Below are 56,964 nucleotides of genomic sequence, written 5' to 3'. Positions count from 1 at the left end.
CACCCCCGAGTCGCTGTCGCACCTGTACCTGGCCGTGGGCGACCCCGACTCCCGGTACGCGGACTGGCTGACCGGGGGCTACCCGTCCTTCAACCCGGCCACGGAGCTGCGCGTCCATCCCGTCGACGGGCTCGCCGAACGCAGCCCTCGCGGCTACTACCTGGTCTTCGGCCCGCCCGAGAGCGCGCGGGCGCTCACCGACGCGCTCGCCGAGCACGGCCTGCGCCCGGACGAGGGCGGCAGCCAGGCGCGGCTGTGGCAGTCCTTCCTGGGCGGCCCGCTGTTCAACGTCCTGGCCCTGGCGCTGCTGGCGGGTGTGACCGCGGTCGGCGCGGGGGTGCTGCTCGGTTCCCGGGACTACGCCGTCCAGCGGCTGCTGGGGCGCTCCTACGGGCGGATCCTGCTGCGCGACCTGGGCCGGGTCGCCCGGCTGTGGGGCGCGGCCCTGCCCGGCGTCGCCCTGGTCACCCTGGCCTGTCTGGGCCTCTACAACGGCTGGAACCAGCTCGGCTTCTTCGCCCTGATCGCCCTGGTGTTCGCGGGGGTCTTCGCCGCCGTGGCCGCGGCCGTGCACGCCGCGGTGCTCGGTCTGGTGCACACCACCGCGATCCTGCCCGCGCTCAAGGGCCGCGTCCCCGTGCGCACCGCCCAGGCGGGCGCCTACCTGGTGCGCGTGCCCGTGCTGCTCCTGGTGCTCGCCGTCCTGGGGTCGGTCGTCCACCTGGCGCAGACCACCCGGGAGCAGCGGTCCTCCCTGGAGGTCTTCGCCCGGACCGGCCAGACCTCGCACGTCACCCTCAACGGCAGCGTCGGCATGGAGGACCCCGAGAGCGCCAACTCCCTCCTGGGCCCCTGGCTGCGCCGGGCCGACCGGGAGGGCCGGGTCGTCATCGCCGACCAGCACGCGCCCGAGTCCGTCGTGCCGGTCGGGTCCGGGCGGCCCGGCTTCGACGTGCTCGTGGTCAACGACACCTACCTGGAGGAGCAGGAGATCGTGTCCCCCTCGGGCGAGCGCTACGGCCCCGCCGCCTCCGGGGACCGGGTCCGGGTCCTGCTCCCGCGCGCGCACGCCTCCCACCGCGAGGACATCGAGCGGGCGATGCCGGACTGGCTGGGCCTCCAGAACGGCGGCGAGGAGTCCGGGGCCGACGTCGAGGTGCTGCCCGCGGCCGACGGCCAGACGGTGTTCACCTACGGGTCGCGCGCCCCGTTCGCCCAGCGGGAGCCGTCCTTCCTGCGCGACCCGGTGGTCATCGCCCTGCCCAACGGCTCCGTGCTCTCCGACAGCGCCTACGTCACCTACATGACCCACGAGGCCGTGCTGTTCCCCGACCCGGGCGTGGTGGAGCGGGCCCGGGAGGCCGACCCCCGGATGGCCGAGTACGTCAACGCGGTCCAGCCGGTCCTGAACAAGGCCGCCGCGGCCCACGCCGCCGACCTGAACCTGTTGCGGATCGAGGCGTTCAACCTGGCCGCCGGTACCGCGCTGCTACTGCTGACCGGCATCGCCTCGTGCGTCATCCACACGCGCGCCCGGGCCCAGACCGTCTTCGCCCGGCACATCAGCGGGTGGGGCTTCCTCGCCGCGCACCGGCGGTTCCTGGCCGTCGAGGCGGGGATCGCGCTGGGCTTCACGGGCTGGGCCGCGTGGGACTCGCTGACCACGTTGCGGGCGCTGCGCGACCCCGCCGGGACGCTGCCGCCCGAGACGGTGCCGACCAGCGGCCTCGAACCCCTCTACGCCGCGGCCATCGCGGCGGCCGGCCTCGCCCTGACCCTGGGCGCGCTCGCCTTCTTCCACCGCCGTATCGTCCGCGAGGGCTCCTCGCAGGCCTGAGACACCCGGGAGGCAGCATGATCACCGTCGAGAAGCTCACCAAGTCCTTCGGCTCCCGCGTGCTGTGGCAGGACCTGGACCTGACCGTGGAGGCGGGGCGGATGCTGGCCCTGGTGGGCGCCAGCGGATCGGGCAAGACCACCCTGCTCAACTGCATGGGGCTGCTGGAGAGGCCCACTGCGGGCCGGATCCTCTTCGGGGGCGCCGACCTCACCCGTCTGGGACCGGGCGGGCAGCGGCGCTTCCGCGCCGACGAGCTCGGCTACCTGTTCCAGGACTACGCCCTGATGGAGAGCGCGTCCGTGCGGGCCAACCTCGCGGTCGTCAAGCGCCACGACACCAGGTCGCGCCACGCCGCGGCTCTGGAACGGGTGGGACTGGCGGGACGGGAGCGGGAGAAGGTGCACCGGCTGTCGGGCGGTGAGCAGCAGCGCGTGGCGCTGGCCCGCGTGCTGGTCAAGCAGCCCTCCCTGGTGCTGGCCGACGAACCCACCGGCGCGCTGGACCACGACAACGGCGCGATGGTCGTGGAGGTGCTGCGCCAGATGAGCCGGGAGGGCTGCGCGGTGGTGATCGCCACGCACGACGACGCCGTCCGGGACGCGTGCGACGCCGCCTTCGACGTGGGCACGGGACGGGAGGCGCAGGCGATCGGCGGCCGGTAGCGGCGAGGGCCCGGGAACGGGTCCACCACCCGCCCGGCTGGCCGGGGTCCGGGAGGCGGGGAGTGCGGCGACAGGACGCGTGACCGGCGCGCGGGGGGTCGAGACCGGTAAGGGCCGTGGGCTCCGCGGCACCGGAACCCGCGCACGGCCGGGCGAGGGGCTAGAGTGCCCCGCATGCCATCGGATGACCTCTCCCAGCCCGGCCGCCACGACCCCCGCGAGAGCCGGACGGGCCGCGCCGTCCTGGTCACCGGCGCCGCCCGGGGCATCGGCCGGGCCGTGGCCGCCGCGTTCGCTGAGCTGGGCGACCGGGTCGCCGTGCACTACGCGACACGCCGCGCCGAGGCCGAGGCCACCCTGTCCGGGCTCCCCGGCCGGGGGCACGTCCTCCTCCGGGCCGACATCGCCGACCCCGACGCGGCCGCCGACCTGGTCGGCCGGGCGAGCTCCCGCCTGGGCGGACTCGACGTCCTGGTCAACAACGCCGCGGTCAACACCGCCCACCCCCCGGCCACGACCTCCTACGAGCAGTGGCAGCGGGCCTGGCGGACCACCATGGACGTGAACGTGTTCGGCGCCGCCAACACCAGCTACCTGGCCGCCCGGCACATGATCGACCACGGGGTGCGCGGCCGCATCGTCAACGTCGGATCGCGGGGCGCCTACCGGGGCGAGCCCGACCACCCGGCCTACGGCGCGAGCAAGGCCGCCCTGCACTCCCTGGGCCAGTCGCTGGCCGTGGCCCTGGCCCCGCACGGCATCACCGTGGCCTCCGTCGCTCCGGGGTTCGTGGAGACCGAGCGCGTGGCCGAGCGCCTCACCGACCGGGTGCGCGCCGACAGCCCGTTCGGGCGTGTGGCCTCCCCCGAGGAGGTCGCCGCGGCCGTGCGCTACCTCGCCTCGCCCGAGGCCGTGTGGTCCTCCGGAGCCGTCCTGGACGTCAACGGCGCCTCGTACCTGCGCTGACCGGCGCGGCCGCGGGCGGAGCCCTCCGAGGGGCCTCCGCGCCCGCGAAGGAATTGCGCGAAACACCTGACGGGGAGGCGGCGCGGGTCTAGTGTGCTGGGTGCCAGCCGCACGACCCGCTTCCGCACAACGGTTCCCGGATCGCCCCCAGGTGAGGCCATGCCCGATCACACCGAACCCCGCACCTTCGACGCCGTGCTCCAGGAGTTCCAGCGGACAAACCCCGGCTGGACCCTGCGCTGCAACCCCGGCGCGGTCCCCGGCCGCCGCTGGGCGGCGGACAGCGTCGAGCTGCTGACCGCCGAGGAGATCAACTGGGGTTTCAGGAACACGATCCTCGGTCCCGAGATCGCCACGGTGCAGAAGCGCCTCACCCGGGAACGGGAGGCCCTGGAGCGGTGGGAGCGGGCCCAGCGGGAGGAGCTGGAGGAGTGGAACGACTGGGAGGACTGAAGGGGCGGTAGGCCCGCCCCCTCGTCCGGTGAGGCGCGGTCCCGAGGAGACCCCCCGGAGTCGCCGCACCCGTCGGGTGAGCACGCCTCCGGGGAGGGCCGTCCCCGCGCCCGGCGCCCCGTCTCCCCGCGGAGACCGTCCCCGGCTTACCGTCCCCGTCCGGTGCCGCGCCTGAGCGGAGGAGCCAGCCCCGGTTCCCCCGTCCCGGACGACCTGAACGTCAGTCGCAGCAGTTGCAGCACTCACAGCAATTACAGCAGCTGCAGCACTCGCAGGCTTCACACCAGGAGTTTCGCGGTTTGCCCGACCACGGCCCGGGGTGGGGGTCGCGGCAGCAGAACTGGCATGTTCCGCACATGAACAGCGCCACCGCGCAACCCGCCAGGACGCCCCGCTGCTTGGGCGGGTGCCGGAGTTCGGGGGTGTCGCACGAACAGGAGTCACAGCAGCCGCTCCTCTTCCGCACCACGCCCGAACCGGAACCCTCACCGCCGGAGCCGCCCCCGTGCCCGCCGCCGTGGTGGCCGCCGTGGGCACCGTGTCCGTCCCCTCCCCACTGGTGGGGCGGCTGCTGGTGGTAGTGGTGCTGGTGGTTGTGGTGCTGGCCCGGGTGCGGGTATCCGGCTTGGGCGAAGACGCGGTCGACGGCACGGTGCAGCTCCCCCACCAGAAGCGCCCGGACCAGGCGGTCGTCGACGAACTCGGCCTCCTCCAACGCCAGCCGCACGCCCAGGACGGCGTCGTCGCACAGCTCACGGGCCCGGCCGGGCCCGGTGCCGGTGGCCGTCAGCGGGTTCCAGGCGCCCTTCTCCCCGTCCTCCTCGCGGTCCTCCACCGCGTCCAGCAGGTGGGCGACGCGGCCGAACAGGCGGCCAGCCTCGCGCAGGGGTTCGGCGTTGGCGGGCCGCCCCGCCAGGACGGCGGTGTGCGCGAACGCCTCGCCGGTGGCCTCCTCTGTCGGCCGGGTCACCGCCAGGACGTCGGTGCCCGGTCCCGCCGAGGACTCGGCCTCCCGCTGCCGGTCGACCACCGCTACCAGGCCCGCGCCGTCGAACCCGAGCCCGGCGCCCGCCTCGCGCGCGTCGCGCCGCCAGCGCTCGGCCAACCGTCCGGCGAGCGCGCGCACGCCTCTGCGGGCGTAGGGGCCGTCGCCGTCCTCGATGTGGTCGGCGATCTTGGCCGAGGCCAGCATCAGCGACACCGCCGCCGCCAGGCGCGCGCCGGAGCCGTCGGCGACCTCGGCCCCGCGCATGCCGCGCAGGGGGCAGCGGCCCGCCCGGCGCGTGCCCGCGCACTCCTCGGACTGCGCCGCGGCCAGGACCGACACCACCAGGCCGTCGTAGTTGGTGGCGATCCGGGACGCCTGGCCGTGGTCGTCGCGCAGGGCCAGGCACAGCCCGCACATGTGCGACATCCACTCCTCGGCCAGCCCGTCGGACAACGTGTGCCGACAGGGACGCAGGATTCCGAACACGTGCTGACACCTCGTCTTCCGACGCCACGGCGGTGGCGGACTGTGCTGAACACCGGGGTTCGATGCCCGCGCCGGGCGGGAGGTTCCGGCCGTTCTGGCGGCTTCGGCACGGCTCCGGCGGCACGGTCCCGCACGCGCGGCCGGACTCCGGTCGCCGGGGACCGCGGCGCTCCGGCGGGGCGATCCGAGACGAATGAGCGGCACTGTCTCTCACATCGGCCCTAAGTGGAGACTGGCGTCCGTTTACACCGTAGCGTGCACGACGAGGACCCGCACGGACCCGAAGTGCGGCGGCTGACGAAGGGGACCAGAACGGTGAGTCGGATGCGCGCGGCCCTGTACGACCGGTACGGCGGCCCGGAGGTGCTGTACGAGGGCACGGTCGCCAAGCCCGGCGCCGGCCCGGGAGAGGTGCTGGTGCGCGTGCACGCCGCCAGCGTGAACGGCGGCGAGCTGCTGGGCCGTGCGGGCAGGGTGCGCCCGGTGACCGGGCTGGTCGAGAGGGGCTTTCCGAAGCGGACCGGAATCGACTTCGCGGGTGAGGTGGTCGAGACGGGGTCCGCAGTCTCGGAGTTCGCGCCGGGGGACCGGGTGTGGGGCGGCCTGCCCAGGGCGTTCGGCAGCGCGGCCGAGTTCGTGGCCGTCGCGCCCCGGCAGCTGGCCCCGGCACCGGCCGGGATCGACCTGGTCGAGGCCGCGGCCCTGCCAGGCGTCGGCACGACGGCCGTGACCGCGCTGCGGGACAAGGCCCGTCTCGCCCCGGGAGAGCGGCTGCTGGTGCGGGGCGCGAGCGGCGGGGTGGGCAGCGTCGCCGTCCAGCTCGGCCGGGCCTACGGTGCCCACGTCACCGCGCTGGCCAGGGCCGAGAACCTCGACTTCGCGCGGGAGCTGGGCGCCGACGAGGCCTTCGACTACGCGAGCACCGAACCGGAGGACCTGCCGCCGTTCGACGTCGTCCTGAACGCGGTGGGGACCGGGATGGGCGCCTTCCGCAGGCGGCTGACCCGGAACGGGCGCATGGTCACGATCACCTTCGACATCGAGCGCGCGCTCGCGTCGCTCTCCTACGTCGCCGCCTCGGCCGTCTTCGGTCCGCGCCGGATCCGCGCGTTCAGCGGCAACCCCGGGCACGAACTGCTCGCGGAGCTGACCCGCCTGACCGAGTCCGGGGCCGTGCGCCCCGTCGTGGACAGGGTCCTTCCCCTGGCCGGGATCGCCGAGGCCCACCGGGCGCTGGAGGCCGGAGGCATCCGGGGCAAGGTGGTGGTGCGCGTGGTCGGACCGCGGACCTGAGGCCGGCGTCCGCGACCGGCTCTCGGTGGTCCGTGAGCGTGCCGCCCGTTCGTGTGAGCGGCACGCAGGTCACTCCTCGGCGCACCGGCGTGTCGACCGTACCTCCCGCGAAGGCGCCGGGCACCTCGACCACGCCCGCAAAACAGGTGGTGCGGAGCGGACGCGCGGAGGGACACTGTGATCCCCGTCGTCAGGAGAAGCACGTGTCCACCGACCACGAGCGCCCGCCCCCGCTGCCGCGACCGGTGACCGGCGTCTACGTCCGCCACGTCAAACAGACGGCGTGCCCCGGCTCCTTCGCCATGGTCTGGGTCGACGCCGAGCCCCTGCCGGAGGAGGCCTCCGGGGACTTCGCGTTCGTCGACGACCTTCCCCCCACCTGCCGGTACACCGGGGAACCGCTTCCGCGGGAGTTCGCCGAGGCGTTCGCGGAGGGCGCGCGCGAGGCGTGGCGGGAACGGGAGGAGGACCTCCCCGCCTTCGCGGCGCGGATGGTACTGCGCGACGCCGTGTGGCACTGGACCGACTCCAACGTCCGTAGTTTCCAGGTGGCGGGACGGCTCGCCGCGAGGGAGGTCCTGAGCTGCGCCGCCGAGGGCCGCGAACCCCGGGCGGTCGGACACAGCGCCCGGCGCGACCGGCCGTCCCCGCCGACGCCCGGGACGCCGCCGCCCTCCGGCACGGCCCCGTCCTCCTGAGGCGGTCGGCGGCGCCCGGCCCCGTCCGGGGAGGGCGCCGCCCGTGAGGACGGGCGGCGCACCGGACCTCGGTCACGACCGGACCGCCACGGCCCGGGAGGCCTCCTCCAGCCACCCCAGGTACCAGTCCGTGAAGGTCAGGGGCGCGCCGTCCCCGCCGGTGAGCGGCGTGAGGTCCTCGTCGTCTACACGGCCGTCGATCCACATGCGCCCGGCCTCGGGACCCGTCACGACCAGCCACTGCCGCAGCGCGCAGCCCACGTGGCACAGGCACAGCGCGCCAACGGTACGCTCCTCGGCCCACAGCAGGTCGGCCATGCGCGCGTCCCAGGCCTCGTAGACCCGGTCGAACTCCTCGCCGTCCCCGAAGTCCTCCTCGACGGGCTCCTCGGCCCGCAGGGCGGCCAGGGAGCGCGGGTCGGGGCCGGTGGTCGGGAACGGCTCCGCCAGCCGCGCCGGGGCGACCAGGTCCGCGCCGTCGCCGTGCCACCGCCACCGGCCGTCCGCCCCTCTGACCAGGGGGAAGACACCGTGGGCGGGCCCCGCTCCGCCGGCGCCCACCATGAGCAGGAACTCGCGGTACCCCGTCGGCAGGCGCGCGCCCACCTGCCCCTCCACCTCGGCCAGTTCCTCCGCCGTCAGCGGTTCCAGCAGCTCGAAGCGGTGGGAACCCGCTCCGAAGACCTCCTCCGCGCCGGGCGCCCGAGCCAGTCCCCGCACCCGTTCGCGGACTCCCGCCCACACATCCGTACTCGTGTCCATGGCGGCATCGTAGGAAGCCCCGCCGACAGTGCGGCGGCGACGGGACGGATGGAGGGCCGGGAGGCGCTATCGTCCGGTGGGGCCGCATCCGTCCCGGCACGCCGCGGGGGCTCCGTCGCGCGGCAGCACACAGTGAGGAAGAACCGGCTTGCACACGAGCACCACACCGCCCGGGTCCGCGCGCCCCGACCGAGGCGGCGGCATGCCGCGCTGGCTCCCCCGGGCCATGCTGCTGGCCCTGTGGCTGGTCACCGCGTTCGGCCTCGCCCTGTGGCTGTTCGTCCGGTTGCAGAGCCTCATCATGCTGCTGCTGATCTCGCTGTTCCTGGCCCTGGCGCTGGAACCGGCGGTCAACTGGCTCCACCGGCACCGCTGGCCGCGCGGGCCCGCCACCGGGCTGGTGATGCTGCTGGTGCTGGCGTTGACCGTGGTGTTCCTCAGCCTGCTCGGGTCGATGCTGGTCGGCCAGATCCTGGCCTTCGTCTCCGAGATCCCCGCGATGATCCGCGCCGCGCTGGCCTGGGTCAACACCACGTTCGACACCTCCTACTCCCCCACCACCCTGCTCAACGAGATCTCCAGCGCCAGCGGGCTGATCGAGCAGTACGCCTCCGGCATCGCCAACAACGTCTGGGGCGCCGGGACGACCGTGCTGGCGCTGCTGTTCAACGCGCTGACGATCGCGCTCTTCACCTTCTACCTGTGCGCCGACGGCCCGCGCTTCCGCCGCGTGATCTGCTCGGTCCTGCCGCCGCGCACCCAGCGCGAGGTGCTGCGGGCCTGGGAGATCGCGATCACCAAGACGGGCGGCTACCTCTACTCCCGTGCGCTGCTGGCCCTGGTCTGCTCGGGCGCGCACTACGTGGTGCTGGTGGCGCTGGACATCCCCTTCGCGTTCGCCCTGGCGCTGTGGGTGGGCGTGCTCTCGCAGTTCATCCCCACGGTGGGCACCTACATCGGCGGGGTCGTCCCGGTGCTCGTGGCGCTGCTGGAGGGCATCTGGCCCGCCGTGTGGGTACTGGTGTTCATCGTCGTCTACCAGCAGTTCGAGAACTACCTGCTCCAGCCGCGCATCACCGCCAGGACCCTGGACATGCACCCCGCGGTGGCGTTCGGCTCGGTCCTGGCGGGCGTGGCCATCCTGGGGGCGCCCGGCGCGCTGCTCGCGCTGCCGATGGGCGCGAGCATGCAGGCGTTCCTGGGGACCTACATCCGGCGCTACGAGGTCACCGAGCACCATCTGCTCTCCGACGCCGAGGAGGACGGGAAGGGCGACGGGAAGGACGAGAAACCGTCCCCGGCCCCGGCGGCCCCGGCGGTCCCGGCGTCCGGTGGCGACGGGGGCGACGCGCGTCCCGCAGGCCCGCGGGAGCGGGACGGCGGGGAGGGACCGTGACCACCCGTTCCCCGGTCGGCCGGGCCGACACCGGGACCTGACCCGCGAACCCGGTGGAGGCGGGGACCACTCCGACCCGGCCGACCCTGTCCGTGCCGCACGAGGAGACGACGGACACGTCCGTTTCGGCACCGAAAACACCCCATGGGATCGAGTACCGTTCTCATACGGGCCGAAATGGCGAAAGAGCGGTCGAAATGGACATCCTGCGCAGGAACAACGTCACCGTCACCGGGGCGGCCGAGGGCCCGACGGTCGTGCTGGCCCACGGGTTCGGCTGCGACCAGAACATGTGGCGCCTGGTCGTCCCGGCCCTGGCCGAGCGGTACCGGGTGGTGCTGTTCGACTACGTCGGCTCCGGAGGGTCGGACGCCTCCGCCTGGAGCGAGGACAGGTACTCCTCCCTGGAGGGCTACGCCCGGGACGTGGCGGAGGTCTGCGAGGCCCTCGACCTGGAGCGGGCGGTGTTCGTGGGGCACTCGGTCAGCGCCATGGTCGGCGTCCTGGCCTCGCGGGCGCTGCCGGAGCGGATCCGGGCGCTGGCGATGGTGGCCCCCTCCCCCCGCTACATCGACGACGAGGGCTACCGCGGCGGCTTCACGGCGGCCGACATCGACGAACTGCTGGCCTCGCTGGAGTCGAACTACCTGGGCTGGTCGTCGGCGATGGCACCGGTGATCATGGGCAACCCCGAGCGGCCCGAACTGGGACAGGAGCTGACCAACAGCTTCTGCGCCACCGACCCCGACATCGCCCGGGTCTTCGCCCGCACCACCTTCCTGTCCGACAGCCGCGAGGACCTGAAGGGCGTGGAGGTCCCCACCGTGGTCCTGGAGTGCGCCCGGGACGCCATCGCCCCGCCCGAGGTGGGCGCCTTCGTCCACGCCGCGATCCCCTCCTCCACGCTGGTCACCCTGGACGCCACCGGCCACTGCCCGCAGCTGAGCGCGCCACGGGCCACGGCGGCTGCGCTGCTGGAGTTCCTGGAGTCCCTCCGGGACGCCGGATGAGCGGGGAGACCAGGCCTCCCGGGGCCGGCAACGGCTCCGCCACCGACGCGGCCCTCAGCGCGCTGCTGGGGGACAGCGCCGAGGAACTCTACGAGTCCGCGCCGTGCGGCTACCTGTCCACACTCATGGACGGCACGGTCGCCAGGATCAACGCGACGCTGCTGAGGTGGCTCGGGCTGGAGCGCGCCGCCGTGGTGGGCCGCATGCGCTTCACCGACCTGCTCACCGTGGGCGGCAGGCTCTACCACGAGACGCACTTCGCACCCCTGCTGCACCTGCGGGGCGAGGTCAACGGCATCGCCCTGGAGATGCGGACCTCCGCCGGCGGCCGCCTTCCCGTGCTGGTCTCCTCCTCCGTCAAGCGCGACGGCGGGGGGCAGCCGCTACTGGTCCGCACCACCGTCTTCGACGCCACCGACCGCCGCTCCTACGAGGAGGAGCTGCTGCGCCGCCGCAGGGAGGCGGAACGGGCCCGCGCCGAGGCCGAACGGGCCCGCGAGGAGGCCGAGGAGGCGCACCGGCGGGCCGAGGCGGACCGGGCGCGCCTGGGGGAGGCGCTCGTCATCCTCCAGGGGGCCCTGCTGCCCGACACCCTGCCCGACGTTCCGGGCATGGAGGCCGCCGCCTACTACCACACCGCCTCCCCCTACCGGTTGGGCGGCGACTTCTACGACCTCTTCCCGCTCGGTGACGGGCGCTGGGCGTTCTTCCTCGGCGACGTGAGCGGCAAGGGGCCCGAGGCCGCGACCCTGACCTCCCAGGCCCGTTACGTCCTGCGCACCACCGCCCTGCACTCCTCCGAACCCGCGGACGCCCTGGGCACGCTGAACACCGCCCTCCTGGAGCGCTACGCCGACAACGGCGACCCCCGCTACTGCACCGCCGTCTTCGGCGTCCTCGAACCCGACGGCGACGCCGGGCGCGTCCGCGCCCGCCTGGCCTTCGGCGGCCACCCCCCGGCCCTGGCCCTGCGCGGGGACGGCCGGGCCGAGTTCCTGTTCGCCTCCGGCGGGATGCTCGTCGGCGTGCTGCCCGACGCCCACTTCGCCACCGTGGAGACCACCCTCGCCCCCGGCGACACCTTCGTGCTCTACACCGACGGCCTGACCGAGGCCCGCACCGGGGCCGGGCCCGACACGATGTACGGCGAGGAGGCCCTGCTCTCCTTCGCCGCTCGGCACGCCCCCTCCACGGCCCACGGCGTCGTCGGCGCGCTGACCGAACTGCTGGAGGGTTTCGGCGAGGGCCTGGAGGACGACACCGCCATCCTCGCGCTCGGTGTCCCCGCCCAGCCCTCCACCGCCCCGTCCGGAACCGGACACCACACGATGAGCGGTCCACCATGAGCAGCCTGAACGTCACCCGCCGAGACAGCGCGACGGGCCCCGTCCTGGACGTGACCGGTTCGCTGGACTACGACCACGCCGCGACCCTGCGCCACGAAGTCCGACTCCTGGCGCTGGACTCCGGCCAGTGCCTGTCCATCGACCTGTCCGGCCTGGACTTCTGCGACTCCAGCGGTATCAGCGCCCTGCTGGCCGCACGCCAGCACGCCCTGTCCGCCGGGGCCGACATGGCCCTGCTCTCCGTCCCCGCCAACACCCTGCGCATCATGACCATGGTCGGTCTGAACCGGGTCTTCACCATCCGCCCAGGCACCGCCTGACCCGGGCACGGCGCAGCCGTCCGCGTCGGGGCACCGGCGGCGGGGTCCTGTCAGCCTTGGAGCGCCTGCACGGGTAGGGGCGGGCGACTGCGCCGTGTCCGGTGCTGGTCGCCCGAAACCGTTCCGCGCACGCCCGGCCGCGGGGGCGTCGGCCCTACGGGCGGGCGGGGACCTCGTTGATCCGGGCCGGGGCGTGGTCACGGGCGAAGTCGCGTCGCGGGATCAGACGCCCGCGACGCGGCCCGGGTTCCGCGACCGCAGTACCGCTTTCCCACGGGAGAACGGGACCCCGTCCGCCTTCCCGGGCCGCGGATGCGCGGGAAGCGACCCGAGCCCCTATGGGTACGAGGGGCATCCCCGCGTGCTCGGGGAGCACAACCACCCCGGCCGGCCCGCACCGCCCGCACCCACGGCGAACGGGTGACAATACGCTATGAGTCGGGGCATCGGAACGAACACCCCGAACCCGCTCCGGCCCGGCCCATCAGCGCCATACACCCTGTTCGCGCTCTTAGCCGAACACCCCGGCGAACACCCTCAGCGAAGAGACCCGTCGGCTCCCCGCGAGTCGGTCAACCTCCGTATCCACCGAGCTCGCCCCGTGTTCGTCGGGATGCGCACCACGCCGCGGTGCGCATCCCGAACCACGGGCACCGTGCGCGGAGCCCGTCACCGCTGATAGCGCCGCGCCACCGCCTCGAAGGCGGCCTTGGGCTCCCATTCCATGTCCGGGTATGTCTGCCCGCGGACCCCTTCGAGGAGCTTGACGATGCCCAGCCCGGCCCGGTCCAGGTCGTCCCTGGGGTCGCCGTCCGGGCGGTGCGGGTAGCCGGGCAAGGCGAACAGGAACACGAACGCGCTGTCCACGCCCTCGGCCTCGAAGACCTCCAGCAGTTCGCTCAGATATGCGGCCTGACCGGCCTCGTCGCGCTCGTAGACACCGTTCAGTCGCACGGGGACCCCCGTCCGCGGGTCCTGCTCGACCACGTCCAGCACCCGTCCGCCGCGGTCCCCCGCGCCGCGGTAGGCCGCGGTGCCGAACCCGGTGACGGCGAGCGGCTTCGGGCCCCGGGCGAGGGTGCGCACCGCGTCACGGAACCGGTCGGCGACCTCGGCGGAGCGGAGCAGCTCGTACGTCACGATGTCGAAGGGGGTCCAGTCGACCTGCTCGAACTGGATGGCCGCGTAGGTGAGCCTGCCCTGGAAGTGTTCGCGTACCGCGGCCACGGCGTCGCGGAGGAACGTGTTGACGCGCACGCCGAGCTCGCGCATCGCTTCGGACCGCCGCTCGGGTCGGCTCATCAGCTGCTCGACCCGCTCCTCGGGGCTCTCCCCCGGCAGGAACCCGTGGTTCATCACGCTCAGCTCGACCCCCGCGACGAACACGACGGCGGCCCCCTGGCGCCGGAGCCGCTCCGCTCGCGCGGCGCAGTCGCGGAAGAGGGCGAGGATCTGCTCCGGACGCAGTTCCAGCGGATAGGGCGAGAACCAGACCTCCAGTCCGAGTTCGGCGGCGGCGCCGGCGGCCAGCTCCAGCCGGTCCGGGTCGCCGCCGATGACCTGGACCGCGTCGCAGTGCAGGTCGTCGCGGATGACGGCGAGCTCGCGCCTGACCACCGCGGGGTCGAAGTGCTCGCGGGACGTCCGGCCGTGCGTGACGAACCCGGTGTCGTAGGTCATTCCCCTTGCTCGCATGGCGAGGTCCTCTCCGTCGGTCTCGGTCGTTCCGAGGTTGACAGAAAAAGTGCGCGCAAGCAATTTTGCGCGCACGCAGCCACGTGTGGGATACTGACACCGTGACGAGACCACCAGGACTGCGGGAGCGCAAGAAGCAGGCCACGCGCGAGGCGCTACGCGAGGCGGCGCTGCGCCTGGCCGTGGAGCGCGGGCCGGACCGGGTGCGGGTCGAGGACATCGCCGGGGCGGCCGGGGTCTCACCGCGCACCTACAACAACTACTTCGCCAGCCGCGAGCAGGCGATCGTCTCCGCTGTCACCGCGGACCGGGAGGCGCGGATCGCGGCGGCGGTCGCGGCCCGGCCGCCAGAAGTGCGTTTGGCCGACGCCGTCACCGAAGCGGTGGTCGAGCAGTACACGAACACCGGTGAGCGCGAACACCGGGCGCTGCTGCTCATCACCGCCCAGGCCGCGCTGCGCGACGCCTTCCTCGGCGCCACCGCCGGTATCGAGCCCCCGCTCGCGGCGGTGATCGCCGAACGGCTGTCCGACGTCGGAGCGCACACAGCCCGCGTTCTCGCGGCGAGCGTGGCCGCGGCGGTTCGCGTCTCCTTGGAAGGCTGGCTCCAGCCGGCCGGGAACGCGGGGGACGGCGGGGGCTCCGTTGCCGGAGGGCTGGTCGTGCCCTCCGGCTCGCTGGCCGAGCAGATCCGCGCGGCCCTGGCCCCGCTGGCGCCCGCGTTCGACGCCGCCGAGCGACGCACGCAGCCGTGAGGAGGCCAGGCCGACCGGAATCGGCCCTATCCCCGTTCACCGGGGAGGGAGCCGCTCCGGCGCGCGCGACGCGTCCTGGTCACCTCCCCCAACGGACGCACGTCGACGGCGTCCACGGTGGCCAGAGCACCGGGAGCGGCCCGGCGTATCCGACCACGCGCCACGAGCACCCCGCCGCCGAACACCGGGGCGGCCGAGTGCCGCTGCGCGCGGCCGGACAGGGCCAGGTCGATCAGGCCGGTGCGGTCCTCCAGGGTCGCGAACACCACTCGGCGGCCCGAACGCGTGGGAGGGGTCTGCACGCTCACCCGCAGCCCCGCCACGGTGACCGCCGCGCCGTCCTCCCACCGGTGCAGGTCCCGGGCCAGGGTCAGACGGTGGTGGGCCGCCAGGCGCGCGATGTCCTCGGCGTGGGCGTCCAACAGGTGTCCCGACAGCTCATAGCCCAGTACCCGCAACTCCTCGGCGACGGCGTCGGCGCGGGTCGTCTCCACCGCCCCGACCGGTCGGGACCGCGCCGACGCGTCGGTGAGGGCGAGTTGGCCCCGAGCGGGCCTTGCGGCGTGGGAACGCCGGAGGACATGGGCGCGCAGCAGGGCGTCACGACGGCGGGTGTGGCCGCCGACGAGGCTGTCCAGGCCTCCGGCCAGGATCAGGTCGTCCAGGCCCTGCCCGGACAGGTCGGTGCGCTCCAGCACGTCCTCCAGGCCGGTGAAGGGACGCCGGGCCAGGATCTGCTCCACCGCCGCGGCCGGAAGCGAGGACACGTCGCCCAGCGGCGGGCGCACCCCCCACCGGGGCGGCCCCGCCGACCCGACGCGTGCCACGCGCCAGGTGGAGTGGGAGGCGTTGACGTCCAGGCCCAGGACCGGCACGCCCGTACGTCGGGCGTCCTGGAGCAGGACCCGGCGCGGGTACATACCCGGGTGGTGTTCCATGACACCCGCGGTGAACGCGGCCGGGTGGTGGCGCTTGAGGTAGGCGGACTGGTAGGTCACCGCGGCGAACGCGGTGCCGTGGGCGCGGCAGAACCCGAACGCGCCGAACGCGGCCACCATGTCCCAGACCTGGTCGGTGACCCGGGTGGGGTGGCCGCGCTGGGCGGCCAGCGTGCGCACCTCGGCTTCGACCTGGGCCCGCCCCCGGTCGGTGGCCAGGGCGCGGCGCATGGCTTCGGCGCGGTCCAGGCCGCACCCGGTGTAGGTGTCCAGGACCTGGAGGAGTTGTTCGTGCCAGAGCAGGGCGCCGCCGGTCTCGGCCAGGACGGGGTCCAGGTCCGGGTGCGGGGCCGGGGTCGGGGTGCCCGCGCGGCCGTCGAGGTAGGCGGCGACCATGTCCACACCCATGGGGCCGGGGCGGAACAGGCTGATGTCGGCGACCAGGTCGGCCAGGTGGCGGGGGCGCAGCCGGGTGACCAGGGAGCGCTGGCCGGGGGATTCGATCTGGTAGCAGGACAGGGTGTTGCCGGTGGCGATCATGTGGGCGGTGGCCGCGTCCGCGTCGGGCAGGGCCTCCAGGTCCGGGACGGTGCGGGTGGTGCGCGCGATCTCGGCCTGGGCGTGGGCCAGGGTGGACTGCATCCGCACGCCCAGGATGTCGAGTTTGAGCAGGCCCCAGGGTTCCACCCCGTCCTTGTCGGCCTGGACCATCGGGTACCCCGCGCCGGAGGGCTGGGTGGGAATGCGCGAGGTCAGGTCGGCGCCGGTGAGCACGAGCCCGCAGGGGTGCATGGCCAGGTGCCGGGGCAGCCCGTCCAACCGTTCGGCCAGGGTGAACAGGCGCTCCACGTGCTCGCCGGTCAGGGGAGCACCGCCGATCCGGGACAGTTCCGGTAGTTCCCGGGCGGCCTGGCGGATGCGGGCGGCGCGCACCCTGGGAAAGGCGGCGGCGATGCGTTCGACCTCCGCAGCGGGCAGGGACAGGGCGGCCCCGGCGTCGCGCAGGGCCGAGCGGGCCCGGTAGGTGTCGACCATCGCGACCGCCGCTGCGGCGCCGGGGTGGGCGGCGATGACCGCGTCGTAGGCCTCCAGACGCCGCGCGGACTCCACGTCCAGGTCGATGTCCGGCTGTCCGGGCCGGGAGGGCGTGAGGAAGCGTTCCATGAGCAGGCCGTGCTCCAGCGGGTCGACGGCGCTGATGCCGAGCAGGTGCACGACCAGGCTTCCTGCGGCCGATCCGCGCGCCGAGACCCGGATGTGCTTGGCGCGGACGGCGTCGGCGGCGTCGGCCACGGTCAGGAAGTAGGACCACAGGCCCAGGCGGTCGATGACGGCGAGTTCGGCCTCCAGGCGGTCCGGGGCGCGGCCGTCCCGGTCCATGCCCAGGCGGGCGGCGCCGGAGGCGCACCGGGCCCGCAGTTCGGCGGCGGCGCCGGGGCGTGCGGGCAGGTGCAGGCGTCCCATGCCCAGGTCCGCGGCCGGGTCCAGGGCGCAGGAGGCCGCCAGCGCGGCGGTGTGCGCGAGCAGCCGTCGCGCCCGGGACCGGTCGCCCGCGCACGCCGCCGTGGCCACGGCGAGCATCTCGGCACCGGTGGCCAGGTGTGCCCGGTCGGTGGGCGGGTCGGGGGTGTAGCCGCCGGGCGCCCACTGGCGGATCCGGTCCAGGGACCGCGCCAGGGAGGCGTCGGCCGGGGTCGGGTAGCGGACGGCGTTGGTCAGCACCGCGAGCACCCGGTGGTCGTCGGCCAGGCGCACCAGGGCGCGGACCGTCTCGCGCTGGCCCGGGGCGCCGTGGTCGTGCGGCGCCAGGGCGACCTCGGCGCCGGTGGAGCGCCAGACCCGCAGCAGGGCGCGGGCGCGGCTCGCCTCTCGCCCGGCCAGGGCACGTCCCACGTCGGAGTCCGGGCCCAGCAGCACGACCAGGCCCCGGGCGTGCTCGGCGACCTCGCCCGGAGTGGTGGCGACCGGGCCGGAGCGGTGGTGGGCGGCGGTGACCAGGCGGCACAGGGACGCCCATCCGGCCGGACCCCGGGCGAGGAGGACGGCGCGACCGCCGCCCGGGGCGGCCAGTGCCAGGTCGGCGCCGAGCACGGGTCGGATTCCGGCCTCACGGCAGGCGTGGACGTGCTCGGCGGCGCCGAAGAGGCTGTCGCGGTCGGTGAGCGCCGCGACCGGCTGGTCGTCGGCCGCGGCGCGCGCCACGAGCGCTGCCGGGGCGGCGGTGCCGTGCCGGAACGAGTAGTTGGACGCCGTCCGCAGGTGCGCGAACACCGACACCCCTCCCCTGGCCGTGCGGCCGGGGAGGAAGACACCGCATTCGAACTGTCGTACGAAAACTGTAGCGTAGAGGAGGGGTCCCCGCAGCCTTGAACTGGAACTACGCCCCAAGCGGCCGGGCGGCGGCCCTGGGAGGCCCCGGCGGCTTCGGCGAGGCGTTACCGGCTCCGCCGCGGAGGGGGACCGGACGGTGGAGCGCGGGCCCGTTCGTGCCGGTGGTCCATCCGCCGTACACGCCGGGCCCGCCTCCGACCGGGGCGCACCCGCCTCAACCAGCGGCGCGGACGCCCCGGGCGATGAACGCCGCCTCCCTGGCGCGGGCCCGGGTGACCACGCCGCGCAGGGCGGGGTCGGTGAGCAGCACCACGGGGGCGATCCGGTTCGGAGCGGTGGGGTACCACCCGGGCAGGGCCGCCTCGATCACGGCCCAGGCCTCGTCCCGGGCGCCCCGCGCCGCCAGCCCCCGGGCGGTCTCCAGGGCCTCCTCGAACTCCGGGGGCTCGGGCGTGCGGTGCGCGTGCAGCCACGCCTCCCAGGCGGGGCCCTCCACCTCGTCCTCCTCTGGCAGCCCCGGCACCGCCCCGCGCAGAGCCCCCAACGCGGGTCTCACATACCCGGTGGTGTCGAGGGAGAGGCCGTGCAGCGCGAGCGGGACCGCCTCGGCCCGGATCTGCTCCGCACCGATCTCCTCCACCACCCGGGACGACAGGGTGTTGCGCAGGTCGTGGTGGACCCACCGCTGTTCCAGGAAGGCGGACAGGACCACCTTGAGGTAGGCGGCCGCGGCCGACCCCCGGGTCTCGGCCCGGTCGAAGGCCGTGAGAGCCAGGTCCACGTTCCCGGCCAGCGCCTCACGGCGCCCCAGCTCCAGCAGCTCCTCGGCGTCGTCGGCGCGCACGGGGTTTCCGGAGCCGCCGCTGAGCTCCTCGAAGGAGAGGCGCTCGGCGTGGACGAGCGAGGCGAAGGAGCGGTGCCGGTCGCCCAGACCGGGGTACCAGCTCGCCCAGATGTAGGCCGCCCACTCCCCGTCGGGGGAGACGTCGCCCGCGTCCAGGATCCAATACTGGGCGTCGGTTTCGGAGGAGACCCACATCAGCGGCCCGACGAGCCCCTCGTCCTCCATGTCCTCGTCGTCCAGACCGATCATGTTCGCCAGACTGTCCCACTCCAGTTCGGCGGTGGAGCTCAGCGAGTGGACGAACGTCCCCATCCTCCCCCAGCCGTCGGACGCGGCGAGGAAGGAGCGGTAGCTCGGCGGCAGCCGACGGCCCAGGCGCTCCTCCAGTGCCGCGATCCGCTCCTCCGGGGCGCCCTCGTCGCCGAGCCAGGAGGAGGCCCGCTCCTCCTCATCGACCTCCTCCCCCTCCGCCTCGGCCACACGCAGCATGTCGGCGCTGTACTCGGTGAGGTAGGTCCGCCACTCCTCGACGGTCGCCGGGAGCGCGGGCGCGTCCTCGTTCCCGTCCTCCGGAGCGACCGCCAGGCCCAGGAACGGTTCCGGCCCGCTCCGCGCCGTGTGGCGCAGCCCGTGGAAGGCCTCGTAGGCGCGGTCCTCGGCGAAGAACCGCACCCGGTTGAGCTGGGTCTCCCCCGCGCCCGCGTTGCGGGTGACCTCCAGACGCAGGTACCGCCAGGGGGTGTGCGCGCCGGGGCCGGTGACGGTGAAGTCGCGCGCCAGGTGGCGGGCGGGGAAGAACTCGTCGGACCGGGCGTCGAGGAGGGTCCACTCCCGCCCGTCCGAGGACCCCAGCAGGGACCAGTCCGCGGGGTCGCGGTCGGGGAGGTCGTCGGCGGAGTCGAGCACGTAGCGCCGGACGGTGACGGGCTCGGACATGGTGAAGTCGAGCCGGTCGGCGCGACGCCGTGACAGCCACTTGCCCCTGGTGGGGTCGAGCAGGTTGAGGGCCACCTCGCCCGCCTCGGTGTACTCGTCACCCGCGCGCACAGAGCGCACCGTGCGGGTGAGGCCCTCGGCGCTCGGCCCCCCGACCGGCTCCAGCTCGACGGCGCGCAGCAGGACCGTTCCCCCCGAGCCCTCGCGGTCGGCCCAGTCGACCCGCGCGAGCGGGGGTCCTCCGTCCTCGACGAGCAGGCGCAGCTCCCGGTCGCCGCCCTGGATCCGGAACCGGTGGCCGGAGCGTTCGCAGGGTTCGTCCAGGCGGGTCCCCCGCCACTCGTACTGGATCCCTCCAGGGGTGACGCGGGTACCGGTGAACCCGTCCATACGGGGGTCGAACACGGCCGCGGCCTCACCGCCCTCGCGGTCGCGCCAGCCGATCCGGGCCGGTGCGACCGGCTCCCCCGGTTCGATGAGGACGTTGAGCCGGGGGGTTCGCGTCCACTCCCGAGCGCCGACGCGTCGGCGCTCGGTGGAGAAGGCGATAGGGGTCGTGTGTTCGGTCATCGGGTTCCCAGCGGTGAGGGGGTGGGGATCGGTCGGGGGAAGGCGGGCGTCGCCGCCCGCGCGTCCGCGAGGAGGGTACGGGTTCGCGCCGACGTTCCGGTCCCCGGCCGATTCCCGGTCGCCGTGACGGCGCCCGGGTCGGGGAGGACGCACAGACCACCGACGTCAAGGTCCCCGGCGCAGCGAGGGCTCCCGGCCCCGGGATCCGGGGCCCGGACCGTGTCGCCTCCAGGACGGAGTTCCCCCGTCCACCGGGACAACCGGTCGCGAACACGGCAGGATCACGGACATGCCCGAGATCATCAAGCAGAAGGCCCGAGCGATCCTGTTCGACCGCCAGCGGCGGCTGGTGCTCATCAAGCGGACCCGCCCCGGCCGCGCCCCCTACTGGGTCACGGCCGGGGGCGGTGTCGAACCGGAGGACGCCGACGTGGAGGCCGCCCTGCACCGCGAGGTCTTCGAGGAGCTGGGCGGACGCGTCGACCGGGTGCGCGAGGTGGTGGTCATCACCGACGAACTCCCCGAGGGGACCCTCGTCCAGCACGTGTTCGTCGCCCGGCTGACGGAGATGGACCCCTCCAGCCGTACCGGGCCGGAGTTCTCCGATCCCGCGCGGGGCACCTACGAGACCGTCGTCCTCCCCGGTACCGCCGAAGCCCTCAGGAGCATCCGTCTGCTCCCGGAACCACTGGCCCGGTTCCTGGAGGACAACCTGCGCGACCTGCGCGACCTGGTGGCCGACCCCCGCGCGGAGACGCCCCGCGGGTGAGTCCGCTGACCTGGACGGGCCGGACGCAGGCCTCGCGCGCACGGCCGCGCGGAACGGCTCACCCGCTCCGGTTCCGGCGGTGCGGCCCGGGGTCGGGCACCTGCGAGGAGCCTGCGGACACACCGCCCAGGTAGGTCACGACCGGCGCTCCCGTGTGCGGGGAGGTGTCGACGACGGCTTCGACCCCGTAGACGGAACGGACGAGATCGGGTGTCAGCACGGCGGCGGGCGGTCCCGTCGCCGCGATCCGTCCGGCGTGCAGGACCGCGACCCGGTCGCAGTAGCGTGCGGCCAGGTTGAGGTCGTGCAGGGCGGTCACCACCGTCATGTCGAGCGAGCGCAGCAGGGTGAGGACGTCGAGCTGGTAGCGGATGTCGAGGTGGTTGGTCGGCTCGTCCAGCACGATCACCTCCGGCTGCTGCGCGAGCGCGCGGGCGATCTGGGCGCGCTGTCGCTCACCGCCGGAGAGCGTCCGCCACGACCGCGACCGGTAGGCGCGCATCCCGGTGAGGACGAGCGCCCGTTCGATCGCGGCGCGGTCCGCACCGTCCAGTCCGGCGAAGGTGCCGCGGTGGGGCGTCCTGCCGAGCGCCACGGCGTCGTCGACGGTGATGTCGGTGTGCGCCTCGGGTGACTGCTCCACGATGGCCACCCGCCGGGCGACCGCGCGCCGGGGCAGGGAGCGGACCGGTTCCCCGCCCAGGAGCACAGTTCCGGCGTCCGGGCGCCGGAGCCCCGCCAGGACGCGCAGCAGCGAGGTCTTGCCCGCCCCGTTGGGCCCGAGCACTGCGAGCACCTCGTCGGAGCATGCCCGGATCGAGACCCCGTCGAGGACGCGTGTCCTGTCGACCGACCACGTGACGCCGTTCGCCTCAAGTGCCGTCATTGCCGGGCCGCCCTTCCCAGCACGACCGCGAACACCGGCGCGCCGAGCAGCGCCGTGATCACTCCCACCGGGATCTCGTGCGGCGAGAACGCCGAGCGGGCGAAGGTGTCGACCCACACCAGGAAGATCGCGCCCCCGAGCCCGCTCAAGGGGAGCAGCAGGCGGTGCGCGGGCCCCGCCAGCAGGCGCACGACGTGCGGTACGAGCAGCCCGATGAACCCGATCGCCCCGGAGGCCGCGACGGCCGCCGCCGTGACGAGCGCGGTGAGGACCATGAGCGCCACCCGTGCCGGGGTCACGTTGATCCCGAGCGAGGAGGCGGTGTCCCAGCCGAAGGTGAACGCGTCCAGGGCCGGGGCGAAGAACAGGCAGCCGACGGCTCCGAGCACGATGACGGCGGACGCCACGAGCAGCGGCTCCCAGCGTGCGCCTCCGAGCGATCCGAGCAGCCAGTACGTGAAGCCCCGGGTGGCGTCCGCGTCGCCGTCGAGCATCAGCACGAGCGAGGTGATCGCGGAGAAGAACTGCGACACCAGCACACCGGTGAGCACCACGCGGGCGGGGTTGGAGACGCGTCCGCCCCCGATGAGGACCAGCACGATCGCGAAGGCGGCCAGCGCCCCGGCGAAGGCGCCCGTGGAGAGGGTCACCGCGCCCGAGCCGAGCCCGAGCACCATGATCGCGACCGCCCCGGTGGACGCCCCCGAGGAGACCCCGAGCAGGTACGGTTCGGCGAGCGGGTTGCGGGTGATGGACTGCAGCACCGCGCCCGAGACCGAGAGCCCGAGACCGACCGCGGCGGCCAGGAGCACGCGCGGCAGACGCGACTCCCAGATGAGGGCGTCGATGAGCGGCGGTGCCGCCGGGACGGGGGCGAGGGCGCCCAGCCCGATGTTGCGCAGGATGATCCCGAGCACGTCGAGCGCCCCGATGTTCGCCGTGCCGACGAAGGCCGCGACGAGGATCGTCACGCACAGCGCGAGGACGAAGGCGGCGACGAGTAGGGACGAGCGCAGCCCGCCCGGTGTGCGTTCGGGAGGGACCTCGGCGCCGCCCGCCGCCGCCGACGGGTCGGCGTCGGGGAGCGCGTCCGCGTCGGGCGGACCGGTCCGCGAAGGATCGGTGAGTCTGGTCATCTCCGTGCGAACACCACGACGTCGTCGTAGTACCGCCAGATGACCCCGGTCTCGGCGAACCCGGCGGTACTGAGCGCCTGCAGGTGCAGTTCGAGCGGTGCGTGCGGTGTGGGCGGGCGGTCGGCGAAGCGGCGCTCGCGCTCGGCGTGGTGCCGTCCGAACGCGTCGTGCGCGACGGCGTCCGACCACCACTCGTCCCAGGTCCGCACACCCCGCGAGTGCGCGTCGCGCTGGGTGCGTTCGTCGTCGGCGGCCGCCGCCCCGGTGAGGAACGGCTGCGAGCGCGGGTCGTAGCGCAGGTGGTCGGCGTTCATGAAGACGCCGTCGGCGGGGAGCAGGCCGCCCAGGGCGCCGTAGACGGCGACGAGCTGGGCCGGCTCCAGCCAGTGCAGCGCGGTCGAGGAGACGGCCACGTGCACCGGCCCCTCGGGCAGTCGGGCGCTCCAGCCGGGCGCGGCGAGGTCGGCGTCGACCGGCGTGAAGCGTGAACCGTGGCGCTGGCCGAGCCAGGAGCCCGCGATCGCAAGCAGTACCGGGTCGTAGTCGATCCCGATCACCCGGGCGCCCGGGAACCGGTCGAGGACGCGCTGGGAGAGGCTGCCGGGGCCGCACGCCAGGTCGAGAACGGTCATGCCGGTCCCGTCGGCCCAGAACGCGTCCGAGGAGGCGCAGGTCCGCGCGATGACGTCGAGCATGATCTCGAACCTCTGCTCGCGGTGGGTGATGTAGGCCGCCTGCTGGGCGTCCCAGTCCCGGATGAGCCCTTCGAGGGCGTTCCCTTCGAGGGTGTTCGTGGTCGTGGTCGTCATCACTCGATCTCCATGTCGATGAGGCCCTGCGCGATGGTCGGGACGGCCTGCACGCTGTGGACCGACGGGTCCATGTGCTGCCCGGGCACGACGATGAAGCGGTCGTTGACGACGGCGTCCATGGTCGAGGTCAGGGGGTCGTCCTTGAGGAACTCGATCTTCTCCTCGGCCGTGTCGCCGGGGTATCCGCGGCTCAGGTCGGCGAGCACGAGCACGTCGGGGTCGCGCTCGGCGACCTCGTCCCAGCTGACCTCCGGCCATTTGGTGGAGGCGTCGCTGAAGGCGTTCTCGGCGCCGAGCATCTCGGTCACGGTCTGCGGGAGCCCGCCGGGTCCGGCGACCGACGGGGTGGAGGAGGACGACGCGGTGGAGTAGAACCAGACCAGGCTGGGCGTGCCCTCGATCTGTTCGGCGGCCCGGAGTCCCTCCTCGACCACGGCCCGCTGCTCGGCGACGAGCTCTTCACCGGCGTCGGGCACGTCGAAGATCCGGGCGATCGTCTCGATCTCGTCGAAGAGCATCTCGAAGGTCGCGCCGCCCTCGACGGCCTCGTGGTAGGTGCAGTCGAACTCGCTCAGGTAGGTCGGAACGCCGAGTTCGTGCAGTTCGGCGCGCTCACCGGCGTTCTCGGCGGTGAGGAACGAGGCGAAGGACGAGTAGACGAAGTCGGGCTGCGCTTCGAGCAGGGTCTCGTGCTTGAGCAGGCCGTCCGTGAGCAGGGGGATGCTCTCGTAGGCGTCGGCGATGTCGCTGGGGACGGGGTCGGTCTCGTACGAGGTGCCCGCCATGCGGTCGGCGAGGCCGAGCTGGACCATGATCTCGGTGGCCGACTGGTTCAGCGAGACCGCGCGCTCGGGGGCCTGCTCGACGGTCACCTCGGTGTCGCAGTTCTGGATGCTGAGGGGGTAGGAGGTCGTGCCCTCGCCCGCGGCCGCCGCGGAGCCGGTCTCGGCGGCGGGCGCCGCCGCGCACCCGGCCAGGGTGAGAGCCGACACGACCCCCACGGTTCTGATAATGATTTTCAGATTCATGCCGGTAGGCTACAGCGCCTCCACCACCAGCCCGTACTCCACCGCGTGACGACCGAGGGGGCGCCCACGGCGTCCCGCGGGCGCCCCCTCCAGGGCGCGGGGCCCGGACGGAGCCCGAAAACGCGACTCCGGAAGAAGCGGGACGAACCATCCGGGACGCCCGTTTTCCCGCGGGCGCCCCGGATTGCGGGACCGTCAGGCGGAGTGGCGGCGGACCACGATCACGTTGTCCGTGACACCGGCCGTCGTGCCGTCGGGGCCGCTGGCCACCCGCTCGGCGCTCTCACAGCGTTCGGTGGTCCAGCCGTCCCCGAGCATCAGAGTGACGAGGGTCTCCTCCGGCGTGGGGAACGTGGGCTCCTCGTCCCCGAAGCGCCAGGACCACGGCGCGGTGGACGCGTGGTCGACGAGGATCAGGCGTCCGCCGACCGCCACCTGCCGCGCGGCGCGGCGCAGGACTTCCTCCCGGCCGAACGCCACCGGGCTGTGGAAGTAACAGGCGTAGACCAGGTCGAACGGTCCGGCGGGCAGCGAACGGGACAGGTCGCGCCGCTCGGCGCGCAGGCGGTCCAGGCCCTGCGCGGCGGCCATGTCGGCGATGCGCTCGACCGCCGTGGCCGAGACCTCGGTCGCGGTGACGTGCCAGCCCAGGGAGGCCAGCCACCGGGCGTCTCCGCCGCGCCCCGAGCCCAGGTCGCAGGCGCGGCCCGGCGCCAGTTCGAGGTCGCGCACCAGTTCGGTGAGCCGGACGTTGGGCGGGGGTGCCGTGGCGGGCTCGGCCGACCGGTGCAGCGGTTCCCAGAACTCGGCGCTGGGCGAGGTGGGGTTCTGAGCGTCATGTGTCATGCGGCGATGCTCGCCGATACCCGTGATTCCGGGCAAAGAGTTTTGCCGGAGCAGCAAAAGCGCAGGCCCCGGGCGGGCCGACCGAAGTCGCCCTCCGGGCATCGGCGCCAACCTGGCAGCAGAGGAGACCGAAAGTGGTCCATATCACTTCCATTCCCCTAGAAACGATTATCGTTTTCAAATAGCGTCGCAGACGGCCGCGCGGGCCCGCGGCACGGCGGACAGATCACACCCTGCTGCCCCGGGGCGCGCGGTCACCACACGCCCCCGACCGGACAGGTGGGCGTCCGGCCCAGCCCCCCGCCTCTCGCCCGGCCCCGGGAGCGGACCGGCGTTCACCTGTTCCCCTGGAGGGGACTCCCCGCGTCCACCGCAACGCCTGCGCGCGTCCGCGCCGCCGCGCCTCAGGACCCGGTCGCTGACCGCCCGCCCAGGTGGCGGGCCAGGAAGCGCTCCAGCCTCCCGTACAGCTCGATGTTGCTGTCCGGGTTGGTGAACCAGTGGCCCTCGGTCTCGTTCAGCAGGTACTCGACCTCGGCGCCGCGGGAGCGGAGGGCGTCGAAGACGCGGTCGGAGTTGCGCCGGTGGACGCGCACGTCGTTGGCGCCGTGGATCAGCAGCACCGGTGCGGTGATGTCGTCGACCCGGCTGATGGGCGAGCGGGCGAGCATGTCGGCCCTCTGGCGGGGGTCGTCCGGGTCGCCGATGTAGCGCAGGTAGCTGTTCTCGACGGTGCGGCGGGCGAAGGGGACGACCGACTCGACGAGGTCGACCAGGTCGGACATTCCGGTGTAGCTGACCGCGGCGGCGAACCTGTCCGGGGTGAACGCCGCTCCGACCAGCGCCGCGTAGCCGCCGTAGGAGCAGCCGTAGACCGCCACCCTGTCCGGGTCGGTGTAGCCCTGTCCGACCGCCCAGTCGAGGGCGTCGATCAGGTCGTCGTGCATGCGCCCGGCGAACTGGCCGATCGCGGCCTGCGTGTGGGCCTTGCCGTAGCCCGTGGAGCCCCGGAAGTCGACCTGCAGCACCGCGTAGCCGCGGTTGGCCAGGAGCTGCACCTCCGGGTCGTAGCACCAGCTGTCGCGGTACCACGGTCCGCCGTGCACCAGCAGCACGGTCGGCAGGCCGCGCGGTTCGACCCCGACCGGCAGGGTGAGGTGGCAGGGCAGGGTCAGGCCGTCGCGGGCGCTGACGGCGACCGGGGCGACCGGGGCCAACTCGGCCGGGTCCAGGTGGGGGAAGGGCCGGAACAGGAGGCGCGCCCGTCCCGTGGCGTGGTCGTAGAACCAGGTGACGCCGGGGTCGCGGTCGTGGGTGAAGTCCACCACCCAGCGCCGTGCCTCGGTGTCGCAGGAGACGTGGGCCAGGTCGCCGTCGGACAGCCCGGCCAGCCGCGGCAGGACCTTCGCGAAGTGCGGGTCGAGCGCGTGGACCTCCTGACGGGCGCCGAGGTAGCGGGCACCGAGCAGGTCCCCGGTTCCCGGGTGCAGGATCAGCGAGGACGGGAAACGCGGGTCGGCCTCGGGGCGCGGGGTGTCCAGGTCGAACACGGGGTGGCTGTCCACTCCGGTCTGTTCGCCGGTGTCCAGGTCGAGCCGGACCAGGCGGGTGCGGTCGGAGCCCCGCGACGAACCGATCCACAGTCCGTTCCCGTCCGGGGTGGGCGCCGCCGGAAGGATGCCGAAGAGGGCGTCGGTGCCGGGGAACCGGGCGATCGTGCGCCGCGCGCCCGCGGTGTGCTCCGACAGCACGTGGTCGCCTCCCTCCTCCATGGTGAACGCCAGCAGCCTGTCCGGGGTGCGCAGCCAGGCGAGGACGTCGCCGGGGTTCTCCGCGGCGGTGGTCAGGCGTCCGGTCTCCAGGTCGAGTTCGAAGAGGTCGGCCAGGTCGGGGCGGCGCAGGTTGAGCTGCACGAAGGCGGTGCCCGGGCGGTCCGGCGGGAGTTGCGCGCCGAGCAGCCGCACGCCCTCGAAGGGGGTCAGGTCGACGGCGGGCTCGTCGGGCCGGTTCGGGTCCGCGCGGTGCAGGTGCCAGTTCTCGTCGCCGTCGGTGTCCTGCTGGAACAGCAGGTAGCGGCCGTCCGCGGTCCAGAAGAAGGCGTCGACGCTGCGCCGGGTGTCGGAGGTGACGCGCCGGACGCCCGGGGCGTCGGTGCCGTGTACCTCGTCGGGGGCGGTCCAGTCCGAGTCCAGGTCGCGGATGAACACGTTGAGGCGGCCGCGCCACGGGGCGAGGTAGGCGACCTTCGCGCCGTCCGGGGACAGCAGGGCCCGGCTGCGGGTGGGCGGGCCGAAGAACTCCTCGACGGTGATCGGCTTCGACGGAGCGGTCATGGTGGTTCCTCGTGGTCGACGGGTTCGTGCACGCCCGAGTCCACTCCCCGACGTCGCGTCACACTCAAGGCCGGAGGGAGTGACCCGAGCCACAGCCGCTCGTCGGCCAGGCGCTCCGGGGGCCGGTCAGGCCCCGACCGACGGGGCCAGCCGCCGCTGGACCCGGCGCAGGACGCGGTGCTGCACGGGTCGGAGGGTCCGTCCGCTCAGTTCGTCCATCAGGGTCGATGCCCGCGCGTCGGAGGGGAACAGACCGACCAGTCGCGCCACCACCGGTTCGAGGCGCGCGACCAGATCGTCGGTCAGTGCCGCCACCTCCTCCTCCGGGGTGTCGGGTCCCAGGGCGTAGAAGCGTTCCGTCAGCGGTGCGAGCGCGGCCGCGCCGTCGTTCACCTCTCCGAGCAGGGCGGCGAGTCCCGCCGGGCCGTCCCCGCCGAGCAGATGTGCGACCAGGACGAGCTGTTCGTGCTCGTAGCGGGCCATGTCCTCGGGCATGTCCGAGGCGGGGTCGGAACGCAGCGCCGAGAACTCCGGCGGCAGGTCGGGCGGGGCGCCGCTGCGGCGCAGCGCGGCGATGCTGGCGCGGCGGGCGAGGAGCCGTTCGACCTCGGCGGCGGCCCGGCGGTCGAGTTCGTCGAGCAGTTCCTCCGCGGCGGCCGGATCGTCCAGCACCGCGGGCAGCGCGGACAGCGGTACGCCGAGCGCGGCCATCCTCGTGATGCGCAGGAGCCGGACGAGGTCGCCCACGTCGTAGCGCCGGTAGCCCCCGGCCGAGCGGGGCGGCTCGGGCAGCAGCCCGATCTGGTGGTAGTGGCGCAACGTGCGTACGGTGACGCCCGCCAGTTCGGCGAGCTCGCTGCTGAGCATCGGTGGGCTCCTTCGGCTCCGGTTCGCGCGGGAGGTCGGCGGCCCCGGACGGCGGTTCCGCCCCGTCGCGTCGACGACGGTAGCGCGGGCCCGGGGTTCTGCGGTCGACACCGCGACGGGGAAGGACGCGAGGAGCCGCGCAGGGGCCCGTCCGTCACGGGTTTGCGCGTTCTCGACATATGCCCTCGGAGCGGATAGCATACCCAACCTAGTTGATACATCATCTAGATTGAGCGGCTGTGAGGCCTGGGTGGAGGAGACCGGAGTGAGCGGCGGACACGGAAAGAGGGCGTACGAGGGGGAGTCGATCACGGTCACCTTCGAGGCGGAGCGCTGCCAGCACGCCGCCGTGTGTGTCAACGGCCTGCCCCAGGTGTTCGACACCCGGCGGCGCCCGTGGATCCAGCCGGACGGCGCCGCCGCCGACCGCCTGGCCGAGGTGATCGGGCGCTGCCCCTCCGGCGCGCTGCAGTACCGGCTCGCGGACGGCTCAAGGTAGACCACTCGCTGGACGCGGTCGACGAGTCCGGCGGCCATCGGGGCCGGTTCCGGCTCGGGACGCCCCGAGGCCCTCGAACCGCGCGGGCAAGTTCCCCCGGAAGACCGCAGGGGTGAGCGGCCGGGGCCCTAGCGCAGGACGGTCAGGGCGAGATGGGCCGCGGACGCGTCGACCGGCCTGGTGACGTCGAGCCCGGTGGCCTCGGCGAAGCGGCGCAGGCGGTTGATCACCGTGTTGCGGTGGCAGAACATGGCCTGCGCGACCTCGGTCACCGAACCGGTCCGGTAGTAGCTCCGGACCGTCTCGACCTGCAGGTCGACCTCGCGTTCGGTGAACCCGCCGAGCGCCTCCCGCACGTCGTGGGCGAAGGCCTCGGCGGCCGGGCCCAGGCGCGCGCCCGCCAGCCGGGTCCAGTGGTTCTCGACCGTGGCCGCCGCGCCGGGCCGCGCCCACTCCGCCAGCTCGCGGGCGAGCCGCCACATCGGGGCGATCTCCCCGATGCCGCGGGCGCTCGGGGAGACCCCGACGGGTTTGCCCAGCAGCGCCTCCCTGGCGGCGCCCGCGGCGTCCCCGGCCGGGGCGATGGCGAACTCCACCCCGTCCAGGCGGAGCAGGACGGCCCCGGGAAGCACCTCGCCGACCCAGCCCCGGAAGTCGCGGGCGTGGTTGCCGTTGGCCACCAGGACGAGGTGGACGCCGTCGGGGCGCAGGCCCAGCGCCCGCGCCGCCTGCTCGTTCAGGCGCGCGTCCCCGCCGGAGCCGCTCAGCAGGTGCCTCAGGAGGAAGGCGTGCTCCAGCTCCAGTTCCGCGCGCATCCGGGCGATCTCGTCGGTGTAGCCGGTCTGCACGTGGGTGGTGTGCACCTCCACCGCCTCCCAGATGGAGATGACCTCCTCGGAGAAGTCGCGGAAGTCGGCCTCGGCGACGTGGGCGCGCATCGCCTCCCAGAGGAAGCGGAAGTCCATGCGCACGGCCCGCAGCAGCGACTCCAGGGGGATGCCGCGGCGGGCGCGGGAACGTCCGACCTCGATCGAGTGGGCGCGCAGCTCGCCGTGGCGGTCCCTCCCCCGCAGGAGTTCCAGGAGGAGTTCGAGCGTGTCCCGGGCCGTGCCGTACAGCTCGGCGTCGTCGATGACGGTCTCGGCGTACCCGGTCAGCTCGCGGACCCTGCGCACGTAGGTCCAGGCGACGGCCTCCAGCTCCTCCAGGCACGCCTGTGCGGCGCGGGGGATGACGTCCGACGGCGCTGTTTTGTGCATGTGCACATTCTAGGCGGCGTTCTCGTTGGGTTATGCGCTTGTGGGAGTGCGCTTTTTCCAAGACGATGATCGGCATCACACCTGGTCACCGACGTCCCGTCCGACCGGTGCACATCTCCCGGAGGATCACATGCCACAGCCCGACCCGGCCCCGGCCGGCGCGAGAGCGCCGAAGGTCGAAGCGGCCGACGCCAGGCGCATCGCCTTCGCGGCCTTCGTCGGAACAGCCCTGGAGTGGTACGACTACTTCCTGTTCGGCACGGCCGCCGCGCTGGTCTTCAACCGCCTGTTCTTCACCGAACTCGACCCGGGCGCGGGCCTGATGGCGGCGCTGGCGACCTTCGGCGTGGGCTTCGCCGCCAGGCCCATCGGGTCACTGATCTTCGGCACCATCGGGGACCGCTACGGGCGGCGCCCCGCACTGCTGATGACCATCGTCATGATCGGCTGCGCGACCGGGCTCATCGGCGTGATCCCCGACTACATGGCCATCGGGATCGCCGCGCCGATCCTGCTCGCGGTCCTGCGGCTCCTGCAGGGGCTGGCCGTGGGCGGCGAATGGGGCGGCGCCATCACCATCGCCATCGAGCACGCCCCCGAACGCCAGCGCGCCCGCTACGCCGCCCTGGTCCAGATCGGCTCGCCGGTCGGCACGCTCATCTCCTCGGCCGCCTTCGCCGCCGTGCTGACGCTGCCCGCGGCCGACTTCGACGCCTGGGGGTGGCGCCTGCCGTTCCTGGCCGCGTTCCCGCTGCTGGGCATCGCCCTCTACATCCGCTTCAAGGTCGAGGAGTCCCCCGTCTTCCAGGAGCTGGTGCAGATGGAGGACCGCGCCAAGGTGCCCGCACTGGCGCTGTTCCGCGAGGCCGGGGGCCGCCTGCTCGTGGCGGTGGCCGCGGCGCTGCTGGGGGTCGGCGGCTTCTACGTGATGACGACCTTCGTGGTCTCCTACGCCTCCACGGTGCTGGAGGTCGACCGCCAGGCGGTCGTGAACGCCACGCTCGTCGCCGCCGTCTTCCAGATCGCCACGACCCTGATCGCCGGGCGCGCGGCCGAACGCTTCGGCCCCGGCCGGATGACGGTGATCGGCGCCCTGGCCACCGCGGCGGCCGCGTTCCCCCTGTTCTGGCTCATCGACACCGCCGACCCGTGGGCGATCACCGCCGCGGTGACCATCGGCATCTGCCTCATCACCCTGGCCTACGCCGTCACCGGCACCCTGCTGGCCGACCTCTTCCCGCCCCGGCTGCGCTACAGCGGGGTGTCCCTGGGCTACAACCTCGCCGGAACCCTCAGCGGGTTCCTCCCGCTCATCGCCACCGCGCTCCTGGCCGTGGACGACGGCGCGTCCTGGCCCGCGGTGCTGGTCCTCATCGGCATCTGCGCCGTCACCGCGCTCGGCGGCCTGGCCGGCGAGCGGATCAGGGTCGCGGACACCCGCGCCGCCGCCGACGACGCCCGGGCCGCGGCGTGAACCGCCCGCCCGCACCGACCACAGCCCCGCATGAGGAGAACCGGATGAACCTCGCACCCGACGTCGTCGCGCGCATCGAAGCGGCGGTCGACGACGCCTTCGACGCCCAGCTCGCCTTCACCCGGGAACTGGTGCGCCACCCCTCCCTGCGCACCCGGGAGTCCTCGGCCCAGGACCTGATGCACGAGGCCATGGAGCGTCGGGGGCTGGCCGTGGACCGGTGGGAACTCGACCCGGAGGAGATCTCCGCCCACCCCGGCGCCGGGAAGATCACGGTCTCCTACGAGGGCGTGGAGAACGTGGTGGGCACCTACACCCCGACTCAGGGCGGGGGCCGCTCGCTGATCCTCAACGGCCACATCGACGTGGTCCCCGAGGGCCCCGTCGGGGAGTGGTCCCGCTCCCCCTGGGACGCCCCCGTCATCGACGGCTGGCTGCACGGCCGGGGCAGCGGCGACATGAAGGCCGGGCTGGCGGCCAACCTGTTCGCCTACGACGCCGTGCGCGCGGCCGGGTTCGCCCCCTCCGGGCGCATCCACTTCCAGTCCGTAGCGGAGGAGGAGTGCACCGGCAACGGCGCGCTGGCGACGGTCCAGCGCGGGTACACCGCCGACGCGGTGCTGATCCCAGAGCCCGAGGAGGACATGCTGGTCCGCGCCAACGTCGGCGTCATCTGGTTCACCGTGCGGGTCGCGGGCCACCCCACGCACCCCAGGGAGATGGCGTCGGGGTTCAACGCGATCGACGCGGCGCACCACGTGATGGGGCGGCTGCGCGTCCTCGAACAGCGCTGGAACGACGAGAGGGACAGCCACCCCCACTTCGAGGACCTGGACCACCCCATCAACTTCAACCTCGGCGGCATCAGCGGCGGCGACTGGCCGTCGAGCGTCCCCGCCTGGTGCGAGCTCCAGGTCCGGGCGGCGATCTATCCGGGGGTGAGCGCCGACGCCGCCTGGGAGCAGATCCGGGAGGTGCTGCGGGACACCACCACCGACGACGCGGGCAACCCCATCGAGGCCGTGGGCGAGCGGACCGGCTTCTACGCCGAGGGCTACGTCCTGCCCGAGGGCACGGAGGCCGAGAACGTGCTGCGCGAGGCCCACCGGACCGTCTTCAAGGACGAGCTGCGGACCTTCACCACCCCCGGTTACCTCGACGGCCGCGTGTACGCCCTGTACCAGGGGATTCCCGCGCTGGTCTACGGGCCGGTCTCGGAAGCCATCCACGGATACGACGAGCGCGTGGACGTGGAGTCCGTGCGGCGGATCACCAAGTCCATCGCCCTGTTCATCGCGCAGTGGTGCGGTCTGGAGGAGACCGCCTGAGGCCGGGCGCGTTCGGGGCGGTCGTCCCGGGCACCCGGAACGCGCACCGGGCGCGGACAGGGTCGAGTCGGACCGGGGTGCCGCCCGCGCGATGTGCGCGGGCGGCACCGCCGTCAGATCAGCGAGAGCTCGCGGAGCTTGGCCTCGACCCGCGCGTTGTCCGGTTCGACGTGATGGGTCCCGTCCGGGTAGACGACCACCGGGATGTTCGTGCGCCCCGAGATCTCCCGGGCCCGCTCCGTGGCCGCCGGGTCGTGCTCGACGTCGACGTACTCGAAGGGCACCGCCAGCTCGGTCAGCTGCTTCTTGGTGCGCCGGCAGTCCCGGCACCAGTCGGCCCCGTAGACGCGGATCGCGGCCTCGTTCACTCGTCCTCCCCCGGGGTGGTCACCACGCCAGTGTGCCCGACGGCCCGGTCCGCCCGGTCCGGGTGCCGCATGGCCGTCGGTGCGACTTGCCCCCGGCCGACGTGGCCATCGGCTAGCCGAGGCGACGGGGCGACGGGGCGTCTCCCGTGCGCGCCGCCGGGGCCTCAGCCGTCGCGCCGGACAGCGCCGCCGGGTCGGCGGAGGGTGGACTGGGCCCACTGCACCAGCACCGCGCAGGTCTGCACGAGTTCGGCGCGCAGCTCCTCGTCGGTGGTGGCGGCGCGGGCTTCGCACAGTTCCTCGTAGGCCAGGTCCCACCAGGTCAGATCGTCTCCGGCCTGGTCGACCCCGGCCTTGGCCCGGGCGGCTTGGGCGCTGTGCTCGGGCCCGACCCCGGCGGGCAGGTCCTGGACGCCGTACAGGCTCTGCTGGCGTCGCCGTTCCCGGGCGATCTCCTCCAGGAGGCGGTTCAGGGATCCGGCTGCCCCGGCATCGCCCAACACCGCCTCTTGTGCTGCGGGCCGCTGCGGGGCGGGGAAGGGCGTGGGAGTCCGGTGCTGGGAGAAGGGGTCGCCGAGCAGGAAGTGCGCGACGGCCTGGGCGCAGTAGCCGACCGTGTCCCGGGGGAGCTGGTGGGCGGGGAACCACGCGAGTTCGGCGTGCTTGCGGGGTTCGCGGTTGGTGACGGCGCCGTCCCAGCTCCTGCACACGAAGAAGAAATGCACCCAGCCGTCGTCCTCGTGGCTGTGGATCACGTGCGCGAACTCCATGTCCGAGGGGCGGACCCGAACGCCGAGCTCCTCCTCGCACTCACGCACCGCCGCGGCGACGACATCCTCCCCCGCCTCGACCTTCCCGGCCACGCTGGCGTGCCACATCCCCGGGGCGTAAGCGTTGCCGGGGGCACGACGCACCATCAGCACCCTGCCGCCGTCGAGGAGGAGTACGTGCGCGCTCAACGACGGCGCGGCAGGGCCGCCGTGGTTGTCGAACCTTTGTTTGACCATTCATCCATCCTGGCGCAGAGGCGCCAGCGCCGGGCCCGTTCGCGGCAACAGCCCACGGTTCCCGGCCCGCCCGGATGGGGCCCGGCACGTTCCACCCCACGGCAGTTCGGACACGGTGTGCTCGGTCGGCGCGAGCCGGGGCTCCTGCCCCTCCACCGGCGCCGAAGCGTCCGGGAGCCCCCGTCGCACCCGCTCAGAAGAGGTCGGTCGCGTAGCGTCCCTCGGCCGCGAGACGGGAGACCCAGTCCGGGCCGTGTCCGTCCCGGCCGATGCGGGCCAGGGTCTCCTCCACGGCGGGCCCCATGCCCGCGGCGTCGCCGCACACGTACAGGTGTGCCCCCCGTTCCACAAGGTCGAGGACGGCAGCGCGCTCGGCCCACAGGCGGTGCTGGACGTAGCGGACGCCGGCGTCGGGGCGCCGCGAGTACGCGCGGTGGACCCGCAGGGTCCCGGCCGCTTCGTGGGGGGCGAACTCCTCGGCGTACAAGTCGTCCTCCTCGGGGTGCCGGCAGCCGAAGAACAGCACGTTCTCGCCCTGCCCCTCGCCCCGCTCCGCACGCGTGTGCCGGGCCCGGACGAACGCCCGAAACGGCGCGATCCCGGACCCGGCGGCGATCATGATCACCGGAGTCGCGTTGTCGGCCGGCGGACGGAAGGACTCGTGCGGCGAAGCCAGGGAGACGGTGAGCCGGTCACCGGGCTGTGCCCGCTGGAGGTGGCTGGAGGCGGCTCCCCGGTAGACGCCTCTTCCGGAACGGGCCGGGCCCTCGACCACGGAGACGGTGAGTGCGGCGTCGGTCTGCTCCTCGGCAGCGGAGGAGATCGAGTACTGGCGTGCGCGGGGCTCGGGCAGCCTCTCCAGCGCCCAGGCCAGGTCGACCCGGCAGGAGGGGAACATCTCCAGCAGGTCCAGCAGGGAGAGGCGCCGCCCCAGGACGCGCTCGGCGTGGTCGGGGCCGGCGAGGTTGTCCAGTTCGGCGCGTTCGGGCGGGCATTTGGTGGTCTGCGCGAGCGCGGCGACCACGCCCGGTGTGGCGGGAGCGGAGAGGTCGACGCAGCGCGTGAGCAGGTCGTCGACCCGTACCGGGGTGTCGATGGGAATGCGGCCGCTGGGCGCGTCGGAGGTGATGGTCACGCCGGTTTCGGCGCCGATCCCGAGGCGGGTGGTCATACGGGTGACGAGTTCGGGGTGGTTCCGGGGCAGTACGGAGAGGTAGTCCCCCGTCCGGTAGGCAGCCGCCTCGGGCAGACGCAGTTCCAGGTGCCGCTTGGATCCGGTCGTGCCTCGGACGAGTTCGCGGTTGGCCAGCACGATCGCCGTCATCGTGTCCTGTTCCCCGCCGGTCCCGTCCGCGGGCGTGACGCGGTAGCGCGGACCGGTCGGTTCGGTGCCCTCGATCCCGTAGCGGGCGGCCAGTTCGGCCCACAGCGGCCGGTACCAGCTCTCCCAGTCGCCGAAGAAGTCCGTGCGGGCGTCGATGACGCCGCGTGCGCGGATCCGGGTGGCACCGGCGGCGCTCATGGCGTCGTCGACGAGGGTGGGAATCCGCTGGTAGGTGGCGGCCCAGTCGAGGCTGCCGCAGCCGAGCACGAGGTAGTCGACCCCGGACAGGTCCGGGTCGGCGTGGGTGAGCCAGTCCACGAACCTGCCCGCGTTGTCGGGCGGGTTGCCGTTGTAGGAGGAGGTCACGATTACGACGGGGCGGTCAGTGGGTAGTGCGCCCGCGTACTCGTCCAGCGGCGCGGCCCCGGTGTTCCAGCCCCGTGCCCGGCCGTCGGCGGCGACGGTGCGGGCCAGGCTCTCGCTGCTGCCTCCGTTGGAGCCGAAGAGCACCAGCAGGGGTGTGCCGTGCGGCGGCCGGGTCGCGGTGGCCACGGGAGCGTCCGGCCGCGCCGCCGACAGATCCGTTCCGCTGCTCTGCGTCCGGATCCGGGAGGCGCCCGTCCGCGGCCTGGCGCGGACGGTGAGGTCCTTGGGTTTGATGGTCAGCGACTCGCTGATCTTCATCTCGTAGTCGGGGTCGGCCAGGGCAAGGTCGAAGCGCTGGAGCGTCATGGCCAGCACCAGGGTGGCCTCCTGGAGTGCGAAGGGACGGCCGATGCAGGCCCGGGCCCCGTGCCCGAAGGGCATCCACGCGTACTCGGGGATCTTGGCCATCTGATCCGGTGCGAACCGGTCGGGGTCGAAGCGTTCCGGGTCGGTCCAGACGGCGGGGTCTTTGTGCAGGACGGGCAGCATGATCATGACGTTCTCGTCCGGGGTGATCTCGAACTCGCCGAGTGCGGCGGGCTCGCTCGGCGAGAGGGCGAACGCCGGTGCGGTGGGGTGCAGGCGCAGGGTCTCGCGCAGGATCTGGCCGAGGTAACCGAGCCGGGTCAGGTCCTCGAACCGGGGCGTCCTGTCCCCCAGGACCTCGTCGACCGCGCTGCGCGCCCTGGCGAGGACCTCGGGGTGGGCCAGGAGTTCGTGAGTGGCGAAGGACAGCAGACCGGAAGTGGTCTCGTGTCCGGCGATGAGGAACGTCGCCAGCTGGTAGCGGATGTTCTCCTCGGACAGCTTCTCGCCGGTGAGCGGGTCGGCCGCGCTCAGCATCCTCTCCAGCAGGTCGTCCGGCCGTTCGCCGGGGCTCTGACGGGTACGCGAGGTGATGATCTGCTCGATGATGTCCTGCATGGTGGTGATGTCGTCCTGGTACTGCCGGTTGGTGCGGGCCAGAAGCGGCTGCACGCCCGGCAGGCGTTCGGTGCGTTCTCCGGCTTCCACCAGGGCGCGGACCATCGCTTCGACGAAGGGGTGGGGTTGCTCTGAGTAGAAGGAGTTGAAGCGGACGTCGAACGCGCACAGGGCGATGGTGTCGAGCGTCAGGCGGGTCATGTCCTCGGCGACGTCGATGGTGTGCTCCGGGCCGAACCGCTCCCAGCGGACCATCATCTGCTCGGCGATGTCGAGCATCTGCGGGAAGTAGTCCCTCATCGCCATCGTCCCGAACGCGGGCATGAGCAGCCGGTGCGCCTTCCCCCAGTTCGGCTCCTCGTTGTAGGCGGTGAAGAGCCCGTCGCCGCCGAAGCGGCGGATCTCCTCCAGCGCGTCGTGGACCGCCTTGGTCCACAGGGGGCTTGAGCACATCTGTGCGACGAGCCGGTGGTTGGAGGCGAAGATCTGGCGTCTGCCCATCACGTCGAGCGCGAAGATCGGGCCGTAGCGGGCGTGGTAGTCCTCGGCGAACTCGATCGTGGTCTCCTGGGACGCGCCGAGCACGTCGAACAGGTTGCCCACGACGGGCAGGGAGGCCGGGCCGGGGATCCGCGGCCGGGACGCGGCCGTGTGGCCGTGGTCGGTCATCGGTGGCTCCTGTTCAGTGGTCGACCGGGGTTGCGGCCCGGTGCTTGCGCAGTGCGTACAGGGCGCCGAGTGCGGCGATCGCCACGATCACGGCGGCGGTGAGGAAGGTCTGCGTCATCGCTCCGACGAAGGCGTCGTTGACGATCGCGTTGAAGGGCCCGGCCAGGTCGGGCGGCAGTGCGGCGGCGACCTCGGCCGCGGCGCCCAGGGTCTGGGAGGCGGGGCCGGAGACCTCCTCGGGCGTCCCGGCGGGGAGGTTGTCCATGACGTGGGTGCTGTAGATGCTCGCGCCGATGCTGCCCAGCACCGCGGTGCCCAGTGCACCACCGAGTTCGTAGGCGGTCTCACTGATACCGGCGGCCGCGCCGGCCTTGTCCGCGGGTGCGGTGCCGATGATGACGTCGTTGGTGAGGGTGTCGGCCACACCCACACCTGCGCCCAGGAGCGCACCTCCGAGGAACGCGAGCAGCATCGCCTCGTCGACACCGAGCAGGCTCAGCACCAGGTAGCCGGAGGCGGCGGTGATCAGGCCGAGTCCGATCACCCAGCCCATGGGGAGCCGCCGCGCGATCGCCGGGGCCGTGAGGGCTCCGGCGATCGCGCCGACGGCCAGGGGCAGCGACCACAGCCCCGCCTCCAGGGGTGAACGCCCCAGGACGATCTGCACGTACTGCGGGAGGAAGTAGAGCACGCCGGTCATAGCGAACACGCCCGCCACGTTGGCGAGCACGGCGACGGTGAACGGCAGGGAGCGGAACAGCGTGATGTCGATCAGGGGGTGGGTGAGCGTGCGCTGTCGGTGGGTGAAGAGCGCGGCGACCGCGACGCCCGCCAGGATCCACGCGACGGGGACGAGTCCCCAGCCCTCCTTTCCCGCGTCCTTGAAGCCGAGGATGACGGCCAGGATCGCCGCGATCAGCATCACGACCGACAGGACGTCGAACGGGCCGGGGTCGGGGTTCCTGGACTCGGGCAGCAGCATCGGTCCGACGATGAGCAGCAGGACCATGATGGGCACGTTGATCAGGAAGACCGATCCCCACCAGAAGTGCTCCAGCAGCAGTCCGCCGACCACCGGGCCGAGTCCCGCGCCGCCGGCGAAGGCGGCCATCCACACCGAGATCGCCCGGCGCCGCTGGGCCGGGTCCTCGAAGACCGTCCGGATCAGCGACAGCGTCGAGGGCATGAGCGTGGCCCCGCCGATGCCCAGCAGTGCCCTGGCCGCGATCAGCACTTCAGGGCTCCACGCGAACGCGGCCAGGACCGAGGCGGCTCCGAAGGCCGCCGAGCCGATGAGCAGCAGTCTGCGGCGGCCGATCCGGTCGCCCAGCGACCCCATCAGGATCAGCAGCCCCGCGAGGAAGACCCCGTAGACGTCGATGATCCACAGCAGCTGCGTCCCCGAGGGCGCCAGGTCCCGGCTCAGGTGCGGGACGGCCATCGACAGCACCGTCAGGTCGATGCTCATCAGCAGCACCGGGACGGTCAGGACGACCAGCGCCCACCACTGACGCGCGCCCGCTCTCCGCGCGGGCCGCGCGGTACCACCTGTGCTCACAACACACCTTCCCCGAGCCGTTCCATGTGCCCCGAGGCTAACTTGGCCATCTGGCCAAGTCAACCGACCAAGTCAGTTGGCCAAGTCATATGGCCAAGTAGGATGGGCGCATGAGCGAGCACGAGACGAAGAGGGCGCCCCAGAAGAAGGTCAGCGTCGAGGAGCGCCGCCGACAGCTCCTCAGCGCGGCGCTGCGGGTCATGAAGCGCGAGGGGATCGCCGCCGCGACGACGCGGGCGATCTGCGCCGAGGCCGGGATGCCGCACGGCGCGTTCCACTACTGCTTCCACACCAAGAAGGACTTCTACGCCGCGCTCCTGGCCAGCGACATCGAGATCGACCTGGCCGCGGCCTGGCCGGAGATCTCACCCCAGGCCAGCCCCAGGGAGAACGTCCGGGCGGTCCTGCTCGCGTTCTGGTCGCAGATCGAGAGCGACCCCGAGGCCCAACTCGTCCTGTTCGACCTCGGCAGCTTCGCCCTGCAGAACCCCGAGCTCCAGGAACTGCCGCGGTGGGAGCACGAGGCCGCCCTGGAGAAGACGACGGGGTACATCAAACGCCTGGGCGAGGAGGCGGGGCTGGTCTTCCTCCAGGAGGAGCGGCTGCTCGCCGAACTCGTGCTCGACACCCTCAACGGCGTCGCGTGGTCGTGGCTCGCCCACCGTGACAACGACCTGGCCCGGCGAAGCCTCGACCAGTTCGCGGGCCTGGCCGCGCTGCTCACGCGCAGGGCCGCCGAGTAGCACACCCGTGTACGGGGTGGGGCCCGGCGCGGCGTTCGCCCCGCGCTGGGCGGCGCTCGGGTCGCGCGGCCGTCCTGCTCGCCCCCCGCCGGGGTCGGCGGAGTGGAAGGCGCACGGCCGGTCCGCTACCCGGAGGGGTCCGGTCGGCGGGGCAGGGCCGGGGCCCCCGGGCCAGGCCCAGAAGGAGTCGGCCCGGCTGCTCGGCGCGTTGGAGGAGACCGGTTTCGCGGGGTGGACCGTCATGGAGTACGGGGAGAACCGAGTACGTCAGCGGGGGCGACGGACGATCCCCGCCGTCCCCGCCGACGCGCCTCGGGCCCCGTCCTCAGGGCAGCTGGTCCAGGAACCAGGTGGACAGCTCCTCGGTGACCAGGGTGTGCATCTCGCTCTGCGAGGCGAACTTGACGGCGTGGAAGGGCGTCTCCTCCAACTCCTCGTCGCTGATCGGCGTGTACAGGTCCTCGCGGGTGGCGGGCTCCCGCAGGGAGACGGCGCTGCCCGCCGGGACGAAGCAGTGCTCGCGGACAGGGTTGTCGACCTTGAAGCCCAGCCAGGTCGGGAGAGCGTTCAGCGCGGTGGCGAGGATCCCGAAACCGGGCAGGGTGCCGCCGGGCGCGCCGTCCATGTCGGGCAGTTCGCTGGTGCGGACCTCCCGGGTGGGCAGGGTGACCACCCGGAGCTTGGCGGCAAGCTGGTCGTCACCCTCGGGCTGGGTGCGCAGCTCGGTGCCGGTGACGGCCAGCCCCTTGCCCTTCACGGCCTCGACACCGGGGGCCACGCCGTTGCCCGCGCCGCTGACGGGACCGTTGGAGAGGGCGATCAGCCGGGGCTCCCGGGGCCAGTTTCCGACCTCCTCCAGCGCGCGCAGGAACTCCTGGCGCCGCTCGCTGGTGGCGGGCTTGTCCTGCCAGCTCGCGATGTGTTTACACAGGAGTTCCTGGGAGGCCGGGCTGTTGATCTGGTCCGAGAAGCGGTCGTCGAGCCTCCTGATGTAGTGCGCGAACGCCTGCAGGGAGACGGGGACCCAGGCGCCGGTGTGCGGGCTGTCGTAGGAGAAGTAGAGCTGGGCCTGGTGGTCGATGCCCATCGTCTCCATCTTGGCGAGGGCGTACCGGGCGACCAGCCCGCCCATGCTGAAGCCGCCGACGGCCAGCGGGTGGTCGCCCACGCGGCGGTCGACCGCCTCGGTGACGGCGGCCATCACCGCCTCGGCGTTCTGGAGAATGGAGGCGCTGCGCTCGTGGTAGCCGATCAGGACCACGTCGCGGTCCTGGCGGCGCATCTCGCTCAGTAGCGGGTACGGGCCGTACTCCAGATTGTCCCAGGTGAAGTCGAGGTCGCTGGGGCCGACGCTGAAGCCGTCCGCGATCAGGACCGGACGGGTGAGCCGTTCGTTGCCCTCGCCGTAGTAGACCCAGGCGGTGCCGTAGGGCAGGTCCCAGACGTCGCTGGGCGGGGGTGGGATACGGTCGCTGGCACGCGGGGCGGGCGCCAGGATGATCGGGGGCGCGGACCGCAGGGCTTCGGCGGCCTGCTCTTCGGTGGTGCTCACAGACGTCCCTTCGTCCCGGGCGGGTGCCTGTCGCCCGCCGAGTCCCAGCCATCCTTGCCCTCCGTGCGCGGATTCGCGGGAGAACAGGCACTCAGCGATCGATTACCGGCGCAGGGCGTGCCGTTGGCGGTGGTATGGGCGGCTCCGGAAGCCGCGCCGGCGGGGGACCCGGCCGACCGCAGAGCCCCCTTGTGGCCCGACCGCGTCCGCGCCCGATGATTTCGGGCGGCAAAGCTGTGCATGGCGACAGCCGGGGCGTTGCGGGGATACCGCTGTCGGTCACGACGACCGAGGGGCGTGAGCAGGCCAGCAACAGCGCGCTGTTCAGGCCCGTGTCGCGACGGGCGGTATTGCGCGGCGGGCAGCAGGCCGGGGCACCTTATTGCGCAGTACGCAAGAAGCTGTGCGCTAGGGGCATGGCGGGTCTACGGTGAAGCCATGACCACACCGAAGATGCCCGCAGAACACGAAGCCTGGCGCCGGAGCCGGTGGGAGGAGATCGCCGGAGCCGACGGCAAGGCCAAGGTCGTCGTCACCGCCAGGGTCACCGGCCCGGGTCCCCACACGATCCCCGGGGTCCCCGGCCAATGGCGCACCACCGCGGCAGGAGCCCTGACCGTGACGGCCGAGGCCGCCGACGGCGTGCGGATGGCTGACAGCCCGGTCGACGGAACGGTCCCCGTCCCCTCCGGCAGCTCCCTGCGGTTCCCTAACGACCGAGTCGGCTTCGCCAGCGGATCGGACGGCTCCTACGGCCTGGTCGTCATGGACCAAGGCCGCATCGAGCGCACCGGACTCACCGGCATCGACACCTTTCCCTACGACCCCGCCTGGGTTCTCACGGGCCAGTACCGGGCAGCTCCCGAAGGACGCCGGATCGAGGTGCCGCGGCTGACCAGCCCGCGCAGCACCGAAGCCATCCTGGCCCCCGTCGACCTGGTCGTGACCATCGACGGCACCGAACACGTCCTGGCCGTCCTCCAGGACTTCCCCGATCAACGGCTGATGATCTTCACCGACGAGACCAACGGCGATTCGACGCCGACGATCGGCCGCTGGCTGATGCTGCCGCTACTGGAGCCCGGCAGCACCCTGACGGTCGACTTCAACAAGGCGACGCTCTCGTACCACCACCTGAATCCGGACGTGTTCGTCTGTCCGCTCTCACCGCCCGGCAACCACCTGCCGATGCGCGTCGAGGCCGGCGAGCGCGCCCTGGTTCACGCCGCCACCGGCCAGAACTGACACGACCCATCCCTGCCAGAACCCGTCAACCCATTCACACCGAAGGAAGACCCGTATGAGCCAGGACCTGAAGGACAGGGCCATCAGATACCTCCGCGCGCTGGAGAACCGCGACTGGAAGAGCGCCCGGGGCCTGTGCGCCGAGACAGCCACCGTCTGGCACAACGACGGCAAGGGCGAGCAGTCCATCGAGGAGAACATCGCCGGAATGGAAGGACTGATGGCCTCCATCGAGTCGATGCGCTACGACGTCCTGCGCCAGCTCTCCCAGCCGGGTGAGGTCCTCCAGCAGCACGTGATCCACGTTGCCACCACCAGCGGCACGCGCGGCGAGGTCCACGCCGCGGTCTACTTCGGTTTCGACGACGCCGGACGGATCAGGCGCATCGAGGAGTACGCCAACTTCGTCCCCGTCGGCGACCAGGAAGGCTGACGGCGGCGGCCAGCACACGCCCCTCAACGTCGCGACGCACAGTGCGCGGCGCGGCGTTGAGGGGCGCCTTCGCTCACCGCCGTCGCTGAGGGCGGCAACCGGGTGGAACCATCCCCGCGTGCGCGGGGCTCACCGAACACGTTCCCGAGGAGGGGCGCCAACCCCGGTCCATCCCCGCGTGCGCGGGGCTCACGCCTACGAGCGGTTCGCCGGGGTCCGCCGAATCGGTCCATCCCCGCGTGCGCGGGGCTCACCTCGCACCGCTCCTAGACGTCGGCCTAGGCGGCGGTCCATCCCCGCGTGCGCGGGGCTCACTCCAGGTCAGGCACCCGCACGCCCGTGCATTCCGGTCCATCCCCGCGTGCGCGGGGCTCACCGGAAGCGCTCTCGGAAGTCGTCTCCGGCGACGGTCCATCCCCGCGTGCGCGGGGCTCACCGAAAGGCCCTCCAGAGCGGATCTGGAGGGCCGGTCCATCCCCGCGTGCGCGGGGCTCACCCCGTAGATGCTGGCGAGTTCGCCGCGGCGGGCGGTCCATCCCCGCGTGCGCGGGGCTCACGTCGCGCTCCAGCAGTACTACCTGGCTCGCGGCGGTCCATCCCCGCGTGCGCGGGGCTCACTTTGCTGATGACGTCGCATACAAGCCGCGCGTCGGTCCATCCCCGCGTGCGCGGGGCTCACGTACTGCCGCCACTGCTGGGGCCCGGTCTGGTCGGTCCATCCCCGCGTGCGCGGGGCTCACTGTTCCTCGGTGGCTGGCAAATACCACGCTGGAGGTCCATCCCCGCGTGCGCGGGGCTCACAGGTGACGATGGGTCCACCAGAAGCAGCCGGGCGGTCCATCCCCGCGTGCGCGGGGCTCACAAAAGAGCCCTCCGAGAGCGCCCAGAACTCGCCGGTCCATCCCCGCGTGCGCGGGGCTCACGCTTAACGACCTGCGAAAACGCGGACCGTTATCTCCCCGCAATCTTCTCTGAGAGATACAAGCCACCCTCGTGGCCCGCGTGCGTCCATCCTCACACAATAGGAGCCAAGGAACTGCTCCAGCGTTCGATCAAGCTCCTCAGCCGGGACGAACGGCAGACATGAAACGAGACGAGTAGTACGGCCCCTCAACGGGCTCTACGCGGATGGTCGCACCCGCACGAGGAGCGTTGTGCGGGTCCGCCCGCCCGTCGTCGTTGCCGTCAGCACCGAACTCCGCCCACCAGGTGGGCAGGGGTTGGGTGACGCCGAAAGCCGAAGGAAGTCCGGCTGACAGCAGGCGCACAAAAGGCTCACGGACGGCGAGCAGAACGCGGGCGAAGCGCTGGCAGGAAGCTGACACAAGGCACCCAGTTGCAGGATCGGAGTAGGCAACCTCTTCTGGGCGGCTGTCCGCCGATAGCTCCAAGAAGAGCTCTGAACAGCGATGACAGTGTTCGCGGGAGTGCTGACAGTGGAGTCGGTAGACGCTGTCAGCAGCCGCTTTGTCGGGCCATGACCGAATTCCTGGGGACGGCGAATGGCGTGCGCTGACACCAATAACTCATGCCCTCGCCGGTGCCATCGAGTCACCTCCCTCTGACCTCGGCCTGCGCACCTCCGTGCACAGCAACGAAGGAGAGGTAGCCAGATGACTACAAATATAGATCTTATTTTGTGGCTATCTTTGCATATATGATGACGCCAGACCTCCCAGGAAGGGCGTTATGGCAAGCAGCTACGAAGAACTCAGCAAGGTCGTCGAGGACAACGGCGGTATTGCCGCCACCCCCATGTCCACCCTCAGACTCATCAACGGAGCCGCCCGGCTGGGCCCTGGTGTATGCGCCACCATCAGCAAGGAACTCCAGAAGCACGGCCTCGGCCATATCCCCAGCAAGCTGCCCGAGTCCTCCATCGAAGAAGTACGCGTCTACAGGCTCGGCACGCAGATCGCCGACACGGTCGACGCGGTTCTGCGTCCCTCGCACGGAGGGGACGAGGTGCTGCGCACTGCTGGAGGCGCTGCCGCTGACCAGATCGCCCGTATCAAAGCCATCATCAACGAGTAGTCGGACTACGCAATGCCCGCTCCCAGCGGAAGAGGGGAGCGGGCGTTCTCTCGTCAAGCAGGCGACCTGCTGTAGTCGCTCATCGACTCGCCGGTTTCTTCGTCGAGGAAGAGCGCAATAGAGCTCCGGCCTCCGAAGCGGACGGCGTCGTGGCCGATCGCCGAGCCGATCCCCGGGGCCGCGAAATCGCGGCAACCGCACCGAACCCTTCCCCCTGGTGGTCAGGCATCGAGGTCGGCCGCGGCGATGACGTGCGCGGGCGGTGACTGGATTCCGAGCGCTCGTGCGATAGCCGGGATCTCCGGATCCGCGAGGAACCTGTCGTAGTCCTTCGCGTCCCAGTCGAAGACCGACCACACCCGGTGGGGATCGTCGGGATCGAAATAGGCGTGAGCGCCCCGACAGCCGTACTCCCGCCGCTTCTCCGCGCCGGTGGTGGCGAAAACCTCCAGGAACCGATCGGGGTCGGCGACCCTTGCGATGGTGACGATCACGGCCTGCCTCCCAGACGTCGCAAACGGCTTGTCACCGTCGGCCGGCACCGTAGAACCTCGACTTCGACTGAGGTCGAGTGCTCGCGCCAGCACCGGACACGGCGGCCGCCCTCAGGCCTTCCTCGCCTCGGGAACGCCGGGGGCCGCGGGCTCCTTCCAGCGGCCGGTCGAGAGGAAGTCCTCCAGCACCTTGGTGTACGGCTTCAGGTCGAGCTTGAGCTGCTCCTCGACCCACCTGTCGTCGTAGTAGTTGTGCATGTACCGCTCGCCCTGGTCGCACATGAGCATGGCGACACTGCCCTTCTCCCCGTCGGAGAGCATTTCAGCGATGATCCGCAGCGCGCCCCACAGGTTGGTCCCGGTCGAGGGCCCCGCGCGGTGGCGCAGCCGGGAGAGGAGCAGGCGCATGGCCGCGATCGATGCGGCGTCGGGCACCGAGATCATCCGGTCGACGACCGCGGGCAGGAACGAGGGCTCCACCGTCGGACGCCCGATCCCCTCGATCCGGGAGGGCTTTCCCTTGATCCAGGTCGATGGGTCCTTGGGCCACTGGCTCTTGGGACGGCCCTCGTTGGTCGTCCAGTTGGGGAAGAACGCCGAGTTCTGCGGGTCGACCACGCACACCCGGGTGTCGCGGCGGCTGAAGCGGATGTGGCGGCCGATGGTCGCGCTCGTGCCCCCGGTGCCCGCCCCCACCACGATCCACTTGGGGTCGGGATGGCGCTCCTCTGCGATCTGCCGGAAGATCGTCGCCGCTACGTTGTGGTCGTCGCGGTAGTCGTAGGCTCGCTCGGCGTAGGTGAACTGGTCCATGAAGTGGCCCTTGGGGGACTCCGCGGCCAGGCGGGCGGCCTCCTTCTCGATGTCGCCGTCGGGCCCGGGGTTCCTGACCTCTCCCCCGTAGGACTTGATGAGCTCCACCTTCTCCCGGCTGGTGCTCTCGGGCACCACGGCCGTGAACTTCAGCCCCAGGAGCTTGGCGAAGTAGGCCTCGGAGACCGCTGTGGAACCGCTGGAGGCCTCGAACACGTGCGTGCCGGGTTCGATCCACCCGGTACACAGCGCGTGCAGGAACAGCGCACGGGCCATGCGATGCTTCAGGCTGCCGGAGGGGTGGACGGACTCGTCCTTGACGTAGAGGTCGATGCCCCACTCCACGGGGAGCGGGAACTGGAAGACGTGCGTGTCCGCCGAGCGCGTGGCGTCGGCGTGCAGCAGCCGGACCGCCTCCTTCACCCAGGCCCGTTTGCGACTGTCGTAGTGGTCGACGATGCGTGTGGTGACGGCGGCGGTGTCCTGCTGGCTCTGTGTCGTGGTCATGAGCCGGAGCTACCCCGCGCAGGTCACAGGGACCGGCGCGGAGGAGAAATCGCTGCTCAGGCTTCCGATTCCGTCCTGTTTCCCTGTCTTGGTCCCCGGCTTCGGGAACGGTTTCGGCTCCTCCGCTTCGAGCAATCGGGGAGGGCCGCCACACGGCAGCACCGACCACGGCCCTCCCATACGAAGGAGCGGCGATCGCGTCCGTCCACCGCCGGCGGAAAGCCGGGTAGAGCATGGCCGGAAACGGCCACACCACACCCGAACTGGCACAACAACTGTGCGGTGCTGGCCCGACACGCGCCGCGGAGCCCGTTCGTCACCGGGCCCGTGCATGATCGGGGCCATGGAACGCTGTGACTTCTGTGAACTCCCCATCGGTGGCGGCTGCGCGTGCTCGCTCGTGCGCGAGGCCCGAAACCCCCGCGTCCAGAACGGTGGTTCCTCCCTGGGCGACGCGCACTTCCCCGGGAAGACCATCCTCATCTCGCCGCGCGGCGTGGCCCACCGCCCGGGCTGCCTGCACCAGTCCGACTCCGAGATCAAGGCGCCGCTCTGGGGTTGGATCCCCGAGCCCGAACCGCAGCTGTGGCGCCGCCTCAGCGAGGGCTCCCCCGCCCGGGCGACGCACGGCAACACCGAGCGGGTCGCCACACGCCGCTGCCAGAGCTGCGACAGCTGAGGAAAGAGGTGCCCGTGACCGCCGGTCACCAGCGTCCGCCAGTCCTGCCCCGTCCGGTCACCGGTGTGTTCGTCCGCCAGATCATCCATACCGCGTGCCCCGGCAGCTTCGCCGTCGTGTGGCTGGACGCGCTGCCACCCGCGGAGGACGTGCTGTCAGACGAGGGTGTGGAGTTCGTGGACGACCTGCCCGCCGTGTGCCACCGGCCGGGGGAGCCGCTGCCCGCGGAGTTCACCGAAGCGTTCGCGAACGGGTTCCGTCAGGGTTGGCGATCACGGGGACGGGGTGTACCTCCCTACACCGTGCGCGTCGTCCTGCGGGACGCGGTCTGGCACGAGAACGACTCCAACCACTGGAGCTTCGAGCAGGCGGGGCGCGTGGCCGCCCGCGAGGTCCTGGACTGCGTGCGCGAGGGCCGTTCCCCCCGACCGGCCGGACGGCCCGTCCGGCCCGGCTCCTCCATCCCTCCGCTGCCCAGGACCCTGCCGTCCTCCACCGGTTCCGCGTCCGCCTGAACCGATCGGCCCGTCAGGACCGAGCCTCCACAACGCGGGAAACCTTCCGTGATCGCCGCCGCCCATCCGGCGGGACACCACCACCCCGCCGATGGGCTCGGTCGGAAAGAAGAGGTCAGAGGGGCGGCCAGTTGCGCAGGGCGGCGTCGGCCATCCGCTGGAGTTCGTCCCGGTCGGCGCCGCTGATGGCCTGGACGGAGATGCCGTTCGCCATGGTCATGAGGTAGCGGGCGAGCACTTCCGGATCGGCGTTCGGGGGGAGGTCGCCTTCGTCGACGGCCCGTCGGAACCGGTCGCGAAGGCATGAGAGGTTCTCGACGCGCCAGGCGCTCAGGGTGTCGCGGGCGGGCGGCCCGAGGTGGCTGGTGGCCAGGAAGCCCTGGACACCCAGACATCCGGCGGGGCAGTCCGGCCGGGTGGACACCGCAATCGAGCCGTTGAGGTAGGCCGTGGCCACCTCCCGGGCCGTCGGCTCCTCCAGCGCCCGGGTGCCGTAGGAGGCCGGACCCTCGGCGTAGCGCTCCAGGGCCTTGCGGAACAACTCCTCCTTGTTGCCGAAAGCCGCGTACATGCTCGTCTTGGTGATGCCCATGGCGCGGGTGAGGTCGGTCAGGCTGACACCGGCGTAGCCGTGCTCCCAGAACATCACCATGGCTCGTTCCAGGGCCTCTTCGGCGTCGAATCCCCTCGGCCGGCCCACCGGCGCTCTCTTGATGCCCTCCACACCCGGCATCCTACCACTTCTGTACCGATCGGACTGGAAGTGATGTAGCCTCATTCTGTTCCGATCGGAACATAATTCTGTGGAGGCCAGACATGCAGAGACTGAAGGACAAGACCGCCGTCGTCACCGGTGGAGGAACCCGGGGTATCGGCCGGGCCACGGCCGCGCGACTGGCGGCCGAGGGCGCGCACGTGTTCATCACCGGGCGGCGCAAGACCGAGCTGGACGAAGCCGCCGAGGTCATCGGCTCCGCGGTCACCGCGGTACCGGGCGACATCACCGACCCGGTCGACCTGGACCGGCTCTACGCCATGGTGCGCGAGCGCGGCCGGGGTCTGGACGTGCTGTTCGCCAACGCGGCCGCCGCCTCGTTCGCGACGCTGGAACAGACCGCCGAGGAGGAGTACGACCGCATCTTCAACGTCAACGTCAAGGGCACGCTCCGCACCGTGCAGAAAGCGCTGCCGCTGCTCAACGACGGCTCCTCGGTGGTTCTGAACGCCTCCACCACCGTCGATCGCGGCACAGCGGCCTTCGGCGCGTACGCGGCCTCCAAGGCCGCGATCCGCTCCTTCGCTCGGACCTGGGCCAACGAGCTGAAGGACCGGGGGATCCGGGTCAACGCGATCTCACCGGGGCCGATCGACACCTCCGGCATCACCGAACTCGCCGGCGAGCAGAACGCCGCGGCCTTCCGGGAGGGCCTGGTCGCCGACGTGCCGATCGGTCGGATGGGCCGCCCCGAGGAGGTCGCCGCCGCCGTGGCCTTCCTCGCCTCCGCGGACAGCAGCTTCCTCCTGGGCGCCAACTTGTACGTCGACGGCGGCGCGAACCAGATCTGACAGCGCTGTGTTCGGCGGTAGACCTCCCGATCGAAGTCGGGTGGTCTACCGCCAGCCGTTTGAAGGTTTCAGGGGTCGGCCTCTTGGTCCTCGCACCCAGGAATGATGGATGGTGCACTGGGTGCGTGTGGTGTGCAGGATCTGTCTGTTGGCCCTGGAGATGTAGGCCTTGTCCAGGGACAGGCTGTCCAGCGGGTGCGGGTGCGGCGGCATCCCACATCTGGGGATCCCGCAGCCCCCCGCAGAATGTGAGCAGAGCTTCCTCGCCATCTCACTTCGCGGTGTTTTCTCCCCAGAGCCAGTCGGGTTCCAGATTGGCTCCGACCGTCTCGCTCAGGGTCCCCTTCACCAAGGGAAGAAGGCAGCACCGGGCGACCCTGGGGTGGGCGCCCGCGTCGGGGCAGATGAGCACAGCGAGGACACGCAACTGGAGGGCGAGGGCCTTCGGGTCGGCGTTCAGGAACCATTGGAAGCACTTCCAGAGAAACCCCAGAGCCGCCTTCGCCAGCTCTGTCCGTACCCGCCCCCACTCGGGAGGGTCCCCCTCCGCGAAGAGCGCTTCTCCGGCGGCCGCGGGAACCCTGTCGAGCTGGTCGGCGCCCCGGTCCAGGACGTTCGCGATCTCGGTGAGCAGATCGCACCAGAAGTGGCCCACCATCGCGCTACCGTAGTCCGCGAAGGCGGGATCCTCCTCAGCTCGCTCGGCGGCGTACTGACGAAGACCACCGTCGAAGACCTCGGAGTGGAGTACGTTCCCGAGCCGACGGACCCGGTCCCGTGTCCTCTCCTCGTCCGCCAACCAAGCAACCAGCGCCGCGACGGCGACACCGCCTCCGGCCTGCCGAAGGTACTGGGTCGGTGCCCGGCGACCGTTCTCCCTGTGCCGCCTGCTCTGTTCCCACCACACCTGATCGGCCGATTCACGGAGAGCCCCGACTGCCTCCGGCGGGCCCTCCGCACGTCTGAGGTGCCCGATCCATCCGTGCTGGCTCCCTCCACAGGCGGTACAGACACACCTGGGTTTCATCGCCTGCTCACAGCGTTCACTGTGCTTCACGGAACCTCCGGGAGAGAGCAAGAGGGTAGCCCTGGGCTCGACAGGCCGCTCCCCACCATGCCTCTGTAGTGGTGGAACCCGGTACCCCAGGAGCGGTCACTCTCCTGTGTCCGTGGGGGCAGAAGTCCCTGCTCCACGGGGAAGACGAACGGGAGAAGAACGAACAGCTCAGGGCCAGAGCGGCGTCCCGGACCGGACACGACAAGCCCTACCGTCGGGGGTCTCCGCGCCTGCTTGGTCTCTCCAGACTGGAATGGGGCTCGCCGTCCGGACCGGTCCCTGATCAGCGCGAAACGCCCCCCGGAGGCTGCCGTCCTTGGCCGGATGTGGACACACGTGAACGCACCCGTCCCAACCAGGTTTTTCGCTGAAACAGCCCCGCTGACACCTGTGGACTCCCTAGCCACGGGCGAATACACGCAAATACATCCTTCACAATGTCGGATATGAAGGCATTTGTCGGCGTTACTGACAAGGCCTGGGCCGACTTCCTCGCTCAGCGCCCCCACCTGAATGAGATCAACTTCTGGCGCCCCTCCGGGAAGAGCTTCCACAAGCTCGCACCCGGAGACCCGTTCCTGTTCAAGACCAAGAAACCGCATGACCGGATCGTGGGCGGCGCCGCCTTCAGCGGGTTCGCGCTCGTCCCTCTGTCCGAGGCCTGGGCGGCCTTCAAGGAGGGCAACGGAAGGAAGGACCTCGCCGAAGTACGCGAGGCGATCAACGGGTACCGCGCGAAGAACAAGATCCCCCGCATCGACCCCGAAGAGGATCCGCTCATCGGCTGCATCATGCTGCGCGACCCGGTGTTCTTCCCCGAGGAGGAGACCTTCAGCCCTCCCCCCAGCTGGGCCTACAGCCTCGTTCAGGGCAGAAGTTACGAGGACGTCACCGAGCCCGGGCACGCCGACTACTTCGCTCCCATCGTCAAGCGTGTACTCGGCCAGAAACCCGCGGTGGCCCTCGCCGAGGACGAGCACGCCGTGGCGGCCACCTGGGAACACCACGGCCCGATGTTCGGCGAGGCCCGGCCCACCCGTCGCCGCATGGGGCAGGAGGCTTTCAAGCTCGCGCTTTTGGACGCCTACGAGGGCCGGTGCGCCATCACCGGCCAGCGCGTACGCCCGGTGCTGGAGGCCGCCCACATCCACCCGGTGGCCGCAGGCGGCCTGCACCGGCTCGACAACGGCATACTGCTGCGCGCCGACGTTCACAAGCTCTTCGATGAGGGCTACCTGTCGGTGTCACCGCGTTTGGAGGTCCGGCTCAGCCCCCGCCTGCACAAGGACTTCCCCGAAGCCGGGGAGTACACCGCCCTGGAGGGCAAACCGGTGACCGTCCCCCGGAACAAGGCGAACCGCCCGTCCCCGGGTGCTCTGGAGTGGCACCTGAGCAAAGTCTTCAAGGCAAGGTGATCCCTGAGATCACAGCGGGGACGCCCTCAGGCCTTCCTGGCCCCTGTGTAATGCCGGGAGAGTGATGCCCTGCGTCCCTGGTCGTCCCTACGGGACGCTCCCGGTGAAGTCCGTTATGACGGGTCCATGCCGACACGGAGCTGGGGCGGGACCGAAGACCCGCCCCAATGCTGTACGTCAGATGGCCGCGATGAGGCTACCGAACGCGGAGAGCGCCCCGAGAAGGGAACCTCCAGCGATGAGGAGGGCCAGTGGCCAGCTCTTCTCGGCTTCGCGGGCGAGTGGACTTGGGCCCAGGCCGCCTTCGACTTCGAAAGGCGACTGTTGGGTTTGGAACCGCCTCCTGCGGGGCCGCCGGAGCTGAACGCACCACCGCACGGGCGTTCAGAACCGGAATCCGAAGAGCCCTCCGTGCTCGGAGTCGTCGAGCCTGGGCTCGATCGCGTAGGGAGCGGAATCGAAACCCATTCGCTCCGCTTTGGCGAGGTCGTCGGAATTCATGGTCGCGATGTACTGCATCCCCTCGTCCCTGGTCACCTCGGCCGCCAGCTCGAAGGCCCTGGCCACCTGGCGTTCGTCCACCCCGTCGTAGAGCTTGCTGTCGTGGACGAGGAAGTCGGGTCCGCGTCCCGCCCGGTGAGCTATGACGGCCCAGGTCAGGTCGAAGCAGAACATCTTCATGTTGGAGATGCCGGTGCTGTCATCGGCGTCCAGCGTCAGCGTGATCTCCAGCTGGTTCTTCTGTCCTTGGAAGGAGAGGTGCGGAATGCGCGCGTCGCCGTACAGGCGGCGGGCGAAGCGGTTGAACAGGTTGTTGGCCTGGTCATACAGCTCACCGCGCTCGTCGATGTCGGCCTGGACCTCCTGTTCCAGGGCAAGCTTCTCCTGTTGGATCTGGTTGCGGCTCTGTTCCAGGGTCCGCGCCGCACTGAGCCTTCTCCGAAGCAGCTCCCTGTGAGCCTGCTCCCGTGCCAGGGCCCCCTGCATAACGGTCAGTGTGTCGAGCGCCCCGCCCTCCTTGAGCGTTCTCAGGAGTTCGGCCTGCCGCTCCCCCAGGGCCACGCGCTCGTTCTCGTTCTCGTTTAACCCCTGCCGCAGCCGCACGGCCTCCTCGTCCAGGTACTGCCTGCGGTTGCGCACGACCCCCTGGTGGAACTCCTCGACCTGTTGGAAGCGGGCACGCACCTGGTCGCCGAGCAGGATGTTCAGCTCCGCGTAGGCCTGTTCCAGATAGCTGTGGTCCGGTTCGGTGGCCTCTTCGAGGGAGCGTTCGATGTCCTCGAGGTTGCGCCGGTCGACGATGTCGGCCTCACGCAGTTTGCGGATCCTCGCGTCGATCCGTTCGGCCTCACGGCGGATCTCCTCGTACTCCGGTACGACCTGAAAGGCGGAGATCTGCGCGTTGAGTTCGGTGATCCGCTGTTCGACCGCGGCCAGTTGGCCGCGGAGGTCCCCCGACCTGCCGACGATCTCGCTCCACACCGGATCCTTCGAAGCCTGTCCGAGGTTCTTACGCGTCTGTTCCCGCTTCGACAAGTCGGCGTAGCGCATGGCAAGGGCCCAGTCGAGCCCCAGCAGATAACAGAGGTTGGCTGTGGCTTGGTGCTTGTTCGCCCTCGTGTTCGGGCGCAGGGGATCGACGAAGCCGTCCGCCTCAGTCCTGCGCATGGAGAAGCCCAGGAGCATTCTCCCGCTGAGTCCCTTCTCCCTGTCGGACTCCCGGATCCCGAAGAGGTCCCGCTCGATGACGCCGCGCCATTCCGTGAGTGTTGGCGGCCGCTCCACCGAGAAGAGCGCGGTCTCATCACCGCTGAGGAGGTTCGGATCGATCAGGACTTCGCTCGGTTTGGCTCCGGTCCGCCGTACTGACAGCTGACTGTCCAGGCCGGGCCAGTCCATCGTCAGTTCGAACGTGGTCCCCCTGTTCTCGGATCGGGTGACCAGACGGGTCTCCTTGGCCCCCAGAAGGAACTGGAGAAGTTCCACGGCGCTGGTTTTGCCCACGGCGTTGCGGCTCTGCTCGTCCGTTGACGCGACCGTCCGGTCGGCGATCAGGAGGTTGAGCCCGGGGCGGAAGATGACACGGCGGAACCGAGGATCGTCGGCGCCCAGTTCACGCAGCATCGGCGGCCTCCCGGAAGACGAGGACGTCGTCGCGCAGTTCCACAGTTCCGAGGGCGTAGAGCACTGTTTCGTGCCTGGTTTATTGGAGGCTCGGAACCAACGCTTCGTCCTCTGTTGACCCGGCCCGCTGCCCGTAGAAGCCGTCTTCGAACTCGGCCGGCGGGACCAAGCCGATCTCGCCGTGCAGACGGCGGTGGTTGAACCAGTCCACGTACTCGGCCACCGCGATCTCCACTTCGTCCAGGTTCCTCCACGGGCCCCGGTTGCGGATCAGCTCGGCCTTGAACAACGAGTGGAACGCCTCGGCCAGAGCGTTGTCATAGGAGTCGCCGGTGGTGCCGACCGAGGCCACCGCTCCCGCCTCGGCCAGGCGCTGGGTGTAGCGCACCGCCAGATACTGCACTCCGCGGTCGGAGTGGTGAACCAAGCCGTCGATGCGTCGGCCGACATGGGACCGGTTCCACACCGCCATCTCCAACGCGTCCAGGGCCAGGTCGGTGCGCAAGGACTTCGACACCTGCCAGCCCACGACGCGGCGGGAGAACACATCGATCACGAACGCGGCGTAGACCCACCCGGCGAAGGTGCGGATGTAGGTGATGTCGGCGACCCACAACCGGTTCGGAGCGTCCGCGGTGAACGCCCTCTCGACCAGGTCCGGCCTGGTGTCCGGGCCCGGGGCCGGGGTGGTGGTGCGCGGGCTCTTGCCGCGGGTGATGCCCCGCAAACCGGCTTGGCGCATCAGCCGGTGAACGGTGCAGCGGGCCACCCGGTGGCCTTGGCGGTTGAGTTCGGCGTGGACCTTGCGCACCCCGTAGACGGCGTAGTTGTCGGTGTGCACCTGCCGGATCTTGGCGGTGGTGGTCTCATCGGTGCGCGAACGCAGCGACGGGGCTCGGCTCTTGGCCGCGTAGTAGGTGGACGGGGCGATCTGCAACACCTGACAGATCGGCTCGACCCCGAACTCCTGCCGGTACAGGTCGATGTAGGCGACTACCTGGTGTGTGGGCGGTCGAGCTCCGCCGCGAAGAAAGCCGACGCTGACTTCAGGATCGCGTTCGCCCGGCGCAGTTCCCGCACCTCGCGTTCGAGCTCGGCGATCTTGTGGGCCTGGTCGGTGGTGGTGCCGGGCCGGGTCCCCTGGTCGATCTCGGCCTGGGTGACCCAGTTGCGCAGCGTTTCGCGGTTGATGCCCAACTGGTCGGCCACTCGGGCGATGGCCCCGTCGCGGGTGGTCGGGTTGCGGCGGGCGTCCACGGCCATCCGGATCGCTCGTTCGCGCAGCTCAGGCGGGTACTTCCTCGGTGCTGGCATGACTCTCATCCTTCCCAGGTTTGAGAGCCTCCATCACACCCGGCACGAAACAAACCCTGGTCGCGGCAGGCGAGGCGCAGGCCGGTGCGGGTGCGCTGGCAGGTCAGGGTGTAGACGCCGAAGGGCTGGCCCGAGCGGGAGTGGCGCAGGGCGTTGTTGGCGAGTTCGCTGCCCAGCAGGGTGAACAGGTAGCGGTAGTCGCGGTCGCGTTCGGCGGCGCAGGTACTCAGGAACGCGCGCACCAGCGGCATGTACTGGACCGAGCCGCCGAAGTCGTAGCGGCGCGTCTTGTAGTGGGCGCGGTCGGACCGGCCGGTGAAGTAGTGGCGACACCGGGGCGGAACCAGCTCAGCGAGGGGCACGGTCACCTCGGGCAGCGCGGGCATGGGTGCGGTTGCGGGCATGACGAACAGACTCCTTGCACGTGTGGAGTGACAACGGGGATTCGGTGTGCCCGCAGGTGTGAGACCTTCGCGTTTCCCGATCAGCGGGAAGGGGCACGGCGTAGCCTGACCACCAGAGACTCTGCGTGAAGCCTTGGTCACCGAATACACCTTCAAGTTAGTAGTGAATCTCACTACCGTCAAGCAACTGAAGGAAGATTCACCAGGAAGAGATACACTGTCACCATGCAGCGCCCTCACAGCCCCACCCTCCGCCGCCGACGCCTG

The 56,964-nt window shown here is 71.8% G+C and carries 47 protein-coding genes, 2 pseudogenes, 1 CRISPR repeat array and 1 other annotated feature (2 of these 51 cut by a window edge); of the genes and pseudogenes, 24 read left to right on the top strand and 25 right to left on the bottom strand.

The features are described from left to right. From KGD83_RS12530 to KGD83_RS12515, 4 genes are all read left to right on the top strand, one after another. Window positions 1-1,837 carry the 3' portion of a hypothetical protein gene (locus KGD83_RS12530; RefSeq protein WP_212643928.1) on the top strand. 233 nt of this gene lie to the left of the window's left edge, so the window shows 1,837 of its 2,070 coding nt (coding positions 234-2,070); its start codon lies off the left edge, out of view; it ends in the stop codon at window positions 1,835-1,837. A gap of 17 nt (window positions 1,838-1,854) precedes the next feature. Beyond that, a complete protein-coding gene (locus KGD83_RS12525; protein WP_212643927.1) occupies window positions 1,855-2,502 on the top strand; it encodes an ABC transporter ATP-binding protein in 648 nt (215 codons plus the stop codon). Between the two features lie 174 nt (window positions 2,503-2,676). After that, window positions 2,677-3,468: an SDR family NAD(P)-dependent oxidoreductase gene (locus KGD83_RS12520; protein ID WP_212643926.1), complete on the top strand. Its 792-nt coding sequence runs from the start codon at window positions 2,677-2,679 to the stop codon at window positions 3,466-3,468. A gap of 159 nt (window positions 3,469-3,627) precedes the next feature. After that, window positions 3,628-3,921 carry a hypothetical protein gene (locus tag KGD83_RS12515; RefSeq protein WP_212643925.1) on the top strand — a complete coding sequence of 98 codons (294 nt, stop codon included), beginning with the start codon at window positions 3,628-3,630 and terminating at the stop codon, window positions 3,919-3,921. Between the two features lie 220 nt (window positions 3,922-4,141). On the opposite strand, the gene KGD83_RS12510 is transcribed toward KGD83_RS12515, so the two are convergent. Further along, the gene (locus KGD83_RS12510) at window positions 4,142-5,395 is read right to left on the bottom strand and encodes a DUF5685 family protein (protein WP_212643924.1); all 1,254 of its coding nucleotides are present in this window, start codon (window positions 5,393-5,395) and stop codon (window positions 4,142-4,144) included. A gap of 324 nt (window positions 5,396-5,719) precedes the next feature. Here KGD83_RS12510 and KGD83_RS12505 point away from each other — a divergent pair, with 324 nt between their 5' ends. After that, on the top strand, window positions 5,720-6,688 hold the full coding sequence (locus KGD83_RS12505) for an NAD(P)-dependent alcohol dehydrogenase (protein ID WP_212643923.1): 969 nt from the start codon (window positions 5,720-5,722) through the stop codon (window positions 6,686-6,688). A gap of 203 nt (window positions 6,689-6,891) precedes the next feature. Further along, the gene (locus tag KGD83_RS12500; RefSeq protein ID WP_212643922.1) at window positions 6,892-7,386 is read left to right on the top strand and encodes a hypothetical protein; all 495 of its coding nucleotides are present in this window, start codon (window positions 6,892-6,894) and stop codon (window positions 7,384-7,386) included. 72 nt (window positions 7,387-7,458) lie between these two features. On the opposite strand, the gene KGD83_RS12495 is transcribed toward KGD83_RS12500, so the two are convergent. Then, window positions 7,459-8,148, bottom strand: coding sequence for an SMI1/KNR4 family protein (locus KGD83_RS12495; RefSeq protein ID WP_249352310.1), 690 nt, complete (start codon window positions 8,146-8,148; stop codon window positions 7,459-7,461). Between the two features lie 148 nt (window positions 8,149-8,296). Here KGD83_RS12495 and KGD83_RS12490 point away from each other — a divergent pair, with 148 nt between their 5' ends. The 4 genes from KGD83_RS12490 to KGD83_RS12475 all read left to right on the top strand — a co-directional run bounded on the left by KGD83_RS12490 (window position 8,297) and on the right by KGD83_RS12475 (window position 12,220). Continuing rightward, complete coding sequence (locus tag KGD83_RS12490) at window positions 8,297-9,544, top strand: AI-2E family transporter (protein ID WP_394358108.1); 1,248 nt, start codon at window positions 8,297-8,299, stop codon at window positions 9,542-9,544. A gap of 197 nt (window positions 9,545-9,741) precedes the next feature. Continuing rightward, window positions 9,742-10,554 carry an alpha/beta fold hydrolase gene (locus tag KGD83_RS12485; RefSeq protein ID WP_212643921.1) on the top strand — a complete coding sequence of 271 codons (813 nt, stop codon included), beginning with the start codon at window positions 9,742-9,744 and terminating at the stop codon, window positions 10,552-10,554. After that, the gene (locus KGD83_RS12480) at window positions 10,551-11,900 is read left to right on the top strand and encodes a PP2C family protein-serine/threonine phosphatase (protein WP_212643920.1); all 1,350 of its coding nucleotides are present in this window, start codon (window positions 10,551-10,553) and stop codon (window positions 11,898-11,900) included. Before KGD83_RS12485 ends, KGD83_RS12480 begins: the two co-directional genes overlap by 4 nt. Further along, window positions 11,897-12,220, top strand: a complete 324-nt coding sequence (locus KGD83_RS12475) for an STAS domain-containing protein (RefSeq protein ID WP_212643919.1) — start codon at window positions 11,897-11,899, stop codon at window positions 12,218-12,220. Before KGD83_RS12480 ends, KGD83_RS12475 begins: the two co-directional genes overlap by 4 nt. 669 nt (window positions 12,221-12,889) lie before the next feature. On the opposite strand, the gene KGD83_RS12470 is transcribed toward KGD83_RS12475, so the two are convergent. After that, window positions 12,890-13,915, bottom strand: a complete 1,026-nt coding sequence (locus KGD83_RS12470) for a hypothetical protein (protein WP_249352308.1) — start codon at window positions 13,913-13,915, stop codon at window positions 12,890-12,892. 101 nt (window positions 13,916-14,016) lie between these two features. Here KGD83_RS12470 and KGD83_RS12465 point away from each other — a divergent pair, with 101 nt between their 5' ends. Next, window positions 14,017-14,670 carry a TetR/AcrR family transcriptional regulator gene (locus KGD83_RS12465; RefSeq protein WP_249352306.1) on the top strand — a complete coding sequence of 218 codons (654 nt, stop codon included), beginning with the start codon at window positions 14,017-14,019 and terminating at the stop codon, window positions 14,668-14,670. Window positions 14,671-14,696: 26 nt separating this feature from the next. On the opposite strand, the gene dnaE is transcribed toward KGD83_RS12465, so the two are convergent. Together dnaE and KGD83_RS12455 are read right to left on the bottom strand one after the other, a co-directional pair. After that, complete coding sequence (gene dnaE / locus KGD83_RS12460) at window positions 14,697-17,879, bottom strand: DNA polymerase III subunit alpha (protein ID WP_212643918.1); 3,183 nt, start codon at window positions 17,877-17,879, stop codon at window positions 14,697-14,699. A gap of 274 nt (window positions 17,880-18,153) precedes the next feature. Next, window positions 18,154-20,289 (bottom strand): SMI1/KNR4 family protein, encoded by a 2,136-nt coding sequence (locus KGD83_RS12455; RefSeq protein WP_212643917.1) that lies wholly within the window; start codon window positions 20,287-20,289, stop codon window positions 18,154-18,156. Window positions 20,290-20,578: 289 nt separating this feature from the next. Between KGD83_RS12455 and KGD83_RS12450 the strand changes: the two genes are divergently transcribed. Continuing rightward, entirely contained in the window at window positions 20,579-21,058 is a 480-nt protein-coding gene (locus KGD83_RS12450; RefSeq protein WP_212643916.1) for an NUDIX domain-containing protein, read from the top strand. A 58-nt stretch (window positions 21,059-21,116) separates the two neighbouring features. Here KGD83_RS12450 and KGD83_RS12445 read toward each other — a convergent pair. From KGD83_RS12445 to KGD83_RS12415, 7 genes and pseudogenes are all read right to left on the bottom strand, one after another. Beyond that, window positions 21,117-21,857 (bottom strand): annotated as a pseudogene (locus KGD83_RS12445) (ABC transporter ATP-binding protein); the annotation flags it as partial. Between the two features lie 83 nt (window positions 21,858-21,940). Continuing rightward, window positions 21,941-23,080 (bottom strand): FecCD family ABC transporter permease, encoded by a 1,140-nt coding sequence (locus KGD83_RS12440; RefSeq protein WP_212643914.1) that lies wholly within the window; start codon window positions 23,078-23,080, stop codon window positions 21,941-21,943. After that, on the bottom strand, window positions 23,077-23,889 hold the full coding sequence (locus KGD83_RS12435; protein WP_212643913.1) for a class I SAM-dependent methyltransferase: 813 nt from the start codon (window positions 23,887-23,889) through the stop codon (window positions 23,077-23,079). Before KGD83_RS12435 ends, KGD83_RS12440 begins: the two co-directional genes overlap by 4 nt. Continuing rightward, window positions 23,889-24,920, bottom strand: a complete 1,032-nt coding sequence (locus KGD83_RS12430; RefSeq protein WP_212643912.1) for an ABC transporter substrate-binding protein — start codon at window positions 24,918-24,920, stop codon at window positions 23,889-23,891. Before KGD83_RS12430 ends, KGD83_RS12435 begins: the two co-directional genes overlap by 1 nt. Before the next feature lie 195 nt (window positions 24,921-25,115). After that, entirely contained in the window at window positions 25,116-25,766 is a 651-nt protein-coding gene (locus KGD83_RS12425) for a class I SAM-dependent methyltransferase (RefSeq protein WP_212643911.1), read from the bottom strand. A 404-nt stretch (window positions 25,767-26,170) separates the two neighbouring features. Then, a complete protein-coding gene (locus KGD83_RS12420; RefSeq protein WP_212643910.1) occupies window positions 26,171-28,099 on the bottom strand; it encodes a S9 family peptidase in 1,929 nt (642 codons plus the stop codon). Window positions 28,100-28,225: 126 nt separating this feature from the next. Further along, the gene (locus KGD83_RS12415; RefSeq protein WP_212643909.1) at window positions 28,226-28,966 is read right to left on the bottom strand and encodes a MerR family transcriptional regulator; all 741 of its coding nucleotides are present in this window, start codon (window positions 28,964-28,966) and stop codon (window positions 28,226-28,228) included. A 265-nt stretch (window positions 28,967-29,231) separates the two neighbouring features. Between KGD83_RS12415 and KGD83_RS12410 the strand changes: the two genes are divergently transcribed. Continuing rightward, a complete protein-coding gene (locus KGD83_RS12410) occupies window positions 29,232-29,465 on the top strand; it encodes a (4Fe-4S)-binding protein (protein ID WP_212643908.1) in 234 nt (77 codons plus the stop codon). A gap of 128 nt (window positions 29,466-29,593) precedes the next feature. Here the strand turns inward: KGD83_RS12410 and KGD83_RS12405 are convergent, their stop codons facing one another. Beyond that, window positions 29,594-30,724: a PucR family transcriptional regulator gene (locus KGD83_RS12405; protein WP_212643907.1), complete on the bottom strand. Its 1,131-nt coding sequence runs from the start codon at window positions 30,722-30,724 to the stop codon at window positions 29,594-29,596. Window positions 30,725-30,854: 130 nt separating this feature from the next. On the opposite strand from KGD83_RS12405, the gene KGD83_RS12400 reads away from it, so the two are divergent. Next, complete coding sequence (locus KGD83_RS12400) at window positions 30,855-32,198, top strand: MFS transporter (RefSeq protein WP_212643906.1); 1,344 nt, start codon at window positions 30,855-30,857, stop codon at window positions 32,196-32,198. A gap of 44 nt (window positions 32,199-32,242) precedes the next feature. After that, the gene (locus KGD83_RS12395; protein ID WP_212643905.1) at window positions 32,243-33,526 is read left to right on the top strand and encodes an ArgE/DapE family deacylase; all 1,284 of its coding nucleotides are present in this window, start codon (window positions 32,243-32,245) and stop codon (window positions 33,524-33,526) included. Window positions 33,527-33,639: 113 nt separating this feature from the next. Here the strand turns inward: KGD83_RS12395 and KGD83_RS12390 are convergent, their stop codons facing one another. The 4 genes from KGD83_RS12390 to KGD83_RS12375 all read right to left on the bottom strand — a co-directional run bounded on the left by KGD83_RS12390 (window position 33,640) and on the right by KGD83_RS12375 (window position 39,802). Continuing rightward, a complete protein-coding gene (locus KGD83_RS12390) occupies window positions 33,640-33,894 on the bottom strand; it encodes a glutaredoxin family protein (protein ID WP_212643904.1) in 255 nt (84 codons plus the stop codon). 164 nt (window positions 33,895-34,058) lie between these two features. Further along, a complete protein-coding gene (locus KGD83_RS28570; RefSeq protein ID WP_249352304.1) occupies window positions 34,059-34,901 on the bottom strand; it encodes an NUDIX hydrolase in 843 nt (280 codons plus the stop codon). Between the two features lie 193 nt (window positions 34,902-35,094). Beyond that, window positions 35,095-38,244, bottom strand: coding sequence for a bifunctional cytochrome P450/NADPH--P450 reductase (locus KGD83_RS12380; protein ID WP_212643903.1), 3,150 nt, complete (start codon window positions 38,242-38,244; stop codon window positions 35,095-35,097). 13 nt (window positions 38,245-38,257) lie between these two features. Then, window positions 38,258-39,802, bottom strand: coding sequence for an MFS transporter (locus tag KGD83_RS12375; protein WP_249352303.1), 1,545 nt, complete (start codon window positions 39,800-39,802; stop codon window positions 38,258-38,260). A 110-nt stretch (window positions 39,803-39,912) separates the two neighbouring features. Between KGD83_RS12375 and KGD83_RS12370 the strand changes: the two genes are divergently transcribed. Next, window positions 39,913-40,545: a TetR/AcrR family transcriptional regulator gene (locus tag KGD83_RS12370; RefSeq protein WP_212643902.1), complete on the top strand. Its 633-nt coding sequence runs from the start codon at window positions 39,913-39,915 to the stop codon at window positions 40,543-40,545. Window positions 40,546-40,870: 325 nt separating this feature from the next. Here the strand turns inward: KGD83_RS12370 and KGD83_RS12365 are convergent, their stop codons facing one another. After that, the gene (locus tag KGD83_RS12365; RefSeq protein WP_212643901.1) at window positions 40,871-42,097 is read right to left on the bottom strand and encodes an esterase/lipase family protein; all 1,227 of its coding nucleotides are present in this window, start codon (window positions 42,095-42,097) and stop codon (window positions 40,871-40,873) included. A 438-nt stretch (window positions 42,098-42,535) separates the two neighbouring features. On the opposite strand from KGD83_RS12365, the gene KGD83_RS12360 reads away from it, so the two are divergent. From KGD83_RS12360 to KGD83_RS12350, 3 genes are all read left to right on the top strand, one after another. Further along, window positions 42,536-43,342 carry a DUF1684 domain-containing protein gene (locus tag KGD83_RS12360; protein WP_212643900.1) on the top strand — a complete coding sequence of 269 codons (807 nt, stop codon included), beginning with the start codon at window positions 42,536-42,538 and terminating at the stop codon, window positions 43,340-43,342. Window positions 43,343-43,397: 55 nt separating this feature from the next. After that, window positions 43,398-43,775 (top strand): nuclear transport factor 2 family protein, encoded by a 378-nt coding sequence (locus KGD83_RS12355; protein WP_212643899.1) that lies wholly within the window; start codon window positions 43,398-43,400, stop codon window positions 43,773-43,775. A 104-nt stretch (window positions 43,776-43,879) separates the two neighbouring features. Further along, window positions 43,880-44,698: a CRISPR direct-repeat array (repeat unit 29 nt; unit sequence CGGTCCATCCCCGCGTGCGCGGGGCTCAC). 766 nt (window positions 44,699-45,464) lie between these two features. Continuing rightward, window positions 45,465-45,809 (top strand): hypothetical protein, encoded by a 345-nt coding sequence (locus KGD83_RS12350; RefSeq protein WP_212643898.1) that lies wholly within the window; start codon window positions 45,465-45,467, stop codon window positions 45,807-45,809. Between the two features lie 221 nt (window positions 45,810-46,030). On the opposite strand, the gene KGD83_RS12345 is transcribed toward KGD83_RS12350, so the two are convergent. Together KGD83_RS12345 and KGD83_RS12340 are read right to left on the bottom strand one after the other, a co-directional pair. Next, a complete protein-coding gene (locus tag KGD83_RS12345) occupies window positions 46,031-46,303 on the bottom strand; it encodes an antibiotic biosynthesis monooxygenase family protein (protein WP_212643897.1) in 273 nt (90 codons plus the stop codon). A gap of 111 nt (window positions 46,304-46,414) precedes the next feature. Then, a complete protein-coding gene (locus KGD83_RS12340; protein ID WP_212643896.1) occupies window positions 46,415-47,623 on the bottom strand; it encodes a PLP-dependent cysteine synthase family protein in 1,209 nt (402 codons plus the stop codon). Between the two features lie 343 nt (window positions 47,624-47,966). On the opposite strand from KGD83_RS12340, the gene KGD83_RS12335 reads away from it, so the two are divergent. After that, entirely contained in the window at window positions 47,967-48,302 is a 336-nt protein-coding gene (locus KGD83_RS12335) for a hypothetical protein (RefSeq protein WP_212643895.1), read from the top strand. 14 nt (window positions 48,303-48,316) lie between these two features. Next, window positions 48,317-48,817 carry a hypothetical protein gene (locus KGD83_RS12330; RefSeq protein ID WP_212643894.1) on the top strand — a complete coding sequence of 167 codons (501 nt, stop codon included), beginning with the start codon at window positions 48,317-48,319 and terminating at the stop codon, window positions 48,815-48,817. 115 nt (window positions 48,818-48,932) lie between these two features. On the opposite strand, the gene KGD83_RS12325 is transcribed toward KGD83_RS12330, so the two are convergent. Next, entirely contained in the window at window positions 48,933-49,550 is a 618-nt protein-coding gene (locus tag KGD83_RS12325) for a TetR/AcrR family transcriptional regulator (RefSeq protein WP_212643893.1), read from the bottom strand. Between the two features lie 83 nt (window positions 49,551-49,633). Here KGD83_RS12325 and KGD83_RS12320 point away from each other — a divergent pair, with 83 nt between their 5' ends. Beyond that, on the top strand, window positions 49,634-50,383 hold the full coding sequence (locus tag KGD83_RS12320) for an SDR family NAD(P)-dependent oxidoreductase (RefSeq protein ID WP_212643892.1): 750 nt from the start codon (window positions 49,634-49,636) through the stop codon (window positions 50,381-50,383). 271 nt (window positions 50,384-50,654) lie between these two features. Here KGD83_RS12320 and KGD83_RS12315 read toward each other — a convergent pair whose 3' ends face one another. Further along, a complete protein-coding gene (locus KGD83_RS12315) occupies window positions 50,655-51,440 on the bottom strand; it encodes a hypothetical protein (protein WP_249352302.1) in 786 nt (261 codons plus the stop codon). Between the two features lie 446 nt (window positions 51,441-51,886). Between KGD83_RS12315 and KGD83_RS12310 the strand changes: the two genes are divergently transcribed. Further along, the gene (locus tag KGD83_RS12310) at window positions 51,887-52,855 is read left to right on the top strand and encodes an HNH endonuclease (RefSeq protein ID WP_249352301.1); all 969 of its coding nucleotides are present in this window, start codon (window positions 51,887-51,889) and stop codon (window positions 52,853-52,855) included. 384 nt (window positions 52,856-53,239) lie between these two features. Here KGD83_RS12310 and KGD83_RS12305 read toward each other — a convergent pair whose 3' ends face one another. The 3 genes and pseudogenes from KGD83_RS12305 to KGD83_RS12295 all read right to left on the bottom strand — a co-directional run. Then, window positions 53,240-54,979 carry an ABC-three component system protein gene (locus KGD83_RS12305; RefSeq protein ID WP_212643890.1) on the bottom strand — a complete coding sequence of 580 codons (1,740 nt, stop codon included), beginning with the start codon at window positions 54,977-54,979 and terminating at the stop codon, window positions 53,240-53,242. Between the two features lie 79 nt (window positions 54,980-55,058). After that, window positions 55,059-56,293, bottom strand: a protein-coding gene (locus KGD83_RS12300) for an IS3 family transposase (RefSeq protein ID WP_249351898.1) whose coding sequence is annotated in 2 segments (ribosomal slippage) — window positions 55,059-56,014 and window positions 56,014-56,293 — 1,236 coding nt in all. Because the reading frame shifts where the segments join, the coding sequence is not laid out codon by codon here. Further along, window positions 55,902-56,015: a sequence feature (AL1L pseudoknot), on the bottom strand. Its footprint overlaps the gene before it by 114 nt. Before the next feature lie 53 nt (window positions 56,294-56,346). After that, window positions 56,347-56,697 (bottom strand): annotated as a pseudogene (locus tag KGD83_RS12295) (ATP-binding protein); the annotation flags it as partial. A gap of 225 nt (window positions 56,698-56,922) precedes the next feature. Here KGD83_RS12295 and KGD83_RS12290 point away from each other — a divergent pair. Next, a protein-coding gene (locus KGD83_RS12290) for a helix-turn-helix domain-containing protein (RefSeq protein WP_212643889.1) crosses the window boundary here: on the top strand, window positions 56,923-56,964 show its beginning. The gene runs 822 nt beyond the window's last position; 42 of the gene's 864 nt are visible here — the first part of the coding sequence; it begins with the start codon at window positions 56,923-56,925; its stop codon lies beyond the right edge, outside the window.

Origin of the sequence: Nocardiopsis akebiae (genome assembly GCF_018316795.1) — a bacterium.
Classification (GTDB): Bacteria; Actinomycetota; Actinomycetes; order Streptosporangiales; family Streptosporangiaceae; genus Nocardiopsis; species Nocardiopsis dassonvillei.
The sequence above is the reverse complement of the archived record's forward strand: the minus strand, read 5'-3'. Positions and strand labels throughout refer to the sequence as shown.

Bases quoted from the DNA above. Each gene is read 5' to 3' on its own strand.
- KGD83_RS12440 (WP_212643914.1), bottom strand. From the start codon at position 23,080: ATGACCAGACTCACCGATCCTTCGCGGACCGGTCCGCCCGACGCGGAC.
- KGD83_RS12320 (WP_212643892.1), top strand. From the start codon at position 49,634: ATGCAGAGACTGAAGGACAAGACCGCCGTCGTCACCGGTGGAGGAACC.
- KGD83_RS12395 (WP_212643905.1), top strand. From the start codon at position 32,243: ATGAACCTCGCACCCGACGTCGTCGCGCGCATCGAAGCGGCGGTCGAC.
- KGD83_RS12305 (WP_212643890.1), bottom strand. From the start codon at position 54,979: ATGCTGCGTGAACTGGGCGCCGACGATCCTCGGTTCCGCCGTGTCATC.
- KGD83_RS12475 (WP_212643919.1), top strand. From the start codon at position 11,897: ATGAGCAGCCTGAACGTCACCCGCCGAGACAGCGCGACGGGCCCCGTC.
- KGD83_RS12400 (WP_212643906.1), top strand. From the start codon at position 30,855: ATGCCACAGCCCGACCCGGCCCCGGCCGGCGCGAGAGCGCCGAAGGTC.
- KGD83_RS12525 (WP_212643927.1), top strand. From the start codon at position 1,855: ATGATCACCGTCGAGAAGCTCACCAAGTCCTTCGGCTCCCGCGTGCTG.
- KGD83_RS12325 (WP_212643893.1), bottom strand. From the start codon at position 49,550: ATGCCGGGTGTGGAGGGCATCAAGAGAGCGCCGGTGGGCCGGCCGAGG.
- KGD83_RS12350 (WP_212643898.1), top strand. From the start codon at position 45,465: ATGGCAAGCAGCTACGAAGAACTCAGCAAGGTCGTCGAGGACAACGGC.
- KGD83_RS12470 (WP_249352308.1), bottom strand. From the start codon at position 13,915: ATGCGAGCAAGGGGAATGACCTACGACACCGGGTTCGTCACGCACGGC.
- KGD83_RS12480 (WP_212643920.1), top strand. From the start codon at position 10,551: ATGAGCGGGGAGACCAGGCCTCCCGGGGCCGGCAACGGCTCCGCCACC.
- KGD83_RS12435 (WP_212643913.1), bottom strand. From the start codon at position 23,889: ATGACGACCACGACCACGAACACCCTCGAAGGGAACGCCCTCGAAGGG.
- KGD83_RS12405 (WP_212643907.1), bottom strand. From the start codon at position 30,724: ATGCACAAAACAGCGCCGTCGGACGTCATCCCCCGCGCCGCACAGGCG.
- KGD83_RS12520 (WP_212643926.1), top strand. From the start codon at position 2,677: ATGCCATCGGATGACCTCTCCCAGCCCGGCCGCCACGACCCCCGCGAG.
- KGD83_RS12380 (WP_212643903.1), bottom strand. From the start codon at position 38,244: ATGACCGACCACGGCCACACGGCCGCGTCCCGGCCGCGGATCCCCGGC.
- KGD83_RS12335 (WP_212643895.1), top strand. From the start codon at position 47,967: ATGGAACGCTGTGACTTCTGTGAACTCCCCATCGGTGGCGGCTGCGCG.
- KGD83_RS28570 (WP_249352304.1), bottom strand. From the start codon at position 34,901: ATGGTCAAACAAAGGTTCGACAACCACGGCGGCCCTGCCGCGCCGTCG.
- KGD83_RS12455 (WP_212643917.1), bottom strand. From the start codon at position 20,289: ATGACCGAACACACGACCCCTATCGCCTTCTCCACCGAGCGCCGACGC.
- KGD83_RS12415 (WP_212643909.1), bottom strand. From the start codon at position 28,966: ATGCTCAGCAGCGAGCTCGCCGAACTGGCGGGCGTCACCGTACGCACG.
- KGD83_RS12430 (WP_212643912.1), bottom strand. From the start codon at position 24,920: ATGAATCTGAAAATCATTATCAGAACCGTGGGGGTCGTGTCGGCTCTC.
- KGD83_RS12450 (WP_212643916.1), top strand. From the start codon at position 20,579: ATGCCCGAGATCATCAAGCAGAAGGCCCGAGCGATCCTGTTCGACCGC.
- KGD83_RS12505 (WP_212643923.1), top strand. From the start codon at position 5,720: ATGCGCGCGGCCCTGTACGACCGGTACGGCGGCCCGGAGGTGCTGTAC.
- KGD83_RS12420 (WP_212643910.1), bottom strand. From the start codon at position 28,099: ATGACCGCTCCGTCGAAGCCGATCACCGTCGAGGAGTTCTTCGGCCCG.
- KGD83_RS12485 (WP_212643921.1), top strand. From the start codon at position 9,742: ATGGACATCCTGCGCAGGAACAACGTCACCGTCACCGGGGCGGCCGAG.
- KGD83_RS12370 (WP_212643902.1), top strand. From the start codon at position 39,913: ATGAGCGAGCACGAGACGAAGAGGGCGCCCCAGAAGAAGGTCAGCGTC.
- KGD83_RS12515 (WP_212643925.1), top strand. From the start codon at position 3,628: ATGCCCGATCACACCGAACCCCGCACCTTCGACGCCGTGCTCCAGGAG.
- KGD83_RS12360 (WP_212643900.1), top strand. From the start codon at position 42,536: ATGACCACACCGAAGATGCCCGCAGAACACGAAGCCTGGCGCCGGAGC.
- KGD83_RS12310 (WP_249352301.1), top strand. From the start codon at position 51,887: ATGAAGGCATTTGTCGGCGTTACTGACAAGGCCTGGGCCGACTTCCTC.
- KGD83_RS12355 (WP_212643899.1), top strand. From the start codon at position 43,398: ATGAGCCAGGACCTGAAGGACAGGGCCATCAGATACCTCCGCGCGCTG.
- KGD83_RS12340 (WP_212643896.1), bottom strand. From the start codon at position 47,623: ATGACCACGACACAGAGCCAGCAGGACACCGCCGCCGTCACCACACGC.
- KGD83_RS12425 (WP_212643911.1), bottom strand. From the start codon at position 25,766: ATGACACATGACGCTCAGAACCCCACCTCGCCCAGCGCCGAGTTCTGG.
- KGD83_RS12495 (WP_249352310.1), bottom strand. From the start codon at position 8,148: ATGGACACGAGTACGGATGTGTGGGCGGGAGTCCGCGAACGGGTGCGG.